This window comes from Yersinia sp. 2541 StPb PI (assembly GCF_052217145.1).
Lineage (GTDB): Bacteria > Pseudomonadota > Gammaproteobacteria > Enterobacterales > Enterobacteriaceae > Yersinia > Yersinia enterocolitica_E.
Window position 1 is genome coordinate 4,151,229 of the sequence record NZ_JAZGQB010000001.1, and the last position, 57,671, is coordinate 4,208,899.

Here is a 57,671-nt window from a genome sequence, read left to right on the forward strand (position 1 = left end):
TACCACTCGGCAAAACTGGATGTCGGTGTTAGCCCACTGCCAGCCAGCAGAGTTGCTCGCTCACTGGCAAGCCTTGAATTTATCACCGGAATATCAGGTGATCCGCGCCCCAGAGATAGGTTTAAACCAATTACAGGCCCGGATGGGGGCTACTGGTCGCCGTTTTATCCTTGGTGATATGACCATAACGCGTGCCGTTATCAAGCTTAACGACAGCACGGATATTTATGGTTACAGCTACATTGCCGGGCGTAATAAGCCTCATGCCGAGCTGTGCGCCGTGCTGGATGCCTTGTTACAACTCTCCACCGTCAAGGGTAAACCCGCCGGGTTGAATGAATTATTGCTGAAAACCGTGATTAACCCACTGGCCGCAATACAACAAGAACGGCGGCAATTACGCGCTGATGCTATCACCGCCAGTAAGGTTGATTTCTTCACCTTGGTGCGGGGAGAGGACTGATGAACTTATTAACTCATTTTGAGCATCCGGTGGATGATGCGCAGCACACTTTTCGTCGTATTCTCAAAGCGTTGAGTGAACCTGGCGTGCTGGTAACACTGCCCCATGCTACCGGCTGGCAACCACTGAACCCAGCAACCACCAGTGTTTTGCTCACGCTGGCCGACCAAGAGACGCCACTCTATCTCGACGCAGCACTTAATAGTGACCGCGTGCAACACAATGTGCGTTTTCATACCGGTGCGCCCCTAACGACATGCGGTGATAAATCCTCTTTTTCATTATTTAATAATGAGATAACAGCAGAGCAACTCGCCACCTGCCCGGCAGGTAATGAACTGTCACCGGAACAATCCACTACGGTGGTGATTCAGACCGACAGCCTACACCACGGCATGCCATTACGGTTACGCGGGCCAGGTATTGAACACAGCCGCACTGTTGCACCACACCTGCCCGCCACCGTCTTGAATTATCTGCTTAACCGCCCTGCTGCATTTCCGGCTGGCATCGATTTTCTGTTTACCTGTGGCGAGAACCTGATGGCAATCCCACGAACCACCCATGTGGAGGTGTGCTGATGTACGTTGCAGTCAAAGGGGGCGAAAAAGCGATTGCAGCAGCCCATCAATTGCTGGAACAGCAACGGCGTGGCGACAGCCAGATCCCGGCAGTCGATTGCGAGCAAATTGAACAACAACTCGGTCTGGCGGTTGATCGGGTGATGACCGAAGGGGGCATCTATGATCGCGAGCTGGCCGCACTGGCAATTAAACAAGCCAGTGGTGACTTGGTGGAAGCCATTTTCCTACTACGCGCTTACCGCACAACCTTACCCCGTTTGGCTGTCAGTCAACCGCTAGCAAGCGAGCATATGCGGCTAGAGCGTCGTATTTCAGCCATTTACAAAGACTTGCCTGGCGGGCAAGTGCTCGGTCCAACCTATGATTACACCCACCGGCTGCTGGATTTTACCCTGCTGGCCGCAGGCGATGCACCGCAAGCGCGCAACGATGGCGAAACATTATCCGATGACTTATTACGCAATAATTGTGCCCATGTGTTTGATTTATTGGCTCAAGAGCAGCTAGCACTGACAGAGCAAGATGACGGTACTCAGCCGGAAGATATCACCCGAAATCCTCCTGTTTACCCCTGCAATCGCTCGGCCAGGCTGCAACAATTGGTCCGTGGTGACGAAGGCTTTCTGCTGGCGCTGAGCTATTCCACGCAACGTGGTTATGGCCGCACCCATCCCTTTGCCGCCGAGATCCGCACCGGTCATCTGACCGTTTCAATTCAACCGGAAGAACTGGGATTTGCTATTGATATCGGCGAAATTTTGCTGAGCGAATGCGAGATGGTAAATGGCTTCGTCAGCCCGGAATCAGAACCACCGCACTTTACACGTGGTTATGGTCTGGTGTTTGGCCGTGGTGAGCGCAAAGCGATGTCGATGGCGCTGATGGATAGAGCCTTACAAAGCCGCGAATATGACGAAAAGGTCACCAGCCCGGCGCAGGATGAAGAATTCGTGCTCTCCCATGCCGATAATGTCGAAGCCGCGGGGTTTGTTTCTCATCTTAAACTGCCGCATTACGTAGATTTTCAAGCGGAACTGGAATTGCTAAAACGCCTGCGTCGTGAGCACTTACTCGCCTCGCAACAGCCATCCTCTCAAGAACAGGAACCACGCCATGACTGAGGTTCTCACCGGTTATAATCTGGGATACCTGGATGAGCAAACCAAACGGACTTTACGCCGCGCGCTGCTAAAAGCAGTGGCGATCCCCGGTTATCAAGTGCCGTTCGGCGGGCGGGAAATGCCGATGCCTTATGGTTGGGGCACCGGTGGCATTCAATTGACCGCCAGCCTGATTGGCCGCAAAGATGTATTAAAAGTGATCGACCAAGGGGCAGATGACACCACCAATGCTGTCTCTATCCGCCGTTTTTTTCAGCGCGTCAGCGGGGTGACGACCACCGAAAGCACTGTCGATGCCAGCTTGATCCAAACCCGGCATCGCATTCCTGAAACACCACTGAGCGAAGATCAGATCCTTATCTATCAGGTGCCGATCCCAGAGCCACTGCGCTTTATCGAACCACGCGAAACCGAAACGCGCAAAATGCATGCGCTGGAAGAATACGGCGTGATGCAGGTAAAACTGTATGAAGATATCGCCCGCTACGGCCATATCGCCACCACCTACGCCTATCCGGTCAAAGTGAACGATCGCTACGTGATGGACCCTTCACCGATCCCAAAATTTGATAACCCCAAAATGCACATGATGCCCGCGCTGCAACTGTTCGGGGCCGGTCGCGAGAAGCGGTTATATGCCCTGCCTCCCTTTACCAAGGTGGAAAGTCTGGATTTCGACGATCACCCATTTACCGTGCAGCAATGGGATGAACCCTGTGCCTTGTGCGGCTCGCGCCACAGCTATCTTGATGAAGTGGTGATGGACGATCAGGGCAGCCGAATGTTTGTCTGTTCTGATACTGATTTTTGCCAGCAGCAACTGGCGGCACAAGAGGTAAATATTCAATGATTTCCGAACAGGTTATTTCATCATCCGCAGCCGCTCACCCACTGCTATCAGTGGAGAATCTCACACACTTGTATGCGCCAGGTAAGGGGTTTAGCAACGTCTCTTTCCAGCTCTATCCCGGTGAAGTATTGGGAATTGTCGGTGAATCCGGCTCTGGCAAAACCACCTTATTAAAATCGATTTCTGCCCGGTTGCCGCCACAGCATGGGCAGGTTATTTACCACTCTGGTGCCCAGCAACCAGTTGATTTATATCAGATGGCTGAAAGTCAGCGCCGCTGTTTACTGCGCACCGAATGGGGGGTGGTCCATCAGCATCCACTGGATGGTTTGCGCCCACAGGTTTCCGCCGGTGGCAATATCGGCGAGCGTCTAATGGCTATTGGCCAGCGCCATTACGGCGACATCCGCCAACAAGCAGGGCGCTGGCTGGAGGATGTCGAGATCCCACTATCACGCTTGGATGACTTACCCACTACCTTCTCCGGCGGCATGCAACAACGTCTGCAAATTGCCCGCAATCTGGTGACCCACCCCAAGCTGGTATTTATGGACGAACCGACGGGTGGCCTGGATGTATCAGTACAAGCGCGACTACTGGATTTACTGCGCAATCTGGTGGTGGAAATGCAACTGGCAGTGGTGATTGTCACTCATGATCTCGGTGTGGCCCGGCTATTGGCACACCGGTTGCTGGTGATGAAGGAGGGTCAGGTTATCGAAAGCGGCCTGACCGATCGAGTACTAGACGATCCCCATCATCCCTACACCCAACTATTGGTTTCATCGGTGCTGCAAAACTGACTGTTTTGTCTGTTAACCCGTGAATAGATTAACGAGAGCTCACTATGAATCACCAGCAACGGCCTATCAATCACCCACAACTGAGAGTTGAAAATCTCAGTAAAACCTTCGTACTACACCACCAGCATGGTATTCGCTTACCGGTATTGCATCAAACCTCACTGGAAGTGAGTAGCGGTGAATGTGTGGTATTACACGGCCATTCCGGCAGCGGTAAATCTACTCTGCTACGCTCTTTATATGCCAACTATCTGCCAGACAGCGGGCATATCTGGGTCAAGCATCAGGGGGAATGGCTCGACATTGTGGCAGCACCAGCGCGACAAATTATGGAGGTACGCCGTCATACCGTGGGTTGGGTCAGCCAATTTTTGCGGGTGATCCCACGGATCAGTGCATTAAATGTGGTGATGCAACCGCTACTGGAGCTTGGCGTTGAACGCCATATATGCCAACAGCGCGCGCAGGATCTCCTGACTCGCCTCAATGTTCCACCACGCTTATGGGATCTGGCCCCCTCGACCTTTTCCGGCGGCGAGCAGCAGCGGGTCAATATCGCCCGTGGTTTTATCAAAGATTACCCCATATTGCTGCTTGATGAGCCAACGGCATCGCTCGACAGCACCAATAGCGCGGCAGTCGTTAGCCTGATTGATGAAGCTAAACAGCGAGGGGCCGCCATCATTGGAATTTTCCACGATGAGGCCGTACGTAACCATGTCAGTGATCGCTTACTGGTCATGACGCCCTTTCCCGCCGATGCCAATCCGGAGATACCCGCATGATCCTCAATAACATCAACCTTATTCTTGAAGATCAGGTGGTCAACGGATCGCTCGAAATCAAAAATGGGCTTATCCACAATTACAGTGATCGCCCAACCCAACTCTCTGCCGCCATAGATGGACACCATGGCTGGCTGTTGCCGGGATTGATCGAGCTGCATACCGATAATCTGGACAAGTTTTTTACCCCACGCCCCAACGTTGATTGGCCAGCTCATTCGGCGATGAGCAGCCATGATGCGCTGATGGTTGCCAGTGGGATCACCACCGTGTTGGACGCAGTGGCGATTGGCGATGTGCGCGATGGCGGGCATCGTCTGGATAATCTGCAAAAAATGATTAATGCGGTGGTGGATAGTCAGCGGGCGGGACTGAACCGGGCAGAACACCGGATTCATTTACGTTGTGAATTACCTCATGAAAGTACTCTACCGCTGTTTGAAGAACTGATGATGCAGCCTGAACTGTCATTGGTATCGCTGATGGATCACTCACCAGGCCAGCGTCAATTCGCCTCCCGGGCAAAATATCGTGAGTATTATCAGGGCAAATACCATCTTAATGATCAACAAATGGCAGAGTTTGAGGAAGAGCAAATCACCCTGTCAGCGCGCTGGTCAGCGCCGAATCGAACAGCGATCGCCGATCACTGCTCTCAGCGGGGCATTGCCCTCGCCAGTCACGATGATGCCACGGCGGAACATGTGGCACAATCACAAGCACTGGGCAGTGTGATTGCTGAATTTCCCACCACGGAGGTGGCGGCCAGAGCGTCACATCAGCATGGTTTACAAGTATTGATGGGCGCGCCAAATATCGTCCGTGGCGGCTCCCATTCAGGCAATGTTGCAGCACACCAACTGGCCGCTATTGGAGTACTGGATATTTTATCGTCTGACTATTACCCAGCCAGCTTGCTGGATGCGGCCTTTCGTATCGCACACGATGCAACCAATAGCTTCACCTTACCGCAAGCGGTTAATTTGGTAACACGTAATCCTGCCAACGCCTTGGGACTACAGGATCGTGGTGTTATTGCCGAAGGTAAACGGGCTGATTTGATACTGGCACGCGCTCATGACAGTGCGCAAAGTAAACATGTTTACGTGCAAAACGTCTGGCGTCAGGGAATACAGGTGTTCTGATGGGGCGCTTAATCTATCTGATGGGGGCATCAGGGGCCGGAAAAGATTGTCTGCTGTCGGCGCTGCGGGCAGCCAATCCGGCAAATATTATCGTGGCACATCGTTATATCACCCGCCAGGCCAATGCCGGGGCGGAAAACCATGTTGCGCTAAGTGAACAGGAGTTTTTACTGCGGGCGGCCCAAGGATTATTCGCGCTGTACTGGCAAGCGCATCAGTATCACTATGGCATAGGTATTGAGATTGATATCTGGCTACAACACGGGTTAGATGTGGTGGTTAATGGCTCCAGAGCTTATCTGCCAGAGGCACAACAGCGCTATTCCGACCAACTTTTGCCGCTCTGTCTGACGGTTTCTCCGGCTATTTTAGCGCAACGATTGCAACAACGTGGCCGAGAGAACAGTGAACAGATCAATGCACGATTACAACGGGCGCAACACTATCAGCAACAGCTACCGGTTAACTGTTTGCAACTGTCTAATGATGGTGAGCTGCACCACACACTGGGGCAGTTACAACAATTACTGCTAGCTCCCCTAACCAGTAAAGAAATGGGGGATAAAAAATGGAACTGACACTGTTAGGCACCGGTTGCGCCCAGCAGGTGCCGGTATTTGGTTGTGACTGCGTGATTTGTGCTAAAGCCAGAGTGCAGCCCGCATTGGGCCGTAAACCTTGCAGTGCCATGCTGCGATATCAGGGGGAAACCACCTTGATTGATGCCGGATTGCCGACACTGGATCAGCAGTTTACTACGGGGGAAATTCAGCGTTTTTTGCTTACACATTACCACATGGATCATGTTCAGGGGTTATTTCCGTTACGTTGGGGATGCGGAAATTCGATCCCGATCTACGGACCGCCGGATCCAGACGGCTGTGACGATCTGTTCAAACATCCTGGAATTCTGCATTTTCAGCCGCCGATGGCCGCATTCCAGACCATCCATTTTGGTGACTTACGGGTCACACCGGTGCCGCTAACCCATTCCAAAATAACCTTCGGCTATTTATTGCAAAGCCCCAGCCGGACCATCGCCTATTTAACCGATACCGTCGGGCTACCCGCTGATAGTGCGCTATTTCTGACCAGCAAAAATATCGATCTGCTGGTGCTGGATTGCAGCCACCCGCCGCAGACGCCGCCGCCACGCAATCACAATGATGTAACCATCGCGTTAGCCATTAAGGATTTGCTAATGCCACAACAGACGTTGCTGACCCATGCCAGCCACCAACTTGATCGATGGTTGCTTGACCACCCATTACCGGCAGAGGTGGCAATCGCCCATGATAATCAGACGATTACCCTATTATGATCAACGCTGCTGCATCTGAGCGGAGGTTAAGATTGTCACGCCCTCTTTCGGCGGCGCAAAAGCCTGATCCAGCATCGCCTGTGCGACATCTTTGCCTTTAATCAAGCGCCACTTATCCGGCAATAAGGCAAACAGAGGTGCACTTAGGCTCTCCATCAAGCGGGGCTTGTCGCGCTGACCTGCCAGCATTGAGGGCCGGGCAAAAGTAAGTTGTGGCCAGCCCTGAGCCTGTAAGTCACGCTCGGCCTCACCTTTGGTGCGGTTATAAAACACCCATGAGTTGGCATTAGCCCCCATCGCGCTTACCAATAGAAAATGCCGTGCGCCCAGCCGCAAGCCGGTTTCACCAGCGGCCAATACCAACCGATAATCCACCAAACGAAATGCCGCCTGGCTGCCAGCTTGCTTACGGGTGGTCCCCAAACAGCAAAAAACCAACTCCACCGGTTGATCCAAGGTTTTCAGCAACTCGCCGATATTTTCACCCTGCGGATTAATCAGTTTATTCATGGCTGGCAAGGGTTTACGGCTAGGTGCAATGATGGATGTCACTCTGGCATCCAAACGTAACAGGCGCAGTAATTCGCCCCCCACCAGGCCACTTGCGCCCAGTAATAATACCTTCGCCATCTGACCTCCTGCCTTCTGGTATTGATGCTAATGCCGCGAAAAAGTGCGGAGACAATTATTGAAATCAATTGTTATGAATAATACATACCAGAGACACTATTACATAGAATCGAAAAATAGCAGTTATCATTAAAACAGGAAATTTATAGTGAAGAATCTTGCTGCCAATACAGTTTTTTGCCAAAACCAAGGGTATTATTAGTCATCTTGATTTCCAGCAGATTGAGCTGCCAGAGTGGAGCGGATACCACTTTAGCCACCGGAAAGCGGCGGCAGTAGCGCTGGCGGGCGCGGTGTTCCGCATCCCCCGTTAATTCGCTTATCTCTGCGCGGTATTGAATACCTTTAATCAAGGCTACTGTGCGCGGCTGGGTGGCGATGGTGCCGACAACCTGTGGGTTTATCTGCATCAGTTCACCATGTCGGGTGTGCTTTTCTGTCATGATAAATAGCGCCATCTGCGTTTCATCAAATACGTAAAAACAGTTGGCACACCACATATCGATACCACTGCCCGCACACAGCGTCAGTACATGTTGCTGGCGCAGAAAGCGGTTAATACCAAGCAGATCCTCAGGGTTATTCACGTCACTCATTATTCACAACGCCCTCTGGCTTAGAAATAGCCCTGAGTGTACATCAACTTTGCCTCTATTAACTTTGACCCAATTAATTCTGCCACAACAGACGATCACGGGATGTCAGGGTTTCCACCGGGAAGGTGGCAAGCACCGCATGATAGCGTTTGGCGTCCATCGGGTAACCCCGGGCGGCCTGTAATAACAACCGCAATGCACTGTCATAGTCGATGCCACGCAAATCGCGGTAGGGCCACAGCTCCGGTTCAGCAATAAACGGTAGCAGATAGTCAATCCCCTGCTGAACATTGCGGCCATCCTGTATCCACTCCCAGCGATCAATTTCAACATGTTCACCGTAGCGACATAGCAGTAGATGGGCTTCCAAATTGAACAACGAGTAATGGAACGGCACGGTGCGTTCCAGCTCCATCCACTGTTTACCATCTTGGGCAATCTGCGCCGCCAACCGTTGGGTGATACCTTGCTGGATAATGGTGGAAACCAGCCCGCGATCGCCATAAAACATCGCATTGGCCGCGCGCTGTACGTCATACCAGGTGCCGTGGTTGTTGTGCCAGACATACTCTGAATGGCCCACTTCGCTGTGGAACATCCAATGGTTAAAATCACGGAACCATTGCTGTAACACCGCAGTATCCTCGGTATCGAGCAGCTTGGCTGGTGATATCAAGCCGAGAGTATCAATCACCATCCACATCAGGCGGGTATCAATCAGGCCGGTACCACGGCCAGAAACGATACCAGGAATGGCCTGCCCGTAATTAAGATGCGGATTCATACGAGTTTTAGCATCTAAAAACCAGCAACGTATCTGCTCGGCGGCCACCTGTGCATAACGGCTATTCCCGGTAAAATAGTAGGCCAGCCCCAGTGTCAGGCAGCGATCACACATTCGTACGATACGTTGAGTATCAGTATCGTCATTCTGACTCTGCGGGTTGGTATGCCCATCGCGGCGCACATAGGGTAAACCATTAGGCTTGCGCGGATTTGGCCACCAATAAGTACCAAAGCTGTAATAGTCGTGAATATCACCACTGACCGGCAATAACTTTTTATCAGTCACACTTTCCGGTGGCTGATCACGCAATATATCGGCTTCACTTAATAACCGGCGTAATGCCGGTTGTAATGGTGAAAAAGGTTGCTGTAATACCACTTTCGCCTTGATCAGGCAATCTAGATCCAGCGTATACAATTTTATTGGCGTCATAGACGTTTTCATTGGCGTCATGGGTATTTGCTTCCTTATGTAGCCTGACAAGCAACCCGTAAACCGGTGGCAGCATCAAAAATGTGGATACCGGCAAGCTTAGGTTGCAGATAGACCGTCTCCCCTGCATTCACCGCCAAACGCTGTTTGAAAACCGAGGTAAAGCGGCCACCGCCAGTGCTACAAAATAGCTGCATATCCGAGCCGGTATTCTCAATCGCAGTAATGGTCGCTTTCAGTGCACTGGCACTGTGTGTCGCATCTACCACGTTGACCTGCTCTGGCCGAATGGCGTACACCACGCGCTGCCCGTCGCTCAACTGCAAGCCAACAGGCAATGTCAGCAATGAGCCATCTTCCAGTTGTAGCAGGAATTTATCACCCTGTTGCACCACGGAGCCTTTCAATTGATTGATTTCAGGTGATCCAATAAACCCCGCGACGAACAAGTTAGCCGGACGATCATACAAGTCCAATGGCGATCCGACCTGCTCGATGCGCCCTTCGCGCAGTACCACGATCATTTGCCCCATCGTCATCGCTTCTATTTGATCATGGGTGACATAAACAGAGGTGGTTTTCAGCCGCTGATGCAATTCGCGGATCTCACCACGCACCTGAGTACGCAATTTGGCGTCCAGATTCGATAATGGCTCATCAAACAAGAATACCTGTGGGTTACGCACGATAGCCCGCCCCATGGCGACGCGCTGACGCTGACCACCGGACAAATCTTTCGGCAACCGCTCCAAAAGGGCCTGTAAACCCAATAACTCTGCCGTGGTTTCGACTTTGTTATTGATCTCCGCCTTGGACATTTTGGCCATTTTCAGTGCAAAACCCATGTTCTCGCGCACCGTCATCTGTGGATAGAGAGCATAGCTTTGGAACACCATAGCGATATCGCGCATCTTAGGTTCAACGTCGGTGACGTCTTTATCATTAATGCCTACCGTGCCGCCGGAAATCTCTTCCAGCCCGGCAATCATACGCAGTAAGGTGGATTTTCCGCAGCCACTCGGGCCAACTAATACGCAGAACTCACCGTCAGGGATTTCCAGCGATACATCGCGGATCACATGGGTGTCACCGTAAGATTTACAGACATTTTTAAGTACAACCGATCCCATTTTGTTTCTCCCTAACCTTTAACCGCGCCAGACATGATCCCGCGATTGAAATGTTTTTGCAGACCCAGATACACGATGATGCTCGGCAGCATCGCCAATAGGGTGATGGCAATAAAGATATTTGGTGTGATGCTCTCGTCGGTACGTAACGTGCCGAGGATCACCGGAATGGTATTCAAACTGTCCTGATTCACGACAATCAGCGGCAACAGATATTGATCCCAAATCATGATAAATCCGAAGGTAACTACCGTGCCCAAAGCCGGTTTAACCAGTGGCAGGATCACATGGAAGAAAATTTGCCATTCGCTGGCACCATCAATGCGTGCCGCCTCTTCCAACTCTTTTGGGATAGCAGCCATAAACTCAGTCAAAACAAAGATTGAGAAGGCCCAGCCAACCACCGGTAGGATCATGCCCAAATAGCTGTTGTACAACGAGGAATCGATAATTGGCAGTTGCCAGTTAATGATCATATAGAGCGGAATAGCGATCACCTCTTCCGGCAGCATCATGGTCGACAGGATGATCAAGCTGGTCAGAGAGACTCCGACAAACTTTTTACGCGCCAACGCATAAGCCGCCAGTGCACTGACTGACACCTGTAGAACCGTGCCAAAGAACACCACGATGATCGAGTTCAGCAGATATTGCCAGACGCCGATATCCATCCAGGCAAAAATAAAGTTGTCCCACGAGAACTGATTTGGCCATGCCAACAGCTCACCGGGTTTAACTGGCGCACCGCTGAATGCGGTAGCAATAATGCCCCAGTACGGGCCAACAAATACAATCAGTAACAGACCATAAATTATCCAGCGGCCGATACTGTTCCAACTTTTAGTTTTCATGACCAGTCTCCGGCTCGGGTTAGTAACGGGCGATGCGCTTTTTCAATGTGAGGTGACAAATCGTCAATATCACAGTGAACGCGAATAGCAGGAAGGACACCGCAGAGGCATAACCATAATCAAACTGCTCAAAGCCCAGCTTGTAGATATGGGTCATTATCATTTCCGTTGCATTCGATGGACCACCGCCAGTGGTGGCATACACTTCGGCAAACACCCGAAAACCACGGATAAACGACAGCATCAGTACCACTGAAAGTGCTGGGATCATGCCCGGTAAGGTGACGTAACGTAGGCGATTCCACCAGTTGGCACCATCCACATTCGAGGCGTCGTACAAATCACGGCTAATGCCTACCAGCCCGGCAATAAAGATAACCATGTTGTAAGGCACTGCTTTCCAGATATGCAGCATCATTACAGTCCACAGCGCCTGATCGGTATCTGCCAAAAACCCCTGCGCTTCAATGCTGAACCATGACAGAACATGGTTCACCACACCATTACTGGTCGGGTTAAACAGAATTCGCCACATTTCGGCGACGATAGCCGCACTGGTTACCGCTGGCAGGAAAATAGCGGTGCGGATAAAGCGCAGATGCCGTGCCGGGCCTTCCAATAACATGGCTAAAAAGAAGGCGATAAAAGCGGCCACCACCATGGTGACCACCACATATAACAGGGTGTTGAACACCGCAGAGTGCAGCGCTTCATCACCCATCGCGCGGGAGAAGTTGTCAAACCCGACCCACTCATTTGGCTGGTTAAAGTTAACCTTGTAAAAACTCATCACTAGCCCTTGCAGCATCGGAATGAATTTAAACCAGGTGAAGATGACCAGTGCCGGAGCCAGGAACAGCCACGGAACCAGATTACGTTTTAGTCGGGGGGTTAGCGTTATCATGTTTCACTCACAGCCCTAAGACATTCTGTTTAGCCAATTCATCGTTCACTTTCTGATTCACGGCTTTTAATTCAGCAGGGATATCACTGTCACAGTTGGCTAAGATGCGGTTGAAACCTTCAGCAGTGACCTGACGAATAGGCGTCCAGTTAGGCACTTGTGGGATATAGCGGCCATGTTCGGCATATAAGTCAGCAAACATTGCCCAGCGCGGATCGTTATAAACCGCTTTAGTATCAACTTGCTTATTAATCGACAAGCGCACGACCGGCATATTGTTGCTGCCCATTCCCATGCCGATTTGTTGCCCTTCAGGTGAGATCATGAATTCTATGAATTTCTGAGCGGCTTCTTTTTTCTGACTGCTTTTCATCAAAAATACGGTGGTGCCTTCAGCCAGTGTTGCCTGCCCTTTTGCTCCGGCCGGCGGTGGGATCACTTCAAAAGCCTCTTTACCGGGATCTTTATCAAACAAAGCAATGTGATATGGGCCGGAGAAGAACATGCCGCTTTGACCGGAACGGAATGATGGAATGGCATCTGCGGTAGTGGCATTGATAGCCCCCGGCTGTACCGTTTTGTCACATACCATGCCACGCATGAAACTCAGCGTTTCAGTCGCTGCTGGCTCTTCCAACGATGCTTTAAATTTACCTTCACTGGTTGGGCGAATAAAATCACCGCCGGCCTGCCAAAGATAAGAACTGATAAACCAACTGGCGTAACCACGGGTGGTTGAAGCCGGTAGAATAAAGCCATAGGTATCGTTCTTACCGTTGCCGTCCGGGTCATTAAAAGTAAACGCCTTCGCTAATGTACTGATATCCTGCCAGTTTTTAGGCTGTTCTAATCCCAGTTTCTCTCGCCAGTCTTTACGTACAAACAGGGCGAAGGTCTGAGCTGAAGTAGGCACCCCATAATATTTACCATCAATATATTGGGCACTTTTCCAGGCGGTATCGAAGATATCTTCTCCGCCAATGATATTTTTCGGTTCAATCGGTTCGACAATACCAAGCTGGACAAACTGCCCAATAGCCACGGCATCGTTGAAAATCAGGTCCGGCAGCGCATTACCCGCTGCGGCCCGTGCCAGACGCTGTTCAAAATCAGTCGTCGCATTGAAATATTCAATCTTGATACCGGTTTTCTTCTCAAAAGTGTCGGCTTCTTTTTTATAAATATTCTTGGAATCATTACTGGCGCGGATCCACACTTGCAATGTTTCTGCAGCGTGAAGAGAAGGGATCCCCATGGCTAAATAAGTTAATAACAGCAAGGATTTTATTTTTACTTGTGACATTATCATTTTTGTCTTCATCTCATCGCCTCGTTGAAATCTAATTTTTATGAATTTACCCAGAAGATTAAATAACAGAATAAAATCACGAAACACTCGATAACATTAGAACCCAGAGAAAAACAAAAAACTACACCATAAAAAACAAAACTTAATTCCATTTAAATATTTCTGCTTGAGATCACATTAAAAAAATCAACAAAAAATGAATAAAAACAAAGTAAATCATATAAAACAATAAATTAAAATCTTCATTTTAAAAATTAAAAAAACCAAGCAATTATTAAAATTGGCTAAAAAACGTCTAAAACTAAGATTTAATTTGATATTCATCACAATTTAAATTATTTATTTACAGATAATTTATAATATAGACTTGGATCACAAAAGCCAAAAAACTTTCCCATAGAATTCAAATCCATCTGAAATTAAACAGTGTTATTTTTTATTTAAAGAGTGCCAATACATTTAATTACTTTATTTTAATAAGGTTAAATTTCTATTTTAAAACAATAAGGAAAGCAATTAAAGCAATCAGAATTCTTTATTTTTAATAATGTAAATCATAAAGAAAAAGGAGAGTAGTGATGAAAATTTCAGGTAATAAAAACCTATTACTGGCTATGCTTTTGGGGTCTTCCCCTTTTATTTATGCTGCGGAAAGCTACCCATTACTATTAAAAATGGATGATATAAACTACAGCATCGCTCAGGTTAAACAAAACAATCCGTTATATGAAAAATCGTATAAAAATCTGATAGATAAGGCAGATAAAGCACTAAAAAAACCACTGTACTCCGTTATGGATAAAAGCCTGTCGGCCGCCAGTGGCGATAAACACGACTATTACAGCTTCCCGCCTTATTGGTGGCCAGACCCAAGCAAGAAAGACGGCATGCCTTATTTGCGTAAAGACGGCGAAACAAATCCAGACGCCAATAGTGACGCCACCGATAAAAAACGCATGAACAGCCTAAGCGAAGATGTCTATTATTTGGCATTGGCTTATAGCTTTACCGGTAAGCCCGAGTACGCCGAGAAAGCACGGGATCAATTGGCTAACTGGTTTGTCAATCCAAACACCCGAATGAACCCGAATCTACAATATGCCCAAGCCATTCCGGGTATCAATGAAGGGCGCGGGATTGGTTTGATCGATAGCCGGGCACTGGTCGATGTGATTGATGCTGTCGAATTGATAAGACCAGCCAATGTACTTAATGATACCGACTATCAAGCAATCAAACTTTGGTATAAAGACTTTTACCAATGGATGACTACCAGCCAGAACGGTTTCGAAGAAGACAATTGGCATAATAATCACGGCACCTATTTTGATATGCAGGCCGCCTCCTTTGCTCTATTTAGCGACCAAAAAGCCGCCGCTCAAAAGCGCCTGGAGATAACTCAACTCCGTCGAATCCCCTCGCATTTTGATATGCAGGGCCGACAAAATGCCGAGTTGGAACGTACTCGTCCTTGGCATTACAGTAATTTTCATTTAGAAGCCTACAACAAGCTAGGCCGGTTGGGTGAGGTTGCAGACAAAGATATCTGGAACTTTTCTCTGGACGAGCACAGCCTGAAAAAAGGCTATCAATATGTAGCAGGTTTTATCAATAGCGACCAAGCCTGGCCGTATAAAGACTTGGATGGCCTACAAGATAAGAAAGCCTTGATCAATATGATAACCGCCGCCCGAGCTTACCCTGCTGACGGTGAGTTCCAGCAGAAAGCACAATATCTGATAGCAAAATACCCAGATGCCGTCGAAATCCTGCTTTATCCGATCACACAACCCCTGATCGCGCAAAAATAACTCTCGTCGAGGACACACCAGATATGAAGCAGTTTACGGATCGGCAGATGGCTAAAATCCGCCAGCGGGTTGTACGACAACAGGGAAATAGAGTGCAACAGCCGGAGATTATTGCCACGCTGATTGCGGATAATCGGGTGGTTTTGGACTCGGCAACACGGGTTCCTGCCACCGGTATCGCCACCTGGAATCATTACTATTATTGCCCGGATCACGGTGTGCGGCTGGAGTGGGATCGCGACTCACCCACTCAGCATCGTTGCCCGGTTGACTCTCAGTTATTCAGTGGCGAACCCTATGACGGTGCCTGGTGGCGGGCGCTTAATGGCCTGAATGCCAAAGCCTGTAATCAGCTAGGTCTGCTTTGGCAGTTAACTGGGGAGGTGTGTTACTTCAATAAAGTGCGGGACATTCTGATTAATTATGCCCGTCACTACCCTGATTATGAAGTTCACGGCGGTATTCCGTACAACGGGCCGGGTAAGGCCAATGCACAAACCCTGTGTGAGGCCAATTGCCTGCTCGATTTTGCTTTGGGTTATGATTTTATCTCCGATGCCCTCAGTCAGGAGCAGCGCGACTGCATCGCCGGGCGTTTATTGCGCGAAGGCGCAGATTTCCTGATGCAACACCGTACCCGCCAATTACATAACCATGAAGTTAAAATCAGCAGTGCGATCGCCGTGATCGGCCTGATTCTGGCAGAAGAGCACTATATTGAGTTTGCCGTCAACGCAGATTATGGCCTGCGTTATCAGTTGGAGCATGGGCTGTTCAGTGAAGGATTGTGGTTTGAAGGCTCAGTGCATTATCACTTTTATGCACTGCAAGGCTTCTGGTCATTTGAAAAGCTGGCTGCAGGTAGCCGCTATAGCCTACTTGCCCTGCCCTATTACCGCAATATGCTCAGTTTCCCGCTTCAACTGTTAATGCCAGACGGGACATTTCCACGAATTAACGATTGCACCGCTGGGCAAGAGCAGCTCAACCACGCTCATTTATATGAATTTGCTTTTAAAACTTATGGCAATGATGAATATGCCGCTGCCTTGCAACATATTTATCGCCAACAGCCGCGCTTAAATCTGGATGCCCTGCTGTACGGTGTTGAAGAATTGCCACCACAAATGATTGATGTCATACCGACAGACACACTGCATGCACCGGATTGCGGGCTAACAATTTTACGTCAGCCACAAGCAGGGCGCGCTTTGCTGGTAAAACACAGCCCATATGGTGGTGAACATGATCATTATGATCGGCTAAATTTAATTCTGTTTGAGCAAGGGCACGAGATCCTGCCGGATTTAGGCACCACGGGTTACGGTGCGCAACTGCATTATGGCTACTACAAAAATAGTGCAACTCACAATACGCTCAGTATTAACCAAACAAATCAACCGCCAGCAGTGCCGGTTATCCATCACTGGCATCAATCGGCTAACTTTAGTTGGCTGGATACAGAGGTTGATTGGGGAGAAACAGCACCCGAGTTGGATAGCCATACCCGGATTCAGTGGGACAGCGAATCCTATCGCGACGTAAAATTCCGTCGCCGTATTTTGTGGCTGGAAGATGCCATCATTGATATCAGTAATATCGCTAATCCACATCAACAACAATGGGATTGGACACTGCATATCGACGGAGTAGCAACAGAATTGATGGGTGAGAATTCAGTCTTCAATGACAGTGGCCCCATGCACTATTTGCATCAGGTTACTGCCCAGCCACTCAATGGTGTTATCCAGTGTTGCTATCAAACAGCAGCACACCCGCTATCACTTTGGCTGGCGGCCGATGCCACACTATTCCAAGGACTGGCACCGGCAAATCCGTCAGTACGTGATATCAGCTACCTGATTTTGCGTAATCGTCAACCGGAGGCTCAGGTGACATGTGTTTTTGATATGAACACCCATGATCCGTTACTGCACCTCCAGGTAGAGAATGATGGGCAGATATTGTCGCTCAAATTGACCCGTCAACAGCAGGTTATACAGATAAAAATCCCCGCTACCCGCACCGACCTACCGCTATTCAGTTAAACTTATTCGTGTCGGGGCAGCCATTGCCCCTCCTTCCCCATACTTATCTCTGAGCAGGGGATCATTGCCAGCATATCCTTCCTAATAATAGAGTCTTAGCCGAGAAACAGCCTAATAACGTGATTTAGCTAACATTTACCGCATAAGGTACATATGAATTTATATGCAGATTTTACGTATAAATTTGGATGTAACAAATAATTATGGATTAACAAATAAAATACAAAAACTATTAAGAACCCGCTCTCATTGCTAATATTGGATAATAATAAGCCTGCCAATGTATCCGTCGTGTTAAATATAACCTTACTGTTTTGCATAACATACAGTACAGTTTTGAATAAACAACGTTTAAAATGAATAAAATCGATAATTTATTCATTTTTTAGTCATATCACCTTTTAAAATCGGTAGAAAACATGATTTGAGTCACAGAATGAATAAGTGTTATGACTAAAATAGCCACCATCAGTTCATTGCTCGTAAACCTTGATTAAAAAATAGAGACCTTACGTAAATGGAAAATAACAACAAAAAAATGGCGCATATAAGGCGAACAACGCATTTAATGATGCCGGCACATCGTAGTTATTTTAACTTTTCTTATTATCACTATAGATAACATCCTCCCTGCGATGACATCCACTTTTATTGGATAGTCATTGTCTATGCACAATATTTAACAAATGCGAAAAGTGTTTACGACCTTTACGTTGAGTTAACTATTGTCTGCTTTCTCCGAAGAGACTAACACTCGGTTATATTTATACGTTTATCTGATTGTGGGTTTTTATTAACCAATCGATACTCAGCCTGTGTTATTCATCTTTCAGCAGAAACATAGCTATCCTGTAAAATTTACTGTCACCTTTGTCATTAATGCTAAATGACCAGAGGATCACTGCGTCTGAAATTCAGTCACGGTGTTACGCAGAAAGCAGCCAAGACTATTAATGAATATTATTTCATTGATATGGACTGCTATACCAAAAATTTAATGGAAATTAACTTAAATAAACCAACAAATAATGTAGGCGTAATTGTCACAGGCAATTTTAGTGCGACCAGCGCATGGAAACCGGAGCGTACACCATGACCTTATAAATCATGGCTACGTGAGGATTTCGAGCACTGCTCAACCTCAAAGTGACAATTAAAATAGCCTCTTAAAATAAAAGAGAATTTATGATGAAAAAATTAAATATCGCGGCAAGTTTATCGGCAATACCTTGCTTTGAATCACAGCGCGAAGTCGTAGATGTTTTACATACCGATTTTACTGATATTGCAGCCGTGGTGCTTTCAGTTCAGGACATTAATAATGGTGTAATTGATAGCATTCATGAGTTGGGTTTAGAGATTCCAATTTTTGCCGCTGTCTGCTGTGAAGAAGAGTTGAATACCGATGTATTACCCTCTTTAAATGGGGTATTTGAACTGTGTGGTGACAATACTGATTTTTATGGTAAACAACTGGAATCAGCCGCAGAAAAATATGAAAAAGAGCTGCTGCCACCGTTCTTTAGTACATTAAAGAAATACGTGGAGATGGGTAATTCTACCTTTGCTTGCCCTGGTCATCAGGGTGGTCAATTCTTCCGTAAACACCCAGCGGGCCGCCAATTTTTTGACTTCTACGGCGAAACTATTTTCCGCTCTGATATGTGTAATGCCGACGTAAAATTAGGTGATTTGCTTATTCATGAAGGCGCACCTTGTGATGCTCAAAAACATGCAGCAAAAGTATTTAACGCCGATAAAACTTATTTCGTACTGAACGGCACTTCTGCTTCTAATAAAGTCGCTACCAATGCGCTGTTAGCGCGTGGTGACCTGGTGCTGTTTGACCGTAATAACCATAAATCCAACCATCATGGTGCGCTGATTCAGGCCGGTGCAACACCGGTATATCTGGAAACTGCCCGTAACCCATTTGGCTTTATTGGTGGTATTGATGCCCACTGTTTTGAAGAAAAATACCTGCGTGAACAAATCCGTAGCGTAGCACCTGATCGTGCTAACGAAGCGCGCCCATTCCGTCTGGCTATCATCCAACTGGGTACTTATGACGGCACCATCTATAACGCTCGTCAGGTTGTGGATAAAATTGGCCACCTTTGTGACTATATTCTGTTCGACTCTGCTTGGGTAGGTTACGAACAATTCATTCCAATGATGAAAGATTGTTCACCATTATTACTTGAACTGAATGAAAATGATCCGGGCATTATCGTTACTCAATCAGTACATAAACAACAAGCTGGTTTCTCACAAACATCGCAGATTCATAAAAAAGATAAACATATTAAAGGTCAGGATCGTTACTGCAATCATAAACGCTTTAATAACGCCTTTATGCTACACGCCTCCACCAGCCCATTCTATCCATTGTTTGCTGCTTTAGATGTTAACGCAAAAATGCATGAAGGCAAAAGTGGTCAACGCATGTGGCTTGATTGTGTTAAGACCGGTATTGAAGCACGTAAAATGATCTTGAATACCTGTAATATGATTAAGCCTTTTGTACCGGTAGAAGTTGATGGCAAACTGTGGCAGCAATATGACACCGATGCCATGGCACAAGACTTACGCTTCTTTAACTTTATTCCTGGCGAAAAATGGCATGCATTTGAAGGTTATGAAGAGTCACAATATTTTGTTGACCCATGCAAACTATTATTAACCACTCCGGGTATTGATACTAATACTGGTGAATATACAGCATCAGGGATCCCAGCAACCATTCTGGCTAACTTCCTGCGCGAAAATGGTATCGTGCCAGAAAAATGTGACCTCAACTCGATCCTATTCTTATTAACGCCAGCAGAAGACTTGGCGAAAATGCAGCACCTGGTCGCACAAATTGCCCGTTTTGAACGTTTCATCGAAGAAGATGCAATGTTAAGCGATGTATTACCTACTGTGTATCGTAATAATGAAACACGTTACAAAGGTTATACTATTGGCAAATTATGTCAGGAAATGCATGACCTTTATGTCAGCTATGATGTTAAACAGCTACAGAAAGAGATGTTCCGCAAGCAGTATTTCCCTAAAGTTATGATGAATCCACAGGATGCCAATATTGAATTCGTCCGTGGTCATGCCGAATTAGTACCATTGTGTAAAGCCGAAGGTCGAATTGCTGCTGAAGGTGCGCTTCCTTACCCACCGGGAGTATTGTGTGTAGTCCCTGGTGAAGTTTGGGGGGGTGCTGCACAGCGTTATTTCCTGGCATTAGAAGAAAGTATTAATTTACTACCAGGGTTTGCGCCTGAGTTACAAGGCGTTTATTTACAAGTCGACGAAGATGGTTGGAACCGTGCATACGGTTATATGATGAAGCAATAAGTTAACAATAATAAATTTATACCCAATTTAGTTGGCGTTACAGCCTGGCGGCAAACGAAATAATCCCGAATCACTGGTTAACATTAAGTGATTCGGGTGACAACTCTATTTGCGTGGTCCAAGTAGGATGGACCGAGTAATGATAATCGCCAACAAGGCTATAATTTCAAATAAAAAGGGATTTGACGACACCAATAACTCAAACCTGCGGGAATAAATTATTCCTGCAGTCTCTGAAATTAAAAAAGAGATAATAAAAATGAGTAAAACAAATAATAAGATGGGAGTAGTACAGCTAACAATTCTAACCGCCGTCAATATGATGGGGTCAGGAATAATTATGCTGCCAACCAAACTCGCCGAAGTCGGGACAATCTCTATCGTCTCATGGTTAGTCACCGCAATAGGTTCAATGGCACTGGCCTATGCCTTCGCCCAATGTGGGATGTTCAGCCGTAAATCCGGTGGTATGGGCGGCTATGCTGAATATGCGTTCGGCAAATCTGGCAACTTTATGGCGAACTACACCTATGGTGCTTCACTGTTGATTGCCAATATCGCCATTGCAATCTCAGCAGTAGGTTACGGCACTGAATTGTTGGGAGCGACACTAACACCACTGGGTATTTGTATTGCAACCATTGGCGTACTGTGGCTGGCAACGGTTGCTAACTTTGGTGGCGCGCGCATTACCGGGCAGATCAGTAGTGTTACTATCTGGGGGGTTATTATCCCAGTGGTCGGTATCTCAATCGTTGGTTGGTTCTGGTTTAGTGGTTCAGCCTATATGGCGGCCTGGAACCCACATGCAGTTCCCACTTTTGAAGCCATCGGCTCTTCTATCTCAATGACGCTGTGGGCCTTCCTTGGTCTGGAATCTGCTTGTGCCAATACTGATGCTGTCGAAAACCCTGAACGTAACGTTCCGATCGCCGTACTCGGTGGGACTTTAGGTGCAGCGGTTATCTATATCATCTCAACCAACGTGATTGCCGGTATCGTACCAAATATGGATTTGGCTAACTCTACAGCGCCGTTTGGCCTGGCGTTCGCTTATATGTTCACCCCTGCGGTCGGTAAAATCATCATGGCATTGATGATCATGTCCTGCGTGGGTTCATTACTGGGTTGGCAGTTCACCATCGCTCAGGTATTCAAATCCTCTGCTGATGAAGGCTTCTTCCCGAAAATTTTCTCAAAAGTCAGTAAAGCCGATGCACCCATCAAAGGGATGCTGACCATTGTTGTCATCCAGAGTGTGCTGTCCCTGATGACCATTAGCCCGTCACTGAACAAACAGTTCAACGTGCTGGTCAATCTGGCGGTAGTCACCAATATTATCCCTTATATTCTGTCGATGGCAGCGCTGGTCATTATCCAGAAAACCGCCAATGTGCCACCAGCCAAAGCGCGTAAAGCCAATATCATTGCCTTCATTGGTGCGATGTATAGCTTCTATGCGCTTTACAGCTCAGGGCAAGAAGCCATGACATGGGGTGCGATTGTTACCTTCCTTGGTTGGACACTGTACGGTTTGGTTTCACCACGCTTTGAGTTTGCAGCAAAAACCAAATAACTAGCCATAACCCTGCGGGTGGAAGGTCACTTCCCCCGCATATTTAACCAATCAGGTGCCAGTCGATAAAAAAATCAGGATACCGCAGCTGATTCCGGTAATAATGTTCCGCACCGCTACCCCCGGACTGGAATAAAATTATGTCGGACAGCCTATGGTATCTCTATCTACTGCGCACCCCCACTGGCATGCTCTATACCGGTATCACCACAGATGTAACACGGCGATTAGCCCAACATCAGGTAGGGAAAGGCGCGAAAGCGCTGCGAGGAAAAGGTGAGTTAACCTTGGTATTTCAGTGTGAGGCAGGGGATAGATCGACAGCATTGAAGTTAGAATATCGGGTGAAGCAACTCAATAAGCAGCAAAAAGAAAAGCTGGTAATTAGCCAGCCTTCTTCGTTGCTATCGTTACCTGGCGTTAAAAGCGATTAAACGGGGCAGAGAACACCACTTCACCATCAGCACCCGCCAGTGCATCTTCCGCCAACGCATAAACCTGAAAAGCCTCTTCAGTACTGGGCCAACGGCAGGTCAATTGATGACGAGCCGCTGGTACAAAACCGAAACGCTGATAATAGGCTGGAGAGCCTAGCACCACGACAGCGGCATAGCCAAACTCATTCAGAGAGTCTAGCCCTTCGTAGACCAGTTTTTCAGCCAAACCCTGGCGGCGCAACCCCTCCTCCACGGCCAGTGGTGCCAGTGCGACCCATTGACGGTCTTCACCCCCCACCTCAACCGGGCTGAATGCAGCATAACCAACCACACCGCCTTCATCGTCAGTTGCCACGATACCCAACGTCAATAAGCCATCTTCACGCAGTTGCTGTACCAGCTCGGCTTCTGCATCTTGCTTGAAGGCTTGACGCAACAGGGCGTCGATCCCCGGCGCATCCACCGGAATTTCAACCCGGATCAGCACGATGCTAATGTACGGGAAGCACTCGCCGCACCCTCTTGCTGACCTGCCTCGATAAATTCAGCCAGTTGTTGCAGGCCAACACGCAGTAGTGTTGGCATGGACTCCAACTCAATGGCATCCATTAGATTTTTGACATACAGACCCAATTCGGTATCCCCTTCAATTCGTAACCGGCGCTGGAAAAACAGCGTATCCGGATCTTCTTTACGGGCAGCGATCAAAATTAGATCGTTGGCATCACCGCTAAAGCTCACATCAGCTTCAGCCTGTTGGCTTACGACCAGCCTACCGTGTTCTACTGTCATAAACCATTGCAATGCGAGGTCTCGCACTTCAATCTTTAACCAGCGGGAGTCCAAAAATTCCAGTTCTCCGTCCAGCAGAGCCTGACGAAGTTGCCACCCCAGCACTTGCTCTATTACCTGACGTTTTAAGGCAAAGGGGGTCAATTTTAACGGACCCCGCAGTAGCGCCGGCCCTTGACGCACCAGACGTGCTCGTAGTTCTCCCAACACAGGCAGACTCCTTTTTGGTGATATCCCCTTTGTACTTGAAGCCGCAGGGGTGTTGGCTACCTGCAATTCCAATTACTTTGGGTATCAATCTGCATAAAATAAAGTTCTATTTTGCCACATTAGCAAAACCGGAAAGCGCGTTATATCGATAAATTTTGCACCAAGTTATCGCTGAAAGTATTGCTAAATATCAGAAGAATGACACCAATGCCAAAGAAACTGCCTTAAATCAAGGTCCGGGGGGAGCAGGTTAACTAGAATCGCCACTCGATAAAATTTTCATCGCCACGAATATCATCTTCGGATGGGGAACAATAATTGCCAGCGGTAACCTCAGCAAGGCGAGCCGTTGACTCATTCAGGAAAACTCTATGGAGCTGCTTTGTCCTGCCGGCAACTTACCCGCATTAAAGGCCGCCATCGATAATGGTGCCGACGCGGTTTATATTGGCTTGAAAGATGATACCAACGCCCGCCATTTCGCTGGCCTCAATTTCACCGATAAAAAGTTGCAGGAAGCGGTCAATTACGTTCATAGCCGCAAACGTAAACTGCATATCGCCATTAACACCTTCGCCCACCCTGACGGTTATTCCCGCTGGCAGCGGGCGGTGGATATGGCGGCACAGCTTGGGGCGGATGCCCTGATCCTGGCTGATTTGGCCATGCTGGAATATGCCGCCGAACGTTACCCGGAGGTTGAGCGCCATGTATCGGTACAGGCGTCGGCTACCAATGATGAAGCTATCCGCTTTTATCAACGTCATTTCGATGTGGCGCGAGTGGTTTTACCACGCGTACTGTCAATGCATCAGGTGAAACAACTGTCGCGTACCAGCCCGGTGCCACTGGAGGTATTTGCCTTTGGCAGCTTATGCATTATGGCTGAAGGGCGTTGCTACCTTTCTTCCTATTTGACCGGTGAATCACCCAATACGGTCGGAGCCTGCTCTCCAGCGCGCTTTGTTCGCTGGCAGCAAACCCCACAGGGGATGGAGTCTCGCCTTAATGAAGTGCTGATCGACCGTTATGAAGATAATGAGAATGCCGGTTATCCCACCCTGTGCAAAGGCCGTTATCGGGTGGACGGTCAGCGCTATCATGCGTTGGAAGAGCCAACCAGTTTGAATACGCTTGAGTTATTACCGGAGCTGTTTGCTGCCAACATTGCGTCAGTGAAAATTGAAGGCCGCCAACGCAGTCCAGCTTATGTCAGCCAGGTTGCCAAGGTCTGGCGACAGGCGATTGACCGCTATCAGGCCAACCCCTCGCAGTTTGTCGCCAAAGCGGAATGGATGGAACAACTGGGCGCAATGTCCGAAGGTACTCAAACTACATTGGGTGCTTATCATCGTAAGTGGCAGTAGCCGGAGGAAACATGAAGTACGCCTTAGGCGCAGTACTCTATTACTGGCCAAAAACTGATATCGAAACCTTTTACCAAGCTGCGGCCAACAGCAGCGCCGACATTATTTATCTCGGTGAGAATGTCTGTACCAAACGCCGTGAAATGAAGGTGGGTGACTGGTTGGCACTTGCTAAAGAAGTGGCTGCCAGTGGCAAACAGGTGGTAATTTCCACACTGGCGCTGCTGCAAGCACCGTCAGAGTTGAATGAATTAAAACGTTATGTGGAAAACGGTGAGTTTTTGCTGGAAGCCAATGACCTGGGGGCGGTGAATATGGCCGCTGAACGTGGCTTACCCTTTGTTGCCGGCCATGCCCTGAATTGCTACAACGCTTATACTCTGCGAATTTTACACCGTCAGGGCATGATGCGTTGGTGTATGCCGGTTGAGCTATCACGTGACTGGCTGGTTAATGTGCTGCAACAGTGCGAAGAGCTGGGGTTCCGCAATCAGTTTGAGGTAGAAGTATTGAGCTACGGCCACCTGCCGCTGGCTTATTCTGCCCGTTGCTTCACCGCGCGCTCAGAAGACCGAGCCAAAGATGAGTGTGAAACCTGCTGCATCAACTACCCACAAGGGCGGCCGGTATTATCACAAGAAGACCAACAGGTATTCATCCTAAACGGTATTCAAACCCAAAGTGGCTACTGCTATAACCTCGGTAATGAACTGATTTCCATGCAAGGATTAGTGGATATCGTGCGACTCTCTCCGCAAGGTCTAGATACGCTGACAGTTATCGAGCAGTTCCGGGCTAATGAGCAGGGATTGAGCCCACTCATCTTGACCGATAAAGCCGACTGTAACGGCTACTGGCGGCGTCTCGCGGGGCTGGAATTGGTGTCATAAGAACCCATCGGGCGTAGCACTACGCCCGTATCATTCTATGCGCAGGCATTCTTACCCAGTCACTCGATATAGCTACTACCACGAATCGTAGGGTCCATGGCGTTCTCTTTTTCATCGCTTCAATCATCCTTTTGCCGCCGCATTTATTCCCCCTTGCCAAACCACGATTTAGATTATGCTTTTATAGGTGATAGTCGCGCACTGTATGTGGCTTCTTATGTGCGTATTAATGCGGCTAGCCCCCTGTTTGGATTAATAAATTAGTGCGTTCGCCCTTCAAGCGACTCGACATAAGGTTAAGATGGACGATTCTATGACTGACAAAAAGACAGTTCCGCTTTCAGTGCTTGATTTATCGCCGATAGCGCAAGGCAAGACACCACGAGAGGCTTTTCATGCTTCGCTGAGTCTGGCTCAACATGCTGAAAAGTGGGGATATCACCGCTATTGGCTCGCTGAGCATCATAACATGACAGGTATTGCCAGCGCGGCGACCTCAGTACTGATTGGCTATATTGCCGGAGGTACCAAGAGCATCCGTGTCGGCTCCGGCGGCGTCATGCTACCTAACCACTCACCACTGGTGATTGCCGAACAGTTTGGTACCCTCGCCTCTCTCTACCCAGACCGTATCGATCTCGGCCTTGGCCGTGCTCCCGGCAGTGACCAACGCACCATGATGGCACTACGCCGCCATCTGTCCGGTGAAGTGGATAACTTCCCCGCCGATGTTGGCGAACTGCAAAACTACTTTGCTGAAGTACAACCGGGGCAAGCGGTACAAGCCGTGCCTGGGCAGGGTTTGCATGTTCCATTGTGGCTACTGGGGTCCAGCCTGTATAGCGCTCAATTGGCTGCGGCCATGGGCCTGCCGTTCGCCTTCGCCTCACATTTCGCACCAGATATGTTATTCCAGGCGCTCAAGCTCTATCGGGAAAACTTCAAGCCGTCCATTCAATGGCCAAAACCCTATGCTATCGTTTGTGTGAACGTGGTGGCTGCAGATAGCGAGCGCGATGCCCATTTCCTGTTTACCTCCATGCAGCAGCAATTTGTCAATTTACGCCGCGGCACGCCAGGTCAACTACCGCCACCAGTAGAAAACATGGATAATATCTGCTCACCCGCCGAACAATTTGGTGTCGATCAGGCGCTACGCCTATCTATTATTGGTGATAAAAGTAAAGTGCGGCATGGGCTTCAGTCATTACTGCGGGAGACCCAGGCTGACGAATTGATGGTGAATGGCCAGATTTTCGACCATCAGGCACGACTATATTCATTTGAAATAGTTGCAGGATTACAGCCAGAGTTACAAGCTGTTGAGCACCTATAACCCGCCAACTGAAGCAAAATTATAGACATAAAAAAACCAGCCCAAGGGCTGGTTTTTATTTTTAATCATCAGAAATGATTAAGACTTATGCGTCACCAAAACGACGGCGAGTAGGTGCCGCTGCTGCTGGCGCTGGCGCATCTTCACGACGCGGAGCTGCTGAGCGCTGACCATCACGGTTGCCACGACGTTGTTCGCCACCACCGGCTGGAGCACGGTCACTACCGAATGAACGACGAGGAGGAGCACCTGCTGCGCCATCACGACGTTCGCCACCGAATGAACGGCCACCACCACCACGACGCTCACCACCGGCACCAGCACCACCAGCAGGACGCTCACGGCGTTCATGTGGCTGCGCATCACCCAACAACTGCATGTTCAGCGGTTTGTTCAGGATACGGGTACGGGTGAAGTGAGATAACATTTCGCCCGGCATGCCTTTTGGCAACTCGATAGTTGAATGCGAAGCAAACAGCTTGATATTACCAATGTAACGGCTGCTGATGTCGCCTTCGTTAGCAATCGCGCCAACGATATGACGAACTTCAACACCATCATCACGGCCCACTTCAATGCGGTACAGTTCCATCTCACCAACATCACGACGTTCGCGACGTGCTGGACGCTCACCACCATCACGGCTGTCAGCGCGGCTGTCAGGGCGAGGCTCACGACGACTGTCACCACGATCACGGCCACGATCGCTACCACGGTCATCACGGGAATTGAATTCACGCTGCGGACGACGCGGAGCTTCTGGTGGCAGAATCAGAGGACGTTCGCCCTGTGCCATTTTCAGCAGTGCAGCAGCCAGGGTTTCGAGATCAAACTCTTCTTCTGGTTGCAGCTTAGCCAGCAATGCACGGTACAGGTCCAAATCACTGCTTTCCAGCTGTTGGCCAACTTTAGCAGCAAACTGAGCTAAACGACGTTCACCCAACAATTCGGGGTTTGGCAACTGAACTTCTGGAATAGTCAGTTTCATGGTGCGTTCAATGTTTTGCAACAGACGGCGTTCACGGTTCTCAACGAACAGCAACGCACGACCAGCACGACCGGCGCGACCAGTACGGCCGATACGGTGAACGTAAGACTCTGAATCCATAGGGATATCATAGTTTACGACCAAGCTGATACGGTCAACATCCAAACCACGTGCCGCAACGTCAGTTGCAATCAGAATATCCAGACGGCCATCTTTCAGGCGGTTCAGTGTCTGCTCACGTAAAGACTGGTTCATGTCACCGTTCAAGGCAGCGCAGTTATAACCGCTACTTTCCAAGGCTTCAGCCACTTCCAGTGTGCCATTTTTGGTACGCACGAAGATAATAGCTGCATCGAAATCTTCAGATTCCAGGAAACGTACCAGTGCTTCGTTTTTGCGATAGCCGCCACCCACTCTCCAGAAGCTCTGGCTGATGTCAGGGCGGGTAGTCACGCTAGACTGAATGCGGACTTCCTGTGGATCTTTCATAAATTTACGGGTAATACGACGGATCGCATCTGGCATAGTCGCAGAGAACAGTGCGGTCTGATGTTCAGCCGGCATCTGCGCCAGAATGTTTTCGACGTCTTCGATAAAGCCCATACGCAGCATTTCATCTGCTTCATCCAACACTAAACCGCTCAGGTTGGACAGGTTAAGAGTACCGCGTTTCAGGTGGTCTAACAGACGACCTGGGGTACCAACAACAATTTGTGGCCCCTGGCGCAAAGCGCGTAATTGAACGTCATAACGCTGGCCGCCGTAAAGGGCTACAACGTTGACGCCATTAATGTGTTTAGAGAAATCAGACAATGCCTGTGCGACCTGAATAGCCAACTCACGGGTTGGTGCCAGCACCAGAACCTGTGGAGCTTTCAGCTCAGCTTTAATATTGTGTAACAGCGGCAAACCAAACGCGGCTGTTTTACCACTGCCTGTTTGCGCCATGCCGAGAACATCACGGCCGTTTAACAGGTGTGGGATACATTCCAACTGGATAGGAGATGGTTTTTCATAACCAAGATCAGTCAGAGCAGAAAGAATAGGAGCAGATAGCCCCAGATCAGCAAAAGAGGTTTCAAGCTCAGTAGTCATGTACACGTGCCTCATTAATAATGGCAGCCAGTCTACATAACTCGTCGAGAAAATTTTCAGTCATTTTCATTGAAAAGTGTGAACCGGCTCAAATTAGATTATAAAACGAACAAAAAGGCCATCACCTGTTAGGGTGATTAACATTGGTAAAAACCAAGGTAGTCAGGCTAATAGTTGTTCGTCAGCTATTGCTGGTCCGATTCCGATAGGTCGTCTTGTTCTTGGCCCAAAAGCGCCAATTCCAACAATGCATAGCGGTGCTCAACAAAATTATGAACGTTGTTAGCTACCGTCAGTTTGAACAGCGCCGAAGCGGTGTCCTTGTCCCCCAGACTTAGGTAATGTTTACCTAAATAGAAGTCAGTTTCACTGAGATGCTCAGCGAGCGAAGTGTTATCCATTGCATCTGACTTGAGCCTTTCCATCAGCGTTTTTTCGCTGATCGTGCCCAAGTAGAATTCGACAATATTCCATCCCCATTGCCCTCTGTCCGATTTTTCATAGCGCTGTTGTAACGCTACTGCAGCCGCCTTGGGATCGATTTCTCTTTCCACCAGATACAGCCATAACGAACGGAAGGGATCATTTGGATCGTCTTGATAAAACGCCTGCAGATCATCCTGCGCCAACGGGAGTCGACCGCCATAATACAGAGCGATACCCCGGTTTAAACGCGCGTAATTGTAAGTTGGATCAAGCTCTAGTACAGAATCAAACGCTTCATAGGCAGCATCAAAATTGCCTGCCTGCGTTAAATAAATGCCCAGATAGTTAAAAACTTCTGGCATATCAGGACGAATAGCTAACGCTTGCGAAAAATCATTTCGCGCTAGTGCCCGTAGCCCGAGGCTATCATACAGCACTCCGCGCTCATATAAAAGCTGCGCGCGCTCATCATCCGTAAGTGCCCGACTTGCAAGGATTTGTTCCATGCGAGCCAGAATCACTTCCTGCTGCAACGTAGGTTGCAACGGGATAGCCAACACCTCGTCTTTACGCCAATCATGGTTGCTGCATCCTGCCAGCATGAGTGCTGTCGCAACGTAACACCAGCGCAAGAAAGGCTTCATTTCCTACTCCCGAAGACAAACATTGGATAAATATCCTTTCATCCATTTGTTTAACACAAGAGCATCCTGCCCTCGAGATAACACAGCCCCTCACCAGAGGTAAGGAGCTATGGAATACTTTATTACTCTGCTGCTTCTGGTGCCGGAGCTTCTGCGTCAGGAGTAGTGGCTTCTTTGATGCTCAGGCGGATACGGCCCTGGCGATCAACTTCCATTACTTTAACTGGCACTTCTTGGCCCATTTGCAGATAGTCAGTCACTTTCTCTACACGCTTGTCAGCGATTTGAGAAATATGAACTAAACCTTCTTTACCGCCGCCGATTGCCACAAATGCACCGAAATCAACGATACGAGTTACTTTACCCGCATAGATACGGCCCACTTCGATTTCAGCAGTGATTTCTTCGATACGACGGATAGCGTGTTTCGCTTTATCGCCGTCGGTTGCTGCAATCTTAATGGTGCCATCATCTTCGATTTCAATGGTAGTGCCAGTTTCATCAGTCAGCGCACGAATCACAGAACCACCTTTACCGATCACATCCTTGATTTTCTCAGGATTGATTTTCATGGTGTAGATACGTGGAGCAAACTCAGAGATATCACCACGAGGTGTGCTGATAGCCTGTTCCATAACACCCAGAATGTGCAGACGCGCACCCTTGGCCTGGTTCAGAGCCACCTGCATGATTTCGCGGGTAATACCTTCAATTTTAATGTCCATTTGCAGTGCAGTAATACCGTCACGGCTACCGGCCACTTTAAAGTCCATGTCGCCCAAGTGATCTTCGTCACCCAGAATATCAGACAGAACAACAAAGTTTTCGCCTTCTTTAACCAGACCCATCGCGATACCCGCAACAGCGGCTTTAATTGGCACACCTGCATCCATCAGGGCCAAAGAAGCACCACAAACAGAAGCCATTGAGGAAGAACCGTTAGACTCGGTGATTTCAGAAACCACACGAACAGTGTAAGGGAACTCGCTCGGGCTTGGCATTACTGCCAGTACACCACGTTTCGCCAGACGGCCATGGCCAATCTCACGACGCTTAGGTGAACCAACCATACCTGTTTCACCAACACAATATGGAGGGAAATTATAGTGTAGCAGGAATGAGTCAGTACGCTCACCCATCAGCTCATCAATATTTTGCGCATCACGGGCAGTACCCAGTGTTGCAGTAACCAGCGCCTGAGTTTCACCACGGGTGAACAACGCAGAACCATGGGTACGTGGCAATACACCAGTACGCACATCCAGACCACGGATCATGTCTTTTTCGCGGCCATCGATACGTGGCTCGCCACGCAATACGCGGCTACGAACGACGTTTTTCTCAACATCGCCCAGAATGTCATGAATCTCGCTAGCATCTAAAGATTCATCTTGTGCCAACAGCGCTTCAGTGACGTCAGCTTTAATAGCATCAACCTGAGTATAGCGCTCTTGTTTCTCAGTGATACGATAAGCATCACCCAGACGAGCTTCTGCCAGCTCAGCAACACGCGCGTGCAGCGCTTCGTTAACTGGCTCTGCATGCCAATCCCACTTAGGTTTGCCAACTTCAGCAACCAGAGCGTTGATATTCTCAATCACAACTTGTTGTTGTTCGTGGCCGAAGATGACCGCGCCTAACATTTGATCTTCAGACAGAATCTGTGCTTCTGATTCAACCATCAATACTGCGTCAGCAGTACCGGCAACAACCAGATCCAAGCGGCTCTCTTTCAGCTCATCGGTCGTTGGGTTCAGCACATACTGGTCGTTGATGTAACCAACACGAGCAGCACCAATTGGGCCGTTAAATGGAATACCTGACAGGCTCAGCACTGCTGAGGCACCAATCAGTGCCACGATGTCTGGGTTAACTTGTGGGTTAACAGAAACAACGGTCGCAATCACCTGCACTTCGTTCAAGAAGCTGTCTGGGAACAGTGGGCGGATCGGACGGTCAATCAGACGTGAAGTCAGTGTTTCGCCTTCACTTGGGCGGCCTTCACGACGGAAGAAGCTACCTGGGATACGGCCAGCAGCGTAAGTACGCTCCTGATAGTTAACGGTCAGAGGGAAGAAGCTCTGACCTGGCTTGGCTTTCTTTTGGCCAACAACAGTCACAAATACTGCGGTGTCGTCCATGCTTACCATTACAGCAGCCGTTGCCTGGCGAGCCATCATACCGGTTTCAATGGTAACGGTATGTTGACCGTACTGGAATTTACGAATAATCGGAGTCAGCAAAATAGTATCCTTATACTATGCGGTGCCGGATCGTATTGACGACCTCATCCACCTGTTACTAATATCTTCACACTGCATCCTCGCGACTAATGACAATCCTTAACTCTAATTGAGTTAAAGTCTCTCATTAGCCGCGCGAACCTCTGCACCGGAAGATCCTATTTATACCCGTCATCTTTCGGTATGTAGCTGTGTTGGCTGCGTTCAATCAGCCGAATCACTTACTTATGTAAGCTCATCGGGACTCTTTCGCTTGCCGCCTTCCTACATCTCGAAATCTATTGGGTAGACAAATCCTATAGAACAACAACAATATACTAACGTATTTTATCATTGCTTCTTAGAAAAAAGGGGCCAATTTGGCCCCTTTCTCCCGAAACTCGCAGACTTAGCGACGCAGACCCAGACGCTCGATCAGGGAAGCATAACGTGCTACATCTTCACGCTTCAGGTAGTCCAGCAGCTTACGACGCGTGGATACCATACGCAGCAGACCACGACGGCTGTGGTGATCTTTTTTGTGCTCGGAGAAGTGACCTTGCAAATGGTTAATTTGAGCAGTCAACAGAGCAACCTGAACTTCGCTTGAACCGGTGTCATTGGTACCGCGACCGAAGTCAGCAACAATTTTAGCTTTCGCTTCAACACTTAGAGACATGATACAACTCCAAATATATAGATAAATTAAAACAGGCGCCGATCTCTAATTCAGCAACCCAATATGTAAGCCGCACTATTCTACTCTTTGCACTGCGGAATCGCAAGGTAGCCGCCTTCCTGCAACTCGAATTATATAGAGTATGGCCTACAGTGCATCTTCCTGCGCCTCTACTACCAGGCGTTTGGGTGCAACACGGCCATCCTCTGCGATAGTGCCGATACCAATGAAGTTACGCTCTTCGCCTTCAGTGATACGGACCATACCTTCGCTTGGCGCGCCAGCAACATGCACCGGTTGCCCTTGCTTTACATAGGCTGCAACAGCAGGTAACAGATTGACTTCAGGGAAGTTTAATACTGCACTGTCCATCGGTAGCAACAGTAAATCCAGCTCTGGATTTGGTGAGCGCTCTTCTGCCTGTGCCACTTCAACTATGGCAGTCAACTGCTCTAAAGTCACCATGCGATCACTTGGGTAAGCGGCCACTTGCAAACGACGCAGATAGCTAACATGTGCCCCACAGCCTAATAATTCACCCAAATCATCAACAATAGTGCGAATGTAGGTACCTTTTGAGCAATGAATTTCCAGCTCAAGATCATTGCCTTCCCAGCGGATAAACAGCAATTCATACACGGTAATGCTACGGGCGTCGCGCTCTACTTCAATCCCCTGCCGGGCATATTCATACAACGGTTTACCTTGATGCTTCAGTGCCGAATACATGGAAGGTATCTGCTGGCTATCGCCGCGGAAACTATCCAGAGCAGCATCCATCTGCGCCTGAGTGACGTTAACTTCACGCTCACTGATTAACGCACCTTCGGCATCCGAAGTATCTGTGCGCTGGCCCAAACGGGCAACCACCAGGTAGCGCTTATCAGAATCCAGCAAGAATTGAGAGAATTTGGTCGCTTCACCAAGACAGATAGGCAACATACCGGTCGCCAGTGGATCGAGTGCACCGGTATGGCCTGCGCGGTTAGCGCTAAAGAGACGTTTTACTTTCTGCAAAACGTCATTAGAGGAGAGGCCCAGCGGCTTATCCAATAACAGAACGCCGTTAATGTCACGGCCGCGACGACGTGGACGCCCCATTACTTCTCCTCGTCGTTACCTGGATTAACCTGACGTTCTACATCATTTTTGATGACGTTAGTCACCAGGTTAGACATCCGCATGCCTTCAATCAATGAGTTATCATAAGCGAAGGTCAGTTCCGGTACGATACGCAAGCGCATCGCTTTACCCAGCAGAGTGCGGATATAACCAGAGGCATCTTGCAGTGCTTTAATGCCATTTTTAACTGTATCCGGGTCTGCGTTATCGGTTAACACATTCAGGAAGGTCACAAAGACTTTAGCGTAAGCCAAATCACGGGACAGCTCGATACCGGATACGGTAGCCATGCCAACACGTGGGTCTTTGATTTCGCGTTGTAAGATGAGTGCGATCTCTTTTTGCATTTCCTGCGAAACACGTTGAGAACGGCTGAATTCTTTTGCCATTTGGATTCTCCAGACAAATTGGGGGGCCAAGGCCCCCCAAATGGATATAAGCAGATCTGAGGCGATTAATCGATAGTACGTTTGATTTCGATAATTTCGAAGACTTCGATCACATCACCAGTACGGACGTCGTTATAGTTCTTAACGCCGATACCACACTCCATACCATTACGAACTTCGTTAACGTCATCTTTGAAGCGGCGCAGAGATTCCAGCTCGCCTTCATAGATAACCACGTTGTCACGCAGAACACGGATTGGATTGTTACGCTTAATCACACCCTCAGTAACCATACAACCTGCAATGGCGCCAAATTTCGGTGATTTAAACACATCACGAACTTCAGCCAGACCAATGATTTGTTGTTTGTACTCAGGTGCCAACATACCACTCATCGCCTGTTTGACTTCGTCGATCAGGCTATAAATTACTGAGTAGTAACGTAGATCCAGACCTTCAGTTTCAACGACACGACGGGCTGAAGCATCAGCACGAACGTTAAAGCCAAGGATGATTGCGCCAGAAGCTGCGGCCAGTGTTGCGTCAGTTTCGGTGATACCACCAACGCCTGAGCCAACAATACGCACTTTCACTTCATCGGTAGACAGATTTTCCAGTGAATCACAGATAGCTTCACAAGAACCCTGTACGTCAGACTTGATTACGATGTTCAGTTCAGAAACTTCGCCTTCGGTCATGTTAGCAAACATGTTTTCCAGCTTAGATTTCTGCTGACGAGCCAGTTTGACTTCGCGGAATTTGCCCTGACGGTACAGTGCAACTTCACGAGCTTTCTTCTCATCACGAACCACGGTCACTTCATCACCGGCAGCAGGAACACTGGACAGACCCAGGATTTCAACCGGAATAGACGGACCAGCAGACGTGATATCACGGCCCAACTCGTCACGCATCGCACGTACACGGCCATACTCAAAGCCACACAGTACGATATCACCTTTGTTCAAGGTACCTTTCTGAACCAGCACGGTAGCAACAGGGCCACGGCCTTTATCCAAGAAGGATTCGATAACCACACCGTTTGCCATGCCAGTACGAACTGCTTTCAGTTCCAGAACTTCAGCTTGCAGCAGGATTGCGTTCAACAATTCATCAATACCGATACCAGCTTTCGCAGATACGTTGATGAACTGAGAGTCACCGCCCCACTCTTCTGGCTGGACACCGTACTGAGACAGCTCGGTTTTAACGCGGTCTGGATCAGCTTCTGGCTTATCGATTTTGTTCACTGCAACCACAACCGGCACTTTCGCCGCTTTGGCATGCTGAATAGCTTCGATAGTCTGTGGCATCACGCCATCGTCGGCTGCAACAACCAACACCACGATATCAGTCGCCTGAGCACCACGGGCACGCATTGAAGTAAACGCGGCGTGTCCTGGGGTATCCAGGAAGGTGATCATGCCGTTTTCAGTTTCAACGTGATAAGCACCGATGTGCTGTGTAATACCACCGGCCTCACCTGACGCCACTTTCGTGGAGCGGATGTAATCCAGCAGAGAGGTTTTACCGTGGTCAACGTGGCCCATGATGGTCACAACCGGAGCGCGGTGCTCGGCTGCGGCTTCAGCGCCAGTATCACGGTCGCTCATCAAAGCTTCTTCCAGTTCGTTTTCACGACGCAGAATCACTTTGTGGCCCATCTCTTCAGCAACCATCTGTGCTGTTTCTTGATCGATAACCTGGTTAATGGTTGCCATAGCACCCAGTTTCATCATTGCTTTGATGACCTGAGAGCCTTTAACAGCCATTTTGTTTGCCAGTTCAGCAACTGTTACAGTCTCACCAATCACAACATCGCGGTTAACCGCAACAACAGGCTTGTTGAAGCTCTGTTGAAGTGTGCTTGGTTTACGTTTGCCTTTACGGCCAACAGCACGTGCTTCTTCACGATCAGCTTTAGACTCGGAGAGTTTATTGCCTTTTTTCTGCTTAGTTGCTTTACCACCACGAGTGCGGCTACGGCGATCACCTTCAACTTTGGCGTCGTTTTCGTCTTCCGCGGCGCGCGCATGTTGTGAGGTGGTTACATGGTAGTCAGCAGACTCAGTCTGCTCAGCCACAGGTGCTGGCCATTTACCTTCGTTTTCGGCTGCCATTTTACGGGCTTCCTCAGCAACGCGTTTAGCATCTTCCTCGACCTTACGGCGTGTTTCTTCTTCTACTGAGCGTTTCAGCTCGGCAGCTTCAGCTTCACGGCGTGCTTTATCGGTCTGAGCTGGCTTGATTTTTTCGTCGGTTTGTTGATTCGTCACTTTTTCTTTTTCCGCTGCTTGGCGTTTAGCTTTTTCAGCGGCCTCACGTTTGGCTTGTTCTTCGGCCGCACGTTTAGCTTTTTCTTCAGCGATTTTCTGCGCTGCTGCTTCCGCTTCACGTTGTGCCTGCTCTTCCGCTTCACGCTGTGCCTGCTCTTCCGCTTTAGCTTGTTCAGCTTCCGGCGTATTTACATAAGTGCGTTTCTTGCGGACCTCGATTTGCACCGATTTACTTTTTCCGCCGGTGCTCGGAATATTCAAGGTGCTACGCGTTTTGCGTTGCAACGTGAGTTTATTCGGCGCACTACCGTGTTCACGGTTTAAGTGCGCCAGCAATGTTTCTTTTTCTTGCTGGGTAACTGAGTCTACTTCAGACTTCTTGATCCCTGCATCAGCAAATTGCTGTACCAGGCGATCAACTGGGGTCTGAATCTCAGCTGCCAGCGATTTTACGGTTACATCTGTCATGCTGTTCCTTCCTGCTACAGTTTATTACGCGTTATCGCCAAACCAACAGATATTACGTGCGGCCATAATCAGCTCGCCGGCTTGCTCATCGCTAAGCCCTTCAATATCTGCCAGATCGTCGATACCCTGCTCGGCAAGATCTTCCAGCGTACACACACCGCGCGCAGCCAATTTGAATGCCATGCTACGTTCCAGACCCGCCAGGTTCAGCAGATCATCAGCGGGTTTTTGGTCGCCAAGACTTTCTTCTTGTGCCAGGGCCAGCGTGGTCAATGCAGCTTTGGCGCGATCACGCAGCGCTTCAACCGTATCTTCGTCAAGACCGTCGATTTCCAGAAGTTCTTTCATTGGCACGTAAGCCAATTCTTCCAGAGAAGAGAAACCTTCCTCTACCAATATGGTGGCAAAGTCCTCATCGATATCAAGATATTTGGTGAAGGTATCAATAGCGGCATGAGCTTCGGCCTGATGCTTCGCCTGAAGATCGTCCGCCGTCATTACGTTCAGTTCCCAGCCACTCAGTTGTGCTGCTAAACGTACGTTCTGGCCGTTACGGCCAATTGCCTGTGCCAAGTTGCTGGCTTCAACGGCAACATCCATCGTGTGTCTGTCTTCATCAACCACAATAGACGCAACATCAGCTGGCGCCATGGCATTAATAACAAACTGGGCTGGATTATCATCCCACAATACAATATCAATGCGCTCGCCGCCAAGCTCGCTGGAAACAGCCTGAACTCGGGCACCACGCATACCGACACAAGCACCGACTGGATCGATACGTTTGTCGTTGGTTTTGACCGCAATTTTAGCACGCGAGCCAGGATCACGGGCGGCAGCTTTAATTTCGATCAATTCTTCGCCAATTTCTGGCACTTCAATACGGAACAGTTCGATCAGCATTTCAGGACGTGAACGGCTGACAAACAACTGAGCACCGCGAGCTTCTGGACGCACGTCATACAGAACACCACGGATACGGTCGCCTGGACGGAAGTTTTCACGCGGTAGCATGTCTTCACGGCCAATAACGGCTTCAGCATTGTTACCCAGATCCAGTGCAATACTGTCACGGTTAACTTTTTTCACCACACCGGTAACAATTTCGCCCAGATACTGACGGAACTGATCAACCACCATAGCACGTTCGGCTTCACGTACTTTCTGTACGATGACCTGTTTAGCTGTTTGGGTTGTGATACGGTCAAAAGTAACAGATTCAATCTGGTCTTCGACATAATCACCCAACTGGAGGGTTGGATCTTCATATTGAGCCGCATCCAACGTGATTTCACGCGTTGGCATGGTAACTTCGTCAACTGCGACCCAACGGCGGAAAGTGTCGAAATCACCGGTTTTACGGTCGATGCTGACGCGAACTTCAATTTCTTGTTCGTATTTTTTCTTGGTCGCTGTCGCTAGAGCGGTTTCCAACGCCTCAAAAATCTTCTCGCGCGGAAGGGATTTCTCATTGGAAACTGCTTCTACAACAGCCAGAATCTCTTTGTTCATCCTAGTTGCCTCATCCAAACTTTAAAAGTGGGGTACCAGGTTCGCTTTCTGGATGTTGCTCAGCGCGAACACTTCATCTTTTCCATCCACAGTAACCGTGATCATTTCACCATCAACGGCTTTAATAATGCCCTGCCATTTACGGCGGTTCTGCATTGCCATACGCAAAACCAAAGTGACTTCTTCACCGAGGTAACGAGTATAATGTTCAGCGGTGAACATAGGGCGATCAAGGCCCGGAGAGGAAACTTCTAAGTTGTAAGCGACCGTAATTGGATCTTCTACGTCCAATACAGCGCTGACCTGGTGGCTGACATCAGCACAAGCATCAACAGTGATTCCGTCGTCACTATCAATATAGATTCGTAGCGTCGATTGGCGCCCCCGGATGAACTCGATGCCGACTAATTCATAGCCTAAAGCCTCAACCGGTGCTGAAATTATCTCTGTTAACTTTTGTTCTAATGTGGACAAGCCCACCCCCAAGACATAAAAAAAGGGCCTAATAGCCCAGTGATTCTGCTGTCAAATAACAAAAAACCCCGAAATTCGGGGCTTTATGCAACTGGACCCTGTTTGCCGCAAAGCGGCTTCGGTACAACTTTCTGACAAGTATTTTTTTCAAATTGAAATCGAAAGTATCTGAGGTCTACCGAATACAACATTTGAAAAAAAACACTTTAGGAAAGTGGTTGCGGGGGCCGGATTTGAACCGACGACCTTCGGGTTATGAGCCCGACGAGCTACCAGGCTGCTCCACCCCGCGTCCGAAAACGTGGCAAATATTACGTTGATAACGACAAAAAAGCAAGTTATCTGACTGATTTGGTACCGAGGACGGGACTTGAACCCGTAAGCCCAATCGGGCACTACCACCTCAAGGTAGCGTGTCTACCAATTCCACCACCCCGGCACTGATTCAACTGGTTGTTTTTACTATTTAAGTCGTCACAACCATTTTAAAACTTTTTTCTATCGTTACTACTTACTGCTGGCAAAACATTACTGCGGGATATCACTACTTGGCTTAGCTGGTGCTACTGGAGCTGTAGTCTGCTCAGTTTTTGCAGGCGTACCCAAGTTTTCCCACTCGCTGCCTGTATGGCCCTGGTTGGTGCTCATATTGCCCAGAATCAAGCTAATGACGAAGAACAGCGTCGCCAATAAAGCCGTCATGCGAGTCATAAAGTTACCGGAACCATTCGAACCGAACAGAGTTGCAGACGCACCTGCTCCGAATGAGGCTCCCATATCCGCGCCTTTACCTTGCTGCAACATGATCAGAGCAACTAGCCCAATCGAAATCAGCAAGAAAAATACCAGAAGAGCTTCGTACATAGTTGTACCTGTATCCTTGCGGATTCACCGCATGCCAAATGCTTTTCACCCATCAGCGGGGACTTATTCACCCACTTAAGCGGGTGTGAATACTAACCAAAGCGCATAGTACACGCAAGGGCAATTTCACAACACGAGTTCATTTGCAGAAAAAAGCGTCAAGTTATTCAACTTCAGCGCAATTTATGGGGGAAAGAGTCACACCTCCCCCATAAAAACACCATTAACCTGCCGCTTTCACCGCATCTGCGATCCGGTTTGCCATTTCAGCAATCAATGATTCTTCAGCATCACCTTCAACCATCACGCGGATTAATGGTTCGGTACCTGATTTACGCAACAGAACGCGGCCACGATCACCCAATTCTTTTTCAACCTGGCGAGTCACTTCTTCAACTGCCTCAGATTTAAGAGGATTGTGTTCACCAGAGAAACGTACGTTCACCAGGATTTGTGGCAATAGCTTCATGCCACTGCATAAATCATGCAGGCTCATGTGATTACGTACCATAGCAGTAAGCACTTGCAAACCAGCAACAATGCCGTCACCGGTGGTAGTTTTATCCAGTAAAATTACATGACCTGAGTTTTCAGCACCAATGCGCCAGCCTTTCTCTTGCATGGCTTCCAGTACGTAGCGGTCACCCACTTTGGCACGAACAAACGGAATACCCAGTTCTTTTAGAGCCAGCTGTAAACCCATGTTACTCATTAGCGTACCAACCGCACCGCCTTTCAGTTGACCCTGACGCAAGCCTTCGCGCGCGATGATATACAAAATCTGGTCGCCATCAACCTTGTTGCCCAGATGGTCAACCATCATCAAGCGGTCACCATCACCGTCAAATGCCAGGCCAACATGTGCATCTTCAGCCAGCACACGCGCTTGCAGCAAGCGAACATCCGTGGCACCACATTCTTCATTGATATTCATGCCATCAGGTTCACAGCCGATGGTGATAACATTTGCCCCGAGTTCACGTAATACACTTGGGGCGATGTGATAGGTGGCACCATTGGCGCAATCGACCACAATTTTTAACTCTTTCAGGCTAAGTTCGCTCGGGAATGTGCCTTTACAGAACTCAATGTAGCGCCCGGCCGCATCCACGATACGGTTAGCTTTACCCAATTCGGCAGATTCAACGCAGGTTAATGGTTTTTCCATTTCTGCTTCAATGGCCTCCTCCACATCATCAGGCAGTTTGGTGCCATCAATTGAGAAGAATTTAATGCCATTATCTTCGAAAGGGTTATGGGACGCTGAAATAACAATACCCGCTTCAGCGCGGAAAGTTCGGGTCAGATAAGCAACAGCAGGGGTCGGCATCGGGCCGGTAAATGATGCCGATAGCCCAGCGGCTGCCAAGCCGGCTTCCAGCGCCGATTCCAGCATGTAGCCAGAAATACGCGTATCTTTACCGATGATAATTTTACGAGAACCATGTCGAGCCAGAACCTTACCGGCAGCCCAGCCGAGCTTTAATACAAAATCAGGCGTAATCGGACTCTCACCCACTTTGCCGCGAATGCCATCTGTACCAAAGTATTTACGGTTACTCATAATTTTTATTTATCCCTTCGCTGAAAGTGTTGCCTCGACGATACGCATCGCCTCGACAGTTTCTTTGACATCATGCACTCGGACAATCTGTGCGCCTTGCATAGCGGCAATGACAGCACAAGCGACACTCCCGATGACCCGCTGTTGTGGCGGAACATGTAATAGCTGACCCACCATCGATTTTCGCGACATTCCCACTAACAATGGCAACCCAAAATGATGCAGTTCAGCCAGTCGCGCCAATAACTGGTAATTATGCGCCAAATTTTTGCCGAAACCGAAGCCTGGGTCGAGTAACAATTTACTTTTTGCGATACCGGCCGCAACACAGCGAGCAATATGGTATTCAAAGAACTGGTTTACATCAGCCAGTAAATCATCGTAATGCGGTGACTGCTGCATACTTTGCGGTTGCCCCTGCATATGCATCAGGCACACCGGCAGACCGGTTTTTGCCGCAGCGTCGAGCGCACCTGGCTCTTGTAATGAGCGGATATCATTAATCAGATGGGCACCAGCTTGAGCAGATTCAGTGATAACCGCCGCTTTAGAGGTATCTACAGATAACCAAGTATCAAAGCGCTTGGCTAATGCCTCGACAACTGGCACTACCCGATCAAGCTCCTCCTGCTCACTCACTTGGGCAGCGCCAGGGCGGGTGGACTCGCCACCAATATCAATCAGCGTAGCACCTGCTGATAACATCAATTGGGCATGCTGTAATGCTTTATCAATATTATTGTGATGTCCACCATCCGAAAACGAATCCGGGGTGACATTCAAGATACCCATAACGTGTGGGAGAGAGAGATCCAGAACCCGATCTCTGGCAGTTAAATGCATGTCATCGCACCTTAAAAGTGGCAGTTCACGTCAATTTTATATCTTAGAAAAAGAAAAACCCCAGGCAAGCCCGAGGTTTATATTAATCACAACGCTTTATACTCGGTATACTTCAAGCTGCATGTGCGTTAGCTGCTCTCTCTCACCCGAATCATTGACTGGCGTCAACTCATCGGGATTCATTCACTTGCCGCCTTCCTGCAACTCGAATTATTTAGAGTATAGATGCCAACAGTTGACTTACTTATCGCCCAACTGTTCTGACATGGTATTTGAATTGCCTGGCGTTGGTACATTTGGCTCATCAACCGGCGTTGGTGCCTTTGGTGTGCTGTCATTGTCAGATGATTTATTCTTGGTCGCATCATCCCAGCCCGCTGGCGGGCGAACTTCTTTGCGATTCATCAAATCATCAATCTGCGGTGCATCAATCGTTTCATACTTCATCAAAGCATCTTTCATGGTATGCAGAACATCCATATTTTCCATCAGCAATGTACGTGCACGCTGATAGTTACGCTCGACAAGTAACTTAACTTCCTGATCGATAATACGCGCAGTTTCATCAGACATATGCTTGGCTTTTGCCACAGAACGGCCAAGGAATACCTCGCCTTCTTCTTCAGCATACAGCAACGGCCCCAGTTTTTCGGAGAAGCCCCACTGCGTCACCATGTTACGCGCGATAGACGTGGCAACTTTGATATCATTCGATGCACCGGTAGAGACTTTTTCCGGCCCGTAAATGATCTCTTCAGCAAGACGACCACCGTATAAGGTAGAGATCTGGCTTTCCAGTTTCTGACGGCTAGCGCTGATAGCATCACCTTCCGGCAGGAAGAATGTTACACCCAACGCACGACCACGGGGAATAATGGTCACTTTATGTACTGGGTCATGTTCAGGTACCAGACGACCGATGATCGCATGGCCTGCTTCATGATAAGCCGTTGATTCTTTTTGTGCTTCTGTCATTACCATGGAGCGACGTTCCGCACCCATCATAATTTTATCTTTCGCTTTCTCAAACTCAGCCATCGAAACAACACGCTTGTTACCACGAGCAGCAAACAACGCGGCTTCGTTGACCAGGTTAGCCAGGTCAGCACCAGAGAAGCCTGGTGTACCACGTGCAATAACTGAAGCATCGATATCGGTATCTAATGGCACGCGGCGCATATGAACTTTAAGAATCTGTTCACGACCACGGACATCAGGTAAACCAACCACAACCTGACGGTCAAAACGACCTGGACGCAGTAACGCCGGGTCAAGAACGTCTGGACGGTTAGTTGCTGCGATGACGATGATGCCTTCATTGCCTTCAAAGCCATCCATTTCAACCAGCATTTGGTTCAGTGTCTGTTCACGTTCGTCATGACCACCACCCAAACCAGCGCCACGTTGACGGCCTACCGCATCGATTTCATCGATAAAGATGATACAAGGTGCGGCTTTTTTAGCCTGCTCAAACATGTCACGGACACGGGATGCACCCACACCAACGAACATTTCTACGAAGTCAGAACCAGAAATAGTGAAGAATGGCACTTTAGCTTCACCTGCAATGGCTTTCGCCAGCAAGGTTTTACCTGTCCCTGGAGGACCAACCATCAATACGCCTTTCGGAATCTTACCGCCCAGTTTCTGGAAGCGGCTTGGCTCACGCAGATAGTCAACCAATTCACTGACTTCTTCTTTTGCTTCGTCGCAACCGGCCACATCAGCAAAAGAGGTTTTTATTTGATCTTCTGTCAGCATGCGGGCTTTGCTCTTGCCAAAGGACATCGCCCCTTTGCCGCCGCCACCTTGCATTTGACGCATAAAGAAGATCCAGACCCCAATCAACAACAACATTGGGAACCAGGAAATAAAGATAGAGGCCAGCAAGCTCGGCTCTTCCGGTGGCTCACCAACAACTTTCACATTTTTAGTCAATAAGGTATCTAACAGCTTTGGATCGTTGACCGGAATGAAAGTCGTATATTTGCTGTTATCTTTCTTACTGACGTTAATTTCACGCCCATTAATACGCGCTTCACGAACCTGTTCTTGGGTTACGTCGGACATGAAAGTAGAGTAATCCACTTTACGGCCATTCGATTCGCTGGGTCCAAAGCTCTGGAATACAGACATCAGTACGACTGCAATAACTAACCAGAGAATTAGGTTTTTCGCCATGTCACTCAAGGGATTAACCTCATATTACAACTGTGTTAACAAACAGCGTTAGGGTACTACAGTTTCCGCCCTGTCGCTACAATGTACACTTCACGCGATCGCGCACGAGAAGCGTCTGGCTTACGAATCTTAACTTTCGTAAACAGGGAGCGAATTTCCCGTAGGTATTCATCAAAGCCATCTCCCTGAAACACCTTCACCAGGAAACTTCCGCCTGGCGCAAGTACATCACGACACATATCTAAAGCTAATTCAACCAGATACATTGATTTAGGTATATCGACTGCCGGAGTACCACTCATATTCGGGGCCATATCACACATGACCACCTGAACTTTTTTATCCCCAACACGCTCAAGTAAAGCTTTCAGGACTAGTTCATCACGAAAATCGCCCTGAAGGAAATCGACACCAACGATAGGATCCATTGGTAGAAGATCACATGCGATGACCCGCCCTTTACCGCCTATTTGGGTTACTGCATATTGGGACCAACCGCCGGGTGCAGCGCCTAAATCGACTACTGTCATACCGGGTTTAAAAAGTTTATCGTTCTGTTGTATTTCATCAAGTTTAAACCAGGCGCGAGAGCGTAGCCCCTTTTTCTGTGCCTGAATTACATATTTATCGCTAAAGTGTTCTTGTAACCAGCGACTAGAGCTAGCCGAACGCTTTTTATTAGACATCTCTTTTTCCAACTATCTTAATTAAGAGCCCGCGCATCTGTTGCTTAGCTCGCGTAAACTCCCCATCGACGTAGACCGATTTGGTGATACACATGAGATGGCGGTAGAATGAACCGTTTTCAATCCCAACTTAAGCAAAAAAGACGATGAATCTGAATAACAAACAAAAACAGCACCTGAAAAGCCTGGCCCATCCATTAAAGCCAGTAGTCATGCTGGGCAATAACGGGTTAACCGAAGGGGTGCTGGCTGAAATCGAACAAACGCTGGAACATCATGAACTTATTAAGGTGAAGATCACTGCTGAAGAGCGTGAAACCAAAGCCCTAATTGCTGATGCCATCGTGCGTGAGACCGGTGCCGTTAACGTCCAAATCATCGGTAATATTTTAGTGCTCTATCGCCCAGCGAAAGAGCGGAAAATTATTTTACCGCGTTAATGACGCTTGTTTTAGAGAAAAGGTGCCATGCACTTTGTTCTGATAAAAGGCCGCAAGCGGCCTTTTACTTTTCTTTACAACTTCATTTTTGAGAAATAACGCGTAATAGCTGCTCAGATGGACAAGTATTACACATAATCCACGCTAAGAATTTCATATTCTACTTCGCCGCCTGGAGTTCGAATAACAACGACGTCATCAACTTCCTTACCAATCAGGCCACGAGCGATAGGTGAGTTAACCGAAATAAGATTTTGTTTAAAATCCGCTTCATCATCACCCACAATCCGGTATTGCTGCTCTTCTTCGCTATCCACATTTAATACACGAACCGTGGCACCAAAAATAACGCGGCCATTATTAGGCATTCTGGTGATATCAATCACCTGCGCATTAGAGAGTTTTGCTTCTATTTCTTGAATCCGGCCTTCACAGAACCCTTGTTGCTCGCGGGCTGCATGATATTCCGCATTTTCTTTCAAGTCACCGTGTTCGCGGGCAGTGGCGATATCAGCAATAATTTTAGGGCGACGAACGCCTTTTAAAAAATCCAGCTCTTCACGCAGTTTCTCTGCGCCATTTACCGTCATCGGAATCTGTTTCATCTTTTAAATACCTCTAAATCTATCCTGTTCAAAAAACCGTCATCCTAACGTTTTCGAATGAAAATGCGGCTAGTTTGATAGCCTACCCGCCTCCAGGCGATAAACAAAAAAAATCACCCCGGAGCCAAAACCCCAAGTCAGGATCAATTCTGCATTTTGATATGCATTTTAACGTAGAGTTCCTTTAGGGTCATCGTTTACTTTCGCCCTCGTTGCACCGTAGTATGGCAACACGTTATTCAGCAGTTATACCGAAATTATGCATTTTTCACGAATTGTCAGTGGATTGGCCTGTGCTATTGCGATCAATATCAGCATATCTAACGCCAATGCGGCTCAGGTCGAAAATTACACACAGTATCTGCCTGATGGGGCAAATCTTGCGTTAGTAGTACAAAAAATCGGGGCTACGACTCCAGCAATAGACTATCACGCTCAGCAGATGGCCTTACCCGCCAGTACGCAAAAAGTCCTGACCGCATTGGCCGCTTTGCTACAGCTTGGACCTGATTTTCGCTTCAATACCACACTAGAAAGTCACGGCCCGATCACCGACGGTGTGTTGCGCGGCAATTTAATTGCACGTTTTGACGGTGACCCCACTTTAACACGCCAGCAGTTGCGTAATATGGTGGCTACGCTAAGAAAAGCCGGTGTAAAACAAGTTGCAGGTGATTTGATCATTGATACGTCGGTTTTTGCCAGCCACGACAAAGCACCCGGTTGGCCGTGGAACGATATGACACAATGTTTTAGTGCCCCACCTGCGGCGGCCATTGTCGATCGTAACTGTTTTTCAGTCTCACTATACAGCGCGCCTAATCCGGGCGACATGGCATTTATCCGAGTTGCATCCTATTATCCGGTGCAGATGTTCAGTGAAGTACGTACTTTAGCTAAAGGTTCACCAGATGCGCAATATTGCGAGTTAGATGTCGTTCCAGGCGAATTAAACCGATTCACGCTTACCGGATGCCTGACACAACGCAGTGAACCGCTGCCTCTGGCCTTTGCAGTACAAAATGGTGCCAGCTATGCCGGTGCCATCTTGAAAGATGAACTAAAAAAAGCGGATATTCAGATTGACGGCAGCCTACGCCGGCAGACGACCCCCAATGCCGCTGGCACCGTGCTAGCCCAAGCACAGTCAGCACCGTTACATGACTTACTGAAAATCATGTTGAAAAAGTCTGACAACATGATTGCCGATACCGTGTTCAGGACCATTGGTCATCAGCGATTTGGTGTACCGGGCACATGGCGCGCTGGTGCCGATGCGGTACGTCAGGTTCTGCGCCAGAAGGCCGGTGTGGATCTGGGGAACAGTATTGTCGTGGATGGGTCGGGTTTGTCACGTCATAATCTCATTTCGCCGGCAACCATGATGCAAGCTTTGCAATATATAGCTCAACATGATCAAGAACTTAATTTTATCTCAATGCTGCCATTATCGGGCTATGACGGTACATTACGTTATCGTGGTGGCCTGCATGAAGCGGGTGTTGATGGCAAAGTTTCGGCCAAAACCGGGGCACTACAAGGCGTATACAATCTGGCCGGATTTATTACTACCGCCAGTGGGCAACGCATGGCATTTGTCCAATTCTTGTCGGGTTACGCCGTACCACCTGAAGATCAAAAAAATCGTCGGGCACCTTTGGTTCGCTTCGAAAGCCGCCTGTATAAAGACATCTATCAGAATAATTAAAAATTATGAAACTACTGATTGTTGAAGATGATGAACTGCTGCAACGCGGGATAGCTATGGCCCTGACCAATCAGGGCTATGCCTGTGACTGTGCCGGTACCGCAGCCGAAGCGCACAGTTTATTACACACCAGTCAGTACAGCATGGTAATCCTCGATCTCGGCCTGCCGGATCAAGATGGTGCCGTGTTGTTGCGTCAATGGCGGCGCCAGCATGTCACCTTACCGGTACTTATCCTCACCGCCCGTGATGCACTGGAAGATCGGGTTGACGGGCTGGATGCCGGTGCTGACGATTACCTTATCAAACCTTTCGCGTTAGCCGAGTTACTGGCACGCGTTCGCGCATTGATTCGTCGTTATCAGGGGCAAAGTGACAATTTGGTGCAACAAGATGACCTGAGCCTTAACTTATCAACACAGCAAGTCTGTTTGCAGGATCAGCCGCTGGAAATCACACCCAAAGAGTTTGCGATCCTCTCGCGCTTAATTATGCGGGCCGGCCAAACCGTTAACCGTGAGTTATTACAGCAGGATCTGTATACCTGGAATGATGATCTCGGCTCCAACACGCTAGAAGTGCATATCCATAATCTTCGCCGCAAATTAGGCAAAGATCGTATTCGTACCGTAAGGGGTATTGGCTATCGTCTGGAGGCACAATCATGATCAGTATGCGACGCCGTCTGATTTTAATGCTGGCGTTAATATTATTGGTTACCCAGTTGATCAGTGCCTTTTGGTTATGGCATGAAAGTCAGGAACAAATCAGCTTCCTGGTTGATGAAACCCTTAGCGCACAAGCGCGTAATGAGCGGGTTGATACGGAAATAGCGGAAGCTATTGCATCACTGCTTGCGCCGTCGCTCATCATGATGGCCATCACCCTTTTGCTCTCTTTCTGGGCGATCAGTTGGATTATTCGTCCACTTGATCAATTGCAAAAAAAGCTGGCTGAACGTTCAGCCGATAATCTCACCCCAGTGATTGTTAAGAGCGATATGCAAGAAATCGTCTCTGTAACATCGACACTTAACCAGTTGTTATTCCGGCTCTCTAATACTATTGCGCAAGAACGCCTGTTCACTGCCGATGCCGCACATGAGTTACGCACACCTCTGGCCGGGATTCGTCTGCACCTTGAGTTGATGGAACAACAAGGGATCACTGAAAGTAAATCATTGATTAGTCGCATCGACTTATTGATGCATACTATTGAACAGTTACTGACACTATCCAGAGCAGGCCAAAATTTTGCTAGTGGCCTATATCAATCTCTTGATTGGACTGAAAATGTGGTGCAGCCACTGCAAGATGAATTACAGGAAATGTGTGATCTTCGGCAACAAACTATCCAGTGGGAATTCCCGCCTTATGCCAAGACAGAAGGTGACGCCACGCTGCTGCGCCTGATGTTGCGAAATCTAGTTGAAAATGCCCATCGTTATAGCCCGGTTGGTAGCCAGATTTCAGTCAAACTCGTTACTGAAAACTTGGGTGCCATTCTGCAAGTGATGGATGAAGGGCCGGGAATAAAACCAGAACAGGCGGGTGAATTGACTCAAGCGTTTCGTCGTATGGATCAACGCTATGGCGGCAGTGGGTTAGGGCTAAATATCGTGATCCGTATTGTGCAACTGCACCAAGGCAGGTTAACACTGGAGAACCGCCCAGACCGTTCAGGACTGCAGGCGCAATGCTGGATACCTGCCGTCACCCATGGCACGGCGTTACCTCCATTTAGCTAGTGTCGCCCATTAGGTGTTCAAATAAAAGGGCCGCCACAGGTGAAGTGGCAGCCCTCATTTATACTCATAACAACGTTATGACTCACAACAACCGGAAATTTAACGTTCGTAGATAAACTCTACGCCGTCATCATCTTCCTCATCCCAATCGTCGTCATCTTCTTCTACCGCTGCCGCTTCCACTTCAGCCAGTTGTTCACGGTGATAATCATCCCACATGAATTCAACTTTTTCTGGTGCACTTTCTGCAATGGCCATAGCTTTAGGTTGGGTGTTGAGGAATTTCATGACATCCCAGCACAGCGCGTTTACATTGTCGCGATTTGCTGCGGAAATCATGTAGTACTTATCTTCCCATCCCAGCGCTTCTACAATGGCTTTAGCGCGAACCTCAGCTTCTTCTGTACCTATCAGGTCAATCTTATTGAAAACAAGCCAGCGTGGCTTCTCTGCAAGATTTTCGCTGTATTGCTGTAACTCATTAACGATGACTTTGGCATTCTCAATCGGATCTGATTCATCGATCGGAGCCAGATCAACCAAGTGCAACAGTACACGACAACGTTCCAGATGCTTCAGGAAGCGAATACCCAGACCAGCACCGTCTGATGCGCCTTCGATCAAACCGGGAATATCGGCAACCACAAAGCTCTGCTCATGATCCATTCGTACAACACCCAGACTTGGGATCAATGTCGTAAATGGATAATCGGCTACTTTTGGTTTAGCCGCAGAGACCGCACGAATAAAGGTGGATTTACCCGCGTTTGGCAAACCTAACATCCCCACATCAGCCAGCAGCAACAACTCAAGCATCAATTCACGTGTTTCGCCTTCAGTACCCATGGTTTTCTGGCGTGGCGCACGGTTTACCGATGATTTGAATCGAGTGTTCCCTAACCCATGGAACCCCCCTTTCGCGACCATCAGAACCTGACCATGGCGGGTCATATCACCCACAATCTCACCCGTTCCCTGATCCAGTACGCGGGTACCAACCGGGACTTTAATGGTGATATCTTTACCACGTTTGCCGGTACAGTCACGGCTCTGGCCATTCTGCCCACGTTCAGCACGGAAAGACTTCACAAAACGGTAATCAATCAGCGTGTTAAGGTTTTCATCGGCCAGCAGGTAAATATCGCCGCCATCACCACCATCACCACCATCAGGGCCACCATTAGGGATATATTTTTCGCGGCGGAAGCTGACACAACCGTTACCACCGTCACCGGCTACAACCAAAATCGTAGCTTCATCAACAAACTTCATTTACTTTCTCCGTAAATCATTCACCGGGCCGCTGCTTTTGCGGAGCAACCAGGTTTATTTCTGTCCGACGTGGCCACCAACGATGTCCAATTGCGGAAAACATTGCACCGGCCACTACCACGAATGCGCCTGCGTATCCCACAAGATTGAGGGACGGTGCGGCAAACATTTCTGGCCAGGCCAGCGCCAATAGAATTGAAAAAAACAAGGTAAACAACGGTGTCAATGTGACAAGTGCGCTTACCTGAGCTGCCTGCCAGCGCGCCATGGCCTCAGCCAAAGCACCGTAACCCACTAGGGTATTAACCCCACAAAATAGTAAACAGGCAAACTGCCACCCATTTAGCTGAAAAATAACGGCTGGTTTCGCCATTGGGAATAATGCAATTGCACATAAAGTGTACAACAATAATAGAATTTGTTGCGATGCCATACGCCTTAATAGCACCTTCTGGGCGACACCATAGCTGACCCAAACAACCGCTGCACAGACTCCCAATGCCACGCCAAGCGTATAATCAGTCAAACGGGTAAAGATTTCATGCAGACTGGTATTAAAAAATAACAACAAGCCACAAATCAGCATACCCGCACCAATAACCTGGGTAATGCGCATCCGCTCTTTTAAAATCAGCACACTGGCAACCATCATACCGACTGGTGATAATTGCCCGATAACCTGGGATGCCGTCGGACTTAGATATTGTAATGATGAACTGAAGAAGATGAAATTCCCCAGTAGGCCACACGTCGCAACTATCAGTAATACCAGCCAGCGACGTTGGCGAAAAAGTTTAAGCGAGGGTAGCTGACGACGCGAAGCCAGAATAATCCCCAAGCCGATAGCCGCCATCGTGAAGCGATACCAAACAATGGTAAAAGGCTCCATCACCTCAAGCACTTGCTTCATTGCGATCGGCAAGGCACCCCAGAATACGGCAGTGGTTAGTGCCAAAAAAATACCTAAACCAGCCTGCTGCTTCGTATCCATTTTTTACCGAAGGGGTTAACCCTGAAATGTAAAAAGCCCCGCAACGAAATTGCAGGGCTTACATCTATTTACAGGACGCGAAAAACTTATACAGCTTCGATGCTGATAAATTTACGGTTTTTCGGGCCTTTAACTTCGAACTTGACTTTACCGTCAGCCAAAGCAAACAGAGTATGGTCTTTACCGCAACCTACGTTGGTGCCTGCATGGAACTTAGTTCCACGTTGACGAACGATGATGCTGCCTGCCAGAACTGCTTCGCCGCCAAAACGTTTTACGCCAAGACGTTTACTTTCGGAGTCACGACCGTTACGAGTCGAGCCACCAGCCTTTTTATGTGCCATTTATCCGCTCTCCTAAATCTTAAGCGCTGATACCGGTGATTTTAACATCAGTGAACCACTGACGATGACCTTGCTGCTTACGGTAATGCTTACGACGACGGAATTTAACAATCTTAATCTTCTCGCCACGACCGTGAGCAATTACTTCAGCCTTGATCTTGCCACCATCGACTAAAGGAGCGCCGATATTGATTTCTTCACCGTTAGCAATCATCAGAACTTGGTCAAACTCAACAGTTTCACCAGTTGCGATGTCCAGCTTTTCCAGGCGAATGGTTTGACCTTCGCTTACTCGGTGTTGTTTACCACCACTTTGGAAAACCGCGTACATATAAAACTCCGCTTTCCGTGCACTCCACTTTTGTAGTCCAGAGCGCACTATAAATATTCACAATAGGGCGCGAATTCTACGCAAAAATGTAGTGAATGACAAGTATATAATCAGCCCGAGCGAAGAAAAAAAGCACAGTTTCTTACATCATGTTTATTTGATGGATTTTTCAAGTACAATCATAGTCTCAGGGAACGTCATGTAATAATGTGGGCGGTAATCTCATCGCAGTTAAAGAGAAAAACAGCTGAATATAACAATGAACCTAGAAAAGATTATCGAGTTAACCGCGCCGGATATGGCGGCAGTAAACACAACAATTCTCGACCAGTTGAACTCTGATGTTGTTCTCATCAATCAATTGGGCCATTACATTATCAGTGGTGGCGGGAAACGAATTCGCCCTATGATCGCCGTTTTGGTGGCCCGTGCGTTGCACTACCAGGGCAGTAAGCATATCACCGTCGCGGCATTGATTGAATTTATCCACACAGCGACCTTGCTGCATGATGATGTGGTCGATGAATCTGATATGCGCCGTGGTAAAGCGACGGCTAATGCGGCATTTGGTAATGCCGCCAGTGTATTGGTGGGCGACTATATCTATACGCGCTCATTCCAGATGATGACCGGCCTCGAATCACTGCGCGTTCTTACTTTGATGTCAGAAGCCACAAACGTTATTGCTGAAGGTGAAGTCTTACAGTTAATGAACTGTAATAACCCAGACATCACTGAAGAAAACTATATGCAGGTTATTTACAGCAAAACGGCTCGCTTGTTTGAGGCAGCTTCACAATCTGCGGCCGTGCTGGCGGATGCCACTGAAACGCAGGAGTTGGCGTTACAGAATTATGGCCGTTATCTGGGTACTGCATTCCAGCTAATTGATGACCTGCTCGATTACAGCTCTGATGGCACCACTTTGGGTAAGAATACCGGTGACGACCTCAATGAAGGTAAACCTACATTGCCCCTACTGCATGCCATGCGTAATGGCACCGTGGAACAAGCAGCCATGATTCGACAAGCAATTGAACAAGGCAATGGCCGCCATTTACTCGAACCCGTATTGGCTGCAATGCAGCAGTGTGGCTCACTTGACTATACCCGTCGGCGTGCAGAGGAAGAGGCCGACAAAGCCATTGCTGCGTTACAGATTCTCCCTGAAAGTGAATACCGCCTGGCTCTTGAGGGTTTAGCGCACATTGCAGTACAACGCGCCTTTTGAGAAAGCATTAAGAAACCCGTGCTTTACCGCCCGGGTTTATCTTTTCTGCTATTAATCCAAACGTTTCATCAGTGTTCCTACCCCTTCCCGCAGCAAAAATGCAATAGCTCGCGAGCGCTCAGCATCAGTGAGTTGATTGTAAGCTTCAATCCATATAGCCAATGGGTCATTGCGCTGCACAACATATTCCGGGGGGGTTTCTTTCAAGCGTAAAACACACAGTACATCAGATGGTAGCCCCTCGATAGCGTATTCTACCGCCTTTCCCTGCACCCCAAGTTTACGTCTGCGTTCCCAACCTTCCTTTCTGGCTCGACCATTAACCCCTGCAGGCGTGTTAGGCAATCCGCCAATACCAATAAGCTCAGCAGCGGTAATCCATTGTTTTTTCATATCAATTCTCTATCAATGAGCTGCTGTAGCAATTTCCTGGCACAAAGTGCACATCTGGCGGGCTTAATCGATTCTCAATTGCTCGATCAGGCTTTTAGCTCCTTCACGAAAAATAAAGGTAATAATCTGCTCCCGTTCAGCCTCCGTAAAACGATAGTAAGCCTCTATCCATAGGGCTAATGGGTCTTGCCGTGCTGGCGTATACTGTGCCGGCTCTTCTCTTAAATGTAATGAATTCAGTATGGTGGAAGGTAAACTTTCAACATGATACTCCACCGCCTTCCCTTGAACGCCACGACGACGGCGCTGTTCCCATCCCTCACGTTTCGCCATGAGGTTAATGCCTTGTGGTGATGAGGGTAATCCCTCAAGACCTGCCAGTTCCTTAGCGGCAAACCACTCTTTTTTCATGGTGTTGCTTCCTAATATGCGTTGTGACACAAAAAAGGAATATTTAGAAAACATTTAAAATCTTTTAGAAAATAAATGGTATGATCTTTCTAAATGGTCACTTTCTGTTCACAGTACGATTAACAATGTACTGTTATTTATATCACTAACACGTCAGCTGCTTAGAAAAAAAAAGGATTAAAGATGATTTTAAGGAAATCTGATTGGCACCCAGCAGACATTATTGCCGCACTACGTAAAAAAGGCACAACTTTAGCCGCCCTCTCTCGTGAGGCAGGGTTAAGTTCCTCGACTCTTGCCAATGCGTTAACTCGTCCTTGGCCAAAGGGGGAATGGTTGATTGCCGAATGTTTAGAGATTCATCCTTCCGAAATTTGGCCAACACGCTATTTTGATCCGAAAACAGGGGTTCTTCTTGACCGAAAAGTGAGGATACGGCCGGCTATTCTTCGGGCATAAAAAAACCGCCGATGCATAGCTTCGGCGGTTGATAATATTATCTCAGGGGCAGCTTTAAGCCCCTGCTACTACTTGTTATTGACGAACTGCTCGCCCAACTCAATATCTTTGTGCAATACATCAAGCATGCTTTCTAGCGCTTGCTGTTCAAACGCACTCAATTTGCCAATGTCTTTACGTTCAGCAACACCCTCTTTACCTAACAGGATTGGCTGAGCAAAGAAACGGGCATATTTACCGTCGCCTTCAACGTAAGAACATTCAACAACATTGCTTTCGCCTTGTAGAGCACGAACCAGAGAAAGACCAAAACGTGCCGCAGCCTGCCCCATAGATAGAGTCGCTGACCCGCCACCGGCTTTTGCTTCAACAACTTCAGTACCCGCATTCTGGATACGTTTAGTCAGGTCAGCCACTTCTTGCTCGGTAAAGCTAATGCCTGGAATTTGTGACAACAATGGCAAAATGGTAACACCAGAGTGGCCACCGATAACCGGCACTTCGATATCTTGAGGTTGCTTACCTTTCAGTTCAGCAACAAAGGTATTAGAGCGAATGGTATCCAGTGTCGTAATGCCAAATAATTTATTCTTGTCGTAAACACCGGCTTTTTTCAGTACTTCTGCGGCGATCGCTACTGTCGTGTTAACTGGGTTGGTAATGATACCGATTAATGCTTTCGGGCAAGTACGCGCGATTTGCTCAACCAGATTACGGACGATGCCAGCATTAACATTGAACAGATCTGAACGATCCATGCCCGGTTTACGTGCAACACCCGCAGAAATCAGAACAATATCGGCCCCTTTAAGGGCTGGGGTAGCATCTTCGCCGCTGAAGCCTTTAATATTAACAGCGGTCGGGATATGGCTCAGGTCAACCGCAACACCGGGAGTCACTGGCGCGATATCATATAATGAGAGGTCTGAACCTGAAGGAAGCTGGGTCTTGAGTAGAAGAGCGAGGGCCTGGCCGATACCACCAGCGGCACCGAGAACTGCAACTTTCATCCTATACTCCTTTTTATATTTAATTTAAATTTGCCGTGAATTCATCTATTTAGGCACCTTAATTTATTGTGATTTTAAACACAATCTATTAACAGTCAGATTGAGATATCACGCATCAAAAAGGCGCATAAGACGTATGCATTTTAGAGTAAATCGCTTATTCATTAATGATATAGCGCACATTATTCTAAAATTTACTGAAGTATTCATGACAGGTTAATCGGCGGTTACATTACACCCTTCTGTTACATCAGAACAACATCATTTTAATAACATTTTAGTTACTCGCGCCGAATGTTGATAAAAACTGATTTAGCATAATCGTAACAGTAAGATGATGTGAAAATTTCACCACACCTTGATATCAGTGCTTTTATCGCCAATACTCCATAGTCATGTTGAATAAAAATTCATTTATATGCATAATAATCCTATTCACTATTGACTGATCAAGGCATAGAAAATGCGTAATCCCGCAAAACAAGAAGATCTTATCAAAGCGTTTAAAGCGTTATTGAAAGAAGAGAAATTCAGTTCTCAAGGTGAGATCGTTTTGGCCTTGCAGGAAGAAGGCTTCGAAAATATCAACCAATCCAAAGTTTCACGTATGCTAACCAAATTCGGTGCGGTTAGAACGCGTAATGCCAAAATGGAGATGGTTTACTGCTTACCCGCAGAATTGGGGGTGCCAACAACCAGTAGCCCACTAAAAAATCTGGTCTTGGATGTCGATTATAATGATTCAGTCGTTGTGATTAATACCAGCC

At 48.2% G+C, this 57,671-nt stretch carries 57 protein-coding genes and 2 tRNA genes (2 of these 59 cut by a window edge); 25 read left to right on the forward strand and 34 right to left on the reverse strand.

Features of this window, described 5'->3' with window-relative positions; translation table 11 throughout:
* The 9 genes from phnG to phnP form a co-directional block, all read left to right on the forward strand.
* On the forward strand, positions 1-463 hold the 3' portion of the coding sequence (gene phnG / locus V1953_RS18585) for a phosphonate C-P lyase system protein PhnG (RefSeq protein ID WP_442851193.1). Its footprint begins 14 nt before the window's first position; the window shows 463 of its 477 coding nt (coding positions 15-477); its start codon lies off the left edge, out of view; its stop codon occupies positions 461-463.
* Entirely contained in the window at positions 463-1,044 is a 582-nt protein-coding gene (gene phnH / locus V1953_RS18590; RefSeq protein WP_442851194.1) for a phosphonate C-P lyase system protein PhnH, read from the forward strand. The genes phnG and phnH overlap by 1 nt, the downstream gene beginning before the upstream one ends.
* On the forward strand, positions 1,044-2,168 hold the full coding sequence (locus V1953_RS18595; protein WP_442851195.1) for a carbon-phosphorus lyase complex subunit PhnI: 1,125 nt from the start codon (positions 1,044-1,046) through the stop codon (positions 2,166-2,168). Before phnH ends, V1953_RS18595 begins: the two co-directional genes overlap by 1 nt.
* Positions 2,161-3,018 (forward strand): alpha-D-ribose 1-methylphosphonate 5-phosphate C-P-lyase PhnJ, encoded by an 858-nt coding sequence (locus V1953_RS18600; RefSeq protein ID WP_083160858.1) that lies wholly within the window; start codon positions 2,161-2,163, stop codon positions 3,016-3,018. Before V1953_RS18595 ends, V1953_RS18600 begins: the two co-directional genes overlap by 8 nt.
* Entirely contained in the window at positions 3,015-3,821 is an 807-nt protein-coding gene (gene phnK, locus V1953_RS18605; protein ID WP_372568587.1) for a phosphonate C-P lyase system protein PhnK, read from the forward strand. The genes V1953_RS18600 and phnK overlap by 4 nt, the downstream gene beginning before the upstream one ends.
* Positions 3,822-3,886: 65 nt before the next feature.
* Positions 3,887-4,606: a phosphonate C-P lyase system protein PhnL gene (phnL, locus tag V1953_RS18610; protein WP_102970569.1), complete on the forward strand. Its 720-nt coding sequence runs from the start codon at positions 3,887-3,889 to the stop codon at positions 4,604-4,606.
* Entirely contained in the window at positions 4,603-5,751 is a 1,149-nt protein-coding gene (phnM, locus tag V1953_RS18615; RefSeq protein ID WP_442851196.1) for an alpha-D-ribose 1-methylphosphonate 5-triphosphate diphosphatase, read from the forward strand. The genes phnL and phnM overlap by 4 nt, the downstream gene beginning before the upstream one ends.
* A complete protein-coding gene (gene phnN / locus V1953_RS18620) occupies positions 5,751-6,329 on the forward strand; it encodes a ribose 1,5-bisphosphokinase (RefSeq protein ID WP_442851197.1) in 579 nt (192 codons plus the stop codon). The genes phnM and phnN overlap by 1 nt, the downstream gene beginning before the upstream one ends.
* Complete coding sequence (phnP, locus tag V1953_RS18625) at positions 6,320-7,072, forward strand: phosphonate metabolism protein PhnP (RefSeq protein ID WP_442851198.1); 753 nt, start codon at positions 6,320-6,322, stop codon at positions 7,070-7,072. The genes phnN and phnP overlap by 10 nt, the downstream gene beginning before the upstream one ends.
* On the opposite strand, the gene V1953_RS18630 is transcribed toward phnP, so the two are convergent.
* The 7 genes from V1953_RS18630 to V1953_RS18660 all read right to left on the reverse strand — a co-directional run bounded on the left by V1953_RS18630 (position 7,073) and on the right by V1953_RS18660 (position 13,723).
* Positions 7,073-7,702, reverse strand: coding sequence for a hypothetical protein (locus V1953_RS18630; RefSeq protein WP_083160866.1), 630 nt, complete (start codon positions 7,700-7,702; stop codon positions 7,073-7,075).
* 143 nt (positions 7,703-7,845) lie between these two features.
* A complete protein-coding gene (locus V1953_RS18635; RefSeq protein WP_193784741.1) occupies positions 7,846-8,298 on the reverse strand; it encodes a YhbP family protein in 453 nt (150 codons plus the stop codon).
* 73 nt (positions 8,299-8,371) lie between these two features.
* Positions 8,372-9,538 (reverse strand): alginate lyase family protein, encoded by a 1,167-nt coding sequence (locus V1953_RS18640; protein ID WP_442851199.1) that lies wholly within the window; start codon positions 9,536-9,538, stop codon positions 8,372-8,374.
* Between the two features lie 14 nt (positions 9,539-9,552).
* Complete coding sequence (locus tag V1953_RS18645) at positions 9,553-10,647, reverse strand: ABC transporter ATP-binding protein (protein WP_050312219.1); 1,095 nt, start codon at positions 10,645-10,647, stop codon at positions 9,553-9,555.
* Positions 10,648-10,658: 11 nt separating this feature from the next.
* On the reverse strand, positions 10,659-11,498 hold the full coding sequence (locus V1953_RS18650) for a carbohydrate ABC transporter permease (protein WP_083160870.1): 840 nt from the start codon (positions 11,496-11,498) through the stop codon (positions 10,659-10,661).
* Positions 11,499-11,517: 19 nt separating this feature from the next.
* Positions 11,518-12,402: a carbohydrate ABC transporter permease gene (locus tag V1953_RS18655; protein WP_083160872.1), complete on the reverse strand. Its 885-nt coding sequence runs from the start codon at positions 12,400-12,402 to the stop codon at positions 11,518-11,520.
* A 7-nt stretch (positions 12,403-12,409) separates the two neighbouring features.
* Complete coding sequence (locus tag V1953_RS18660; RefSeq protein ID WP_083160874.1) at positions 12,410-13,723, reverse strand: ABC transporter substrate-binding protein; 1,314 nt, start codon at positions 13,721-13,723, stop codon at positions 12,410-12,412.
* 563 nt (positions 13,724-14,286) lie between these two features.
* On the opposite strand from V1953_RS18660, the gene V1953_RS18665 reads away from it, so the two are divergent.
* The 6 genes from V1953_RS18665 to V1953_RS18690 all read left to right on the forward strand — a co-directional run bounded on the left by V1953_RS18665 (position 14,287) and on the right by V1953_RS18690 (position 22,931).
* Positions 14,287-15,522 (forward strand): alginate lyase family protein, encoded by a 1,236-nt coding sequence (locus V1953_RS18665; RefSeq protein ID WP_193784742.1) that lies wholly within the window; start codon positions 14,287-14,289, stop codon positions 15,520-15,522.
* 23 nt (positions 15,523-15,545) lie between these two features.
* Positions 15,546-17,570: a heparinase II/III domain-containing protein gene (locus V1953_RS18670; RefSeq protein WP_083160878.1), complete on the forward strand. Its 2,025-nt coding sequence runs from the start codon at positions 15,546-15,548 to the stop codon at positions 17,568-17,570.
* A 538-nt stretch (positions 17,571-18,108) separates the two neighbouring features.
* Complete coding sequence (speFL, locus tag V1953_RS18675; protein ID WP_223300551.1) at positions 18,109-18,192, forward strand: leader peptide SpeFL; 84 nt, start codon at positions 18,109-18,111, stop codon at positions 18,190-18,192.
* Positions 18,193-18,758: 566 nt separating this feature from the next.
* Complete coding sequence (gene speF, locus V1953_RS18680) at positions 18,759-20,921, forward strand: ornithine decarboxylase SpeF (RefSeq protein WP_372569846.1); 2,163 nt, start codon at positions 18,759-18,761, stop codon at positions 20,919-20,921.
* A 259-nt stretch (positions 20,922-21,180) separates the two neighbouring features.
* Positions 21,181-22,497, forward strand: a complete 1,317-nt coding sequence (potE, locus tag V1953_RS18685) for a putrescine-ornithine antiporter (RefSeq protein WP_102970482.1) — start codon at positions 21,181-21,183, stop codon at positions 22,495-22,497.
* A 140-nt stretch (positions 22,498-22,637) separates the two neighbouring features.
* A complete protein-coding gene (locus V1953_RS18690) occupies positions 22,638-22,931 on the forward strand; it encodes a GIY-YIG nuclease family protein (protein ID WP_083160882.1) in 294 nt (97 codons plus the stop codon).
* Here V1953_RS18690 and V1953_RS18695 read toward each other — a convergent pair.
* Both V1953_RS18695 and ubiT read right to left on the reverse strand, forming a co-directional pair.
* Positions 22,918-23,421, reverse strand: coding sequence for a GNAT family N-acetyltransferase (locus V1953_RS18695; RefSeq protein ID WP_083160884.1), 504 nt, complete (start codon positions 23,419-23,421; stop codon positions 22,918-22,920). The two genes, V1953_RS18690 and V1953_RS18695, sit on opposite strands and share 14 nt — an antisense overlap.
* Positions 23,415-23,936, reverse strand: a complete 522-nt coding sequence (gene ubiT, locus V1953_RS18700; RefSeq protein WP_083160886.1) for a ubiquinone anaerobic biosynthesis accessory factor UbiT — start codon at positions 23,934-23,936, stop codon at positions 23,415-23,417. The genes V1953_RS18695 and ubiT overlap by 7 nt, the downstream gene beginning before the upstream one ends.
* 371 nt (positions 23,937-24,307) lie before the next feature.
* Here ubiT and ubiU point away from each other — a divergent pair, with 371 nt between their 5' ends.
* The 3 genes from ubiU to V1953_RS18715 all read left to right on the forward strand — a co-directional run bounded on the left by ubiU (position 24,308) and on the right by V1953_RS18715 (position 27,529).
* Positions 24,308-25,303, forward strand: a complete 996-nt coding sequence (gene ubiU / locus V1953_RS18705) for a ubiquinone anaerobic biosynthesis protein UbiU (protein ID WP_083160887.1) — start codon at positions 24,308-24,310, stop codon at positions 25,301-25,303.
* Between the two features lie 11 nt (positions 25,304-25,314).
* Positions 25,315-26,193 carry a U32 family peptidase gene (locus tag V1953_RS18710; protein ID WP_083160888.1) on the forward strand — a complete coding sequence of 293 codons (879 nt, stop codon included), beginning with the start codon at positions 25,315-25,317 and terminating at the stop codon, positions 26,191-26,193.
* A gap of 313 nt (positions 26,194-26,506) precedes the next feature.
* The gene (locus V1953_RS18715; protein ID WP_083160889.1) at positions 26,507-27,529 is read left to right on the forward strand and encodes a luciferase-like monooxygenase; all 1,023 of its coding nucleotides are present in this window, start codon (positions 26,507-26,509) and stop codon (positions 27,527-27,529) included.
* An 85-nt stretch (positions 27,530-27,614) separates the two neighbouring features.
* On the opposite strand, the gene V1953_RS18720 is transcribed toward V1953_RS18715, so the two are convergent.
* The 17 genes from V1953_RS18720 to rlmE form a co-directional block, all read right to left on the reverse strand.
* On the reverse strand, positions 27,615-29,612 hold the full coding sequence (locus V1953_RS18720) for a DEAD/DEAH family ATP-dependent RNA helicase (protein WP_372568584.1): 1,998 nt from the start codon (positions 29,610-29,612) through the stop codon (positions 27,615-27,617).
* Positions 29,602-29,682, reverse strand: coding sequence for a protein YrbN (gene yrbN / locus V1953_RS18725; RefSeq protein ID WP_096335046.1), 81 nt, complete (start codon positions 29,680-29,682; stop codon positions 29,602-29,604). Before yrbN ends, V1953_RS18720 begins: the two co-directional genes overlap by 11 nt.
* 115 nt (positions 29,683-29,797) lie before the next feature.
* Positions 29,798-30,682: a lipoprotein NlpI gene (nlpI, locus tag V1953_RS18730; RefSeq protein WP_083160891.1), complete on the reverse strand. Its 885-nt coding sequence runs from the start codon at positions 30,680-30,682 to the stop codon at positions 29,798-29,800.
* 122 nt (positions 30,683-30,804) lie between these two features.
* Positions 30,805-32,925 (reverse strand): polyribonucleotide nucleotidyltransferase, encoded by a 2,121-nt coding sequence (pnp, locus tag V1953_RS18735; RefSeq protein WP_083160892.1) that lies wholly within the window; start codon positions 32,923-32,925, stop codon positions 30,805-30,807.
* Between the two features lie 388 nt (positions 32,926-33,313).
* The gene (gene rpsO / locus V1953_RS18740) at positions 33,314-33,583 is read right to left on the reverse strand and encodes a 30S ribosomal protein S15 (protein ID WP_050085613.1); all 270 of its coding nucleotides are present in this window, start codon (positions 33,581-33,583) and stop codon (positions 33,314-33,316) included.
* A gap of 147 nt (positions 33,584-33,730) precedes the next feature.
* Positions 33,731-34,684, reverse strand: a complete 954-nt coding sequence (gene truB / locus V1953_RS18745) for a tRNA pseudouridine(55) synthase TruB (RefSeq protein ID WP_083160893.1) — start codon at positions 34,682-34,684, stop codon at positions 33,731-33,733.
* Positions 34,684-35,094: a 30S ribosome-binding factor RbfA gene (gene rbfA / locus V1953_RS18750; protein WP_032816249.1), complete on the reverse strand. Its 411-nt coding sequence runs from the start codon at positions 35,092-35,094 to the stop codon at positions 34,684-34,686. The genes truB and rbfA overlap by 1 nt, the downstream gene beginning before the upstream one ends.
* A 65-nt stretch (positions 35,095-35,159) precedes the next feature.
* Complete coding sequence (gene infB / locus V1953_RS18755) at positions 35,160-37,838, reverse strand: translation initiation factor IF-2 (protein WP_083160894.1); 2,679 nt, start codon at positions 37,836-37,838, stop codon at positions 35,160-35,162.
* Positions 37,839-37,862: 24 nt separating this feature from the next.
* Positions 37,863-39,350: a transcription termination factor NusA gene (gene nusA, locus V1953_RS18760; protein ID WP_083160895.1), complete on the reverse strand. Its 1,488-nt coding sequence runs from the start codon at positions 39,348-39,350 to the stop codon at positions 37,863-37,865.
* Positions 39,351-39,371: 21 nt separating this feature from the next.
* On the reverse strand, positions 39,372-39,824 hold the full coding sequence (gene rimP, locus V1953_RS18765; protein WP_002222054.1) for a ribosome maturation factor RimP: 453 nt from the start codon (positions 39,822-39,824) through the stop codon (positions 39,372-39,374).
* Between the two features lie 215 nt (positions 39,825-40,039).
* Positions 40,040-40,116, reverse strand: a tRNA-Met gene (locus V1953_RS18770).
* A 60-nt stretch (positions 40,117-40,176) separates the two neighbouring features.
* Positions 40,177-40,263 (reverse strand) — tRNA-Leu (locus tag V1953_RS18775).
* Between the two features lie 89 nt (positions 40,264-40,352).
* The gene (gene secG, locus V1953_RS18780) at positions 40,353-40,688 is read right to left on the reverse strand and encodes a preprotein translocase subunit SecG (protein ID WP_005186467.1); all 336 of its coding nucleotides are present in this window, start codon (positions 40,686-40,688) and stop codon (positions 40,353-40,355) included.
* Positions 40,689-40,911: 223 nt separating this feature from the next.
* Positions 40,912-42,252: a phosphoglucosamine mutase gene (gene glmM, locus V1953_RS18785; protein WP_083160899.1), complete on the reverse strand. Its 1,341-nt coding sequence runs from the start codon at positions 42,250-42,252 to the stop codon at positions 40,912-40,914.
* 9 nt (positions 42,253-42,261) lie between these two features.
* On the reverse strand, positions 42,262-43,095 hold the full coding sequence (gene folP / locus V1953_RS18790; protein ID WP_083160901.1) for a dihydropteroate synthase: 834 nt from the start codon (positions 43,093-43,095) through the stop codon (positions 42,262-42,264).
* A gap of 240 nt (positions 43,096-43,335) precedes the next feature.
* A complete protein-coding gene (gene ftsH, locus V1953_RS18795) occupies positions 43,336-45,276 on the reverse strand; it encodes an ATP-dependent zinc metalloprotease FtsH (RefSeq protein WP_083160903.1) in 1,941 nt (646 codons plus the stop codon).
* Between the two features lie 56 nt (positions 45,277-45,332).
* Positions 45,333-45,962: a 23S rRNA (uridine(2552)-2'-O)-methyltransferase RlmE gene (rlmE, locus tag V1953_RS18800; protein WP_083160905.1), complete on the reverse strand. Its 630-nt coding sequence runs from the start codon at positions 45,960-45,962 to the stop codon at positions 45,333-45,335.
* Positions 45,963-46,108: 146 nt separating this feature from the next.
* On the opposite strand from rlmE, the gene yhbY reads away from it, so the two are divergent.
* Positions 46,109-46,402, forward strand: coding sequence for a ribosome assembly RNA-binding protein YhbY (gene yhbY / locus V1953_RS18805; protein ID WP_004389225.1), 294 nt, complete (start codon positions 46,109-46,111; stop codon positions 46,400-46,402).
* A gap of 128 nt (positions 46,403-46,530) precedes the next feature.
* Here yhbY and greA read toward each other — a convergent pair whose 3' ends face one another.
* Complete coding sequence (gene greA, locus V1953_RS18810; protein ID WP_005186441.1) at positions 46,531-47,007, reverse strand: transcription elongation factor GreA; 477 nt, start codon at positions 47,005-47,007, stop codon at positions 46,531-46,533.
* Positions 47,008-47,266: 259 nt separating this feature from the next.
* Between greA and dacB the strand changes: the two genes are divergently transcribed.
* The 3 genes from dacB to pmrB are packed head-to-tail and all read left to right on the forward strand — an operon-like array spanning position 47,267 to position 50,462.
* Positions 47,267-48,715, forward strand: coding sequence for a serine-type D-Ala-D-Ala carboxypeptidase (gene dacB / locus V1953_RS18815; protein WP_083160907.1), 1,449 nt, complete (start codon positions 47,267-47,269; stop codon positions 48,713-48,715).
* 5 nt (positions 48,716-48,720) lie between these two features.
* Entirely contained in the window at positions 48,721-49,383 is a 663-nt protein-coding gene (gene pmrA, locus V1953_RS18820) for a two-component system response regulator PmrA (protein WP_083160909.1), read from the forward strand.
* Positions 49,380-50,462, forward strand: a complete 1,083-nt coding sequence (gene pmrB / locus V1953_RS18825) for a two-component system sensor histidine kinase PmrB (protein WP_083160911.1) — start codon at positions 49,380-49,382, stop codon at positions 50,460-50,462. The genes pmrA and pmrB overlap by 4 nt, the downstream gene beginning before the upstream one ends.
* Positions 50,463-50,561: 99 nt before the next feature.
* Here pmrB and cgtA read toward each other — a convergent pair whose 3' ends face one another.
* The 4 genes from cgtA to rplU all read right to left on the reverse strand — a co-directional run bounded on the left by cgtA (position 50,562) and on the right by rplU (position 53,400).
* Positions 50,562-51,734, reverse strand: a complete 1,173-nt coding sequence (cgtA, locus tag V1953_RS18830) for an Obg family GTPase CgtA (protein WP_083160913.1) — start codon at positions 51,732-51,734, stop codon at positions 50,562-50,564.
* Between the two features lie 16 nt (positions 51,735-51,750).
* Positions 51,751-52,725: a DMT family transporter gene (locus tag V1953_RS18835; protein WP_083160915.1), complete on the reverse strand. Its 975-nt coding sequence runs from the start codon at positions 52,723-52,725 to the stop codon at positions 51,751-51,753.
* Between the two features lie 86 nt (positions 52,726-52,811).
* On the reverse strand, positions 52,812-53,069 hold the full coding sequence (gene rpmA / locus V1953_RS18840; protein WP_083160917.1) for a 50S ribosomal protein L27: 258 nt from the start codon (positions 53,067-53,069) through the stop codon (positions 52,812-52,814).
* 19 nt (positions 53,070-53,088) lie between these two features.
* Positions 53,089-53,400, reverse strand: a complete 312-nt coding sequence (gene rplU, locus V1953_RS18845; RefSeq protein WP_005186422.1) for a 50S ribosomal protein L21 — start codon at positions 53,398-53,400, stop codon at positions 53,089-53,091.
* A gap of 259 nt (positions 53,401-53,659) precedes the next feature.
* Here rplU and ispB point away from each other — a divergent pair, with 259 nt between their 5' ends.
* Entirely contained in the window at positions 53,660-54,631 is a 972-nt protein-coding gene (ispB, locus tag V1953_RS18850; protein WP_083160919.1) for an octaprenyl diphosphate synthase, read from the forward strand.
* 51 nt (positions 54,632-54,682) lie between these two features.
* Here the strand turns inward: ispB and V1953_RS18855 are convergent, their stop codons facing one another.
* Positions 54,683-55,024: a DNA-binding protein gene (locus tag V1953_RS18855; protein ID WP_372568582.1), complete on the reverse strand. Its 342-nt coding sequence runs from the start codon at positions 55,022-55,024 to the stop codon at positions 54,683-54,685.
* A gap of 63 nt (positions 55,025-55,087) precedes the next feature.
* The gene (locus tag V1953_RS18860; protein WP_372568581.1) at positions 55,088-55,435 is read right to left on the reverse strand and encodes a DNA-binding protein; all 348 of its coding nucleotides are present in this window, start codon (positions 55,433-55,435) and stop codon (positions 55,088-55,090) included.
* Between the two features lie 183 nt (positions 55,436-55,618).
* Here V1953_RS18860 and V1953_RS18865 point away from each other — a divergent pair, with 183 nt between their 5' ends.
* Positions 55,619-55,894: a helix-turn-helix domain-containing protein gene (locus V1953_RS18865; protein ID WP_083160925.1), complete on the forward strand. Its 276-nt coding sequence runs from the start codon at positions 55,619-55,621 to the stop codon at positions 55,892-55,894.
* Between the two features lie 68 nt (positions 55,895-55,962).
* Here V1953_RS18865 and mdh read toward each other — a convergent pair whose 3' ends face one another.
* Positions 55,963-56,904 carry a malate dehydrogenase gene (gene mdh / locus V1953_RS18870; protein WP_083160927.1) on the reverse strand — a complete coding sequence of 314 codons (942 nt, stop codon included), beginning with the start codon at positions 56,902-56,904 and terminating at the stop codon, positions 55,963-55,965.
* 463 nt (positions 56,905-57,367) lie between these two features.
* On the opposite strand from mdh, the gene argR reads away from it, so the two are divergent.
* Positions 57,368-57,671, forward strand: partial view of a transcriptional regulator ArgR gene (argR, locus tag V1953_RS18875; protein ID WP_004707043.1) — the 5' portion only. It continues 167 nt past the right edge of the window; only the first 304 of its 471 coding nucleotides appear in the window; the start codon lies at positions 57,368-57,370; its stop codon lies beyond the right edge, outside the window.

What these genes read in the sequence shown, in the direction of transcription:
- glmM (WP_083160899.1), bottom strand. Translation starts at nt 42,252, where the DNA reads ATGAGTAACCGTAAATACTTTGGTACAGATGGCATTCGCGGCAAAGTG.
- V1953_RS18865 (WP_083160925.1), top strand. Translation starts at nt 55,619, where the DNA reads ATGATTTTAAGGAAATCTGATTGGCACCCAGCAGACATTATTGCCGCA.
- rlmE (WP_083160905.1), bottom strand. Translation starts at nt 45,962, where the DNA reads ATGTCTAATAAAAAGCGTTCGGCTAGCTCTAGTCGCTGGTTACAAGAA.
- folP (WP_083160901.1), bottom strand. Translation starts at nt 43,095, where the DNA reads ATGCATTTAACTGCCAGAGATCGGGTTCTGGATCTCTCTCTCCCACAC.
- V1953_RS18670 (WP_083160878.1), top strand. Translation starts at nt 15,546, where the DNA reads ATGAAGCAGTTTACGGATCGGCAGATGGCTAAAATCCGCCAGCGGGTT.
- V1953_RS18655 (WP_083160872.1), bottom strand. Translation starts at nt 12,402, where the DNA reads ATGATAACGCTAACCCCCCGACTAAAACGTAATCTGGTTCCGTGGCTG.
- rpsO (WP_050085613.1), bottom strand. Translation starts at nt 33,583, where the DNA reads ATGTCTCTAAGTGTTGAAGCGAAAGCTAAAATTGTTGCTGACTTCGGT.
- speFL (WP_223300551.1), top strand. Translation starts at nt 18,109, where the DNA reads ATGGCGCATATAAGGCGAACAACGCATTTAATGATGCCGGCACATCGT.
- phnP (WP_442851198.1), top strand. Translation starts at nt 6,320, where the DNA reads ATGGAACTGACACTGTTAGGCACCGGTTGCGCCCAGCAGGTGCCGGTA.
- nlpI (WP_083160891.1), bottom strand. Translation starts at nt 30,682, where the DNA reads ATGAAGCCTTTCTTGCGCTGGTGTTACGTTGCGACAGCACTCATGCTG.
- V1953_RS18630 (WP_083160866.1), bottom strand. Translation starts at nt 7,702, where the DNA reads ATGGCGAAGGTATTATTACTGGGCGCAAGTGGCCTGGTGGGGGGCGAA.
- truB (WP_083160893.1), bottom strand. Translation starts at nt 34,684, where the DNA reads ATGGGGCGTCCACGTCGTCGCGGCCGTGACATTAACGGCGTTCTGTTA.
- pmrA (WP_083160909.1), top strand. Translation starts at nt 48,721, where the DNA reads ATGAAACTACTGATTGTTGAAGATGATGAACTGCTGCAACGCGGGATA.
- secG (WP_005186467.1), bottom strand. Translation starts at nt 40,688, where the DNA reads ATGTACGAAGCTCTTCTGGTATTTTTCTTGCTGATTTCGATTGGGCTA.
- V1953_RS18710 (WP_083160888.1), top strand. Translation starts at nt 25,315, where the DNA reads ATGAAGTACGCCTTAGGCGCAGTACTCTATTACTGGCCAAAAACTGAT.
- greA (WP_005186441.1), bottom strand. Translation starts at nt 47,007, where the DNA reads ATGAAACAGATTCCGATGACGGTAAATGGCGCAGAGAAACTGCGTGAA.
- V1953_RS18855 (WP_372568582.1), bottom strand. Translation starts at nt 55,024, where the DNA reads ATGAAAAAACAATGGATTACCGCTGCTGAGCTTATTGGTATTGGCGGA.
- phnN (WP_442851197.1), top strand. Translation starts at nt 5,751, where the DNA reads ATGGGGCGCTTAATCTATCTGATGGGGGCATCAGGGGCCGGAAAAGAT.
- ispB (WP_083160919.1), top strand. Translation starts at nt 53,660, where the DNA reads ATGAACCTAGAAAAGATTATCGAGTTAACCGCGCCGGATATGGCGGCA.
- mdh (WP_083160927.1), bottom strand. Translation starts at nt 56,904, where the DNA reads ATGAAAGTTGCAGTTCTCGGTGCCGCTGGTGGTATCGGCCAGGCCCTC.
- V1953_RS18715 (WP_083160889.1), top strand. Translation starts at nt 26,507, where the DNA reads ATGACTGACAAAAAGACAGTTCCGCTTTCAGTGCTTGATTTATCGCCG.
- speF (WP_372569846.1), top strand. Translation starts at nt 18,759, where the DNA reads ATGAAAAAATTAAATATCGCGGCAAGTTTATCGGCAATACCTTGCTTT.
- V1953_RS18835 (WP_083160915.1), bottom strand. Translation starts at nt 52,725, where the DNA reads ATGGATACGAAGCAGCAGGCTGGTTTAGGTATTTTTTTGGCACTAACC.
- infB (WP_083160894.1), bottom strand. Translation starts at nt 37,838, where the DNA reads ATGACAGATGTAACCGTAAAATCGCTGGCAGCTGAGATTCAGACCCCA.
- V1953_RS18635 (WP_193784741.1), bottom strand. Translation starts at nt 8,298, where the DNA reads ATGAGTGACGTGAATAACCCTGAGGATCTGCTTGGTATTAACCGCTTT.
- phnM (WP_442851196.1), top strand. Translation starts at nt 4,603, where the DNA reads ATGATCCTCAATAACATCAACCTTATTCTTGAAGATCAGGTGGTCAAC.
- yhbY (WP_004389225.1), top strand. Translation starts at nt 46,109, where the DNA reads ATGAATCTGAATAACAAACAAAAACAGCACCTGAAAAGCCTGGCCCAT.
- V1953_RS18645 (WP_050312219.1), bottom strand. Translation starts at nt 10,647, where the DNA reads ATGGGATCGGTTGTACTTAAAAATGTCTGTAAATCTTACGGTGACACC.
- V1953_RS18600 (WP_083160858.1), top strand. Translation starts at nt 2,161, where the DNA reads ATGACTGAGGTTCTCACCGGTTATAATCTGGGATACCTGGATGAGCAA.
- yrbN (WP_096335046.1), bottom strand. Translation starts at nt 29,682, where the DNA reads ATGAAAATGACTGAAAATTTTCTCGACGAGTTATGTAGACTGGCTGCC.
- V1953_RS18595 (WP_442851195.1), top strand. Translation starts at nt 1,044, where the DNA reads ATGTACGTTGCAGTCAAAGGGGGCGAAAAAGCGATTGCAGCAGCCCAT.
- V1953_RS18720 (WP_372568584.1), bottom strand. Translation starts at nt 29,612, where the DNA reads ATGACTACTGAGCTTGAAACCTCTTTTGCTGATCTGGGGCTATCTGCT.
- rplU (WP_005186422.1), bottom strand. Translation starts at nt 53,400, where the DNA reads ATGTACGCGGTTTTCCAAAGTGGTGGTAAACAACACCGAGTAAGCGAA.
- V1953_RS18690 (WP_083160882.1), top strand. Translation starts at nt 22,638, where the DNA reads ATGTCGGACAGCCTATGGTATCTCTATCTACTGCGCACCCCCACTGGC.
- dacB (WP_083160907.1), top strand. Translation starts at nt 47,267, where the DNA reads ATGCATTTTTCACGAATTGTCAGTGGATTGGCCTGTGCTATTGCGATC.
- nusA (WP_083160895.1), bottom strand. Translation starts at nt 39,350, where the DNA reads ATGAACAAAGAGATTCTGGCTGTTGTAGAAGCAGTTTCCAATGAGAAA.
- ftsH (WP_083160903.1), bottom strand. Translation starts at nt 45,276, where the DNA reads ATGGCGAAAAACCTAATTCTCTGGTTAGTTATTGCAGTCGTACTGATG.
- phnH (WP_442851194.1), top strand. Translation starts at nt 463, where the DNA reads ATGAACTTATTAACTCATTTTGAGCATCCGGTGGATGATGCGCAGCAC.
- rbfA (WP_032816249.1), bottom strand. Translation starts at nt 35,094, where the DNA reads ATGGCAAAAGAATTCAGCCGTTCTCAACGTGTTTCGCAGGAAATGCAA.
- potE (WP_102970482.1), top strand. Translation starts at nt 21,181, where the DNA reads ATGAGTAAAACAAATAATAAGATGGGAGTAGTACAGCTAACAATTCTA.
- V1953_RS18640 (WP_442851199.1), bottom strand. Translation starts at nt 9,538, where the DNA reads ATGACGCCAATGAAAACGTCTATGACGCCAATAAAATTGTATACGCTG.
- rpmA (WP_083160917.1), bottom strand. Translation starts at nt 53,069, where the DNA reads ATGGCACATAAAAAGGCTGGTGGCTCGACTCGTAACGGTCGTGACTCC.
- V1953_RS18650 (WP_083160870.1), bottom strand. Translation starts at nt 11,498, where the DNA reads ATGAAAACTAAAAGTTGGAACAGTATCGGCCGCTGGATAATTTATGGT.
- cgtA (WP_083160913.1), bottom strand. Translation starts at nt 51,734, where the DNA reads ATGAAGTTTGTTGATGAAGCTACGATTTTGGTTGTAGCCGGTGACGGT.
- V1953_RS18860 (WP_372568581.1), bottom strand. Translation starts at nt 55,435, where the DNA reads ATGAAAAAAGAGTGGTTTGCCGCTAAGGAACTGGCAGGTCTTGAGGGA.
- pmrB (WP_083160911.1), top strand. Translation starts at nt 49,380, where the DNA reads ATGATCAGTATGCGACGCCGTCTGATTTTAATGCTGGCGTTAATATTA.
- V1953_RS18660 (WP_083160874.1), bottom strand. Translation starts at nt 13,723, where the DNA reads ATGAAGACAAAAATGATAATGTCACAAGTAAAAATAAAATCCTTGCTG.
- phnK (WP_372568587.1), top strand. Translation starts at nt 3,015, where the DNA reads ATGATTTCCGAACAGGTTATTTCATCATCCGCAGCCGCTCACCCACTG.
- ubiU (WP_083160887.1), top strand. Translation starts at nt 24,308, where the DNA reads ATGGAGCTGCTTTGTCCTGCCGGCAACTTACCCGCATTAAAGGCCGCC.